Genomic DNA, 55,224 nt, shown 5'->3' with positions numbered 1-55,224 from the left:
GCGTCATCCAGCGTCTCGAAGGGACTGGTGACCAGCACCGGCCCGAAGATTTCCTCGCGCACGATGCTCATCTCCGGCCTGCAATGGGCAAAGATCGCCGGTTCGACGAAATGGCCCGGCCGGTCCGGCCTGCCCCCGCCATGGATCAGCTCGGCGCCTTCACGACGGCCGGCTTCGATATAGTCGGAGACGACCTTCTTCTGCTGCGCCGAGACCATCGGACCGATGTAGCAATCGCGGTCGAGACCCGGCGCGAGCGTCAACGTGCGGGTGACGGCGACCAGCTCTTCGAGGAAAGCGTCATGCACCGACCGCTGGACATAGACGCGGGTGCCCGCATCGCAGACCTGGCCCGAGTTGAAGAACACGCCGTTCGCCACCGCGCGGGCAGCACTCTGCAGGTCGGCATCGTCGAGCACCAGCACCGGCGATTTGCCGCCGAGTTCCAGCGTGACGTGCTTGAGATTGCCGACAGCCGTGCGGCCAACCTCCTGCCCGACCGGCGTCGAGCCGGTGAAGGTGACCTTGTCGATGCCCGGATGGGTCGACATGGCCGCGCCGATGACACTGCCCCTGCCCGTGACGATGTTGACGACGCCATCGGGAATGCCGGCCTCCTGCACCAATTCGGCAAAGCGCAGCGTGGAGAGCGAGGTCAGTTCCGCCGGTTTGACGATGACGGTGCAGCCGACCGCAAGGGCAGCCGCGAGCTTCCACGCCATGGTTTGCAACGGGAAATTCCACGGAACGATGGCGGCGACGACGCCGAGCGGTTCCTTGCGGGTATAGGCGAGATAGTTGCCGGGAATGGACGGCTCGACGGTGCGGCCATGCAGCTTTGTCGGCCATCCGGCAAAATAGCGGAACGTATCGACCGTACCCTGGATATCGATCTCCCGGGCAAAGGTCACCGACTTGCCCATGTCGATGGCTTCGATCTCGGCCAGTTCGTCGGCATGGGTTTCGATAAGATCGGCGAGACGGTGCAGCAGCCGTTCGCGCTCGAGCGGCTTCAAGAGGCGCCAGGCGCCGCCGTCGAACTGGGCACGGGCGGCGCGGACTGCCCTGTCGAGATCATCCGTGGTGCCGGAAGGAGCACGGGTGATCAGGCCGCCGGTGGAGGGCTCGAAAATGTCGAAGGTCGCGCCATTGCTGCTGTCGACCCAGGCGCCGCCGATGAACATCTTCTGCGGCTTGGTCAGAAACCGCCGCGTCGCATCGCTGACGCCATAGTAATCCAGATAATTGCGGACGCTTTCGTCCATGTCATTTCCTCCTCGTCGGCCGCCGTGGGCGTGCCGGCCCTTTCGGGGTCTTCGATCAACGTTTTTCGGCTCTTGCCTGGATGACACGGCCAATGAGGTTCATGAGAACCTGGGCGGCCAGAATGGCGGTGCCGCCGGTGTGGTCGTAGTCGGGGGCGACCTCGACCAGGTCGATGCCGACGATGGTCCCGCGCTTTGCGAGCGCGGCCAGGATCTCCAGCACCTCGTAATAGATGAAGCCGCCATGCGAAGGGGTGCCGGTGCCCGGTGCGATCGACGGATCGAAGCCGTCGATGTCGATGGTGACATAGTAGCGGGCGCCGGCCGGCACGCGCTCGACCACTGCATCCGTCCCCAGTGCCCGGATCTGGCGCACCGACAGAATATCGGAGCCCATCTTGCGGGCATCCTCGTAGCCTTCCCTGGCGGTGGAAGAGACATTGCGGATGCCGAGCTGCGACAGGCCGCTGACATAGGGTTTTTCCGCTGCTCGCCGCATCGGGTTGCCGTGGCCGTAGCGCACGCCGTGGCGCTCGTCGACGAAATCGAGATGGGCGTCGATCTGCACGATGTGGATCGGACCGTTCTTCTCGCAGTCGTCCGAAAAGGCGTTGATGCAGGGGATGTTGATCGAGTGGTCGCCGCCCAGCACCACCGGCAACGCGCCAGCCTGGAGGATCTTGCGCACGCCGAACTCGATGTTGGCATGGCTCTTCATCGTATCTGTGTGCACGATGTCGGCATCGCCGATATCGACGATGGAGACCTCGCCGCTCGGAAGATAGGTGACGTCGTCCTCGTGGTCATAGGCGCCGCCATGACCGAAGGAGAAGAGGGTGGAGGCTTCGCGGATCGAGCGCGGCCCGAAGCGGGTGCCGGCGCGCCACTGGGTGCCGCAGTCGAAGGGGGCGCCGAGGATCGCCACGTCGGCGTCGATCGCGTCCCAGTCCGGCTGGTAGGGATACTTGCCGAAGGTGCAGATGCCGACAAACGGCAGGTTCAGACGTCCGGTCTCATAGGAATTGCTGGTCATGTCCCCTCCTCCAAAGGTGAGAAGGAGTGTGCCAAAGGTCGAAACATTTAAAAGTATCTATGATAACATGTTCACTTGTGCACTTATCAATGCATGATCAACAAGGTTCGACACCGCGTCCTCAACCTCTCGCTTGGCGATGCCGAGCTCAGGCTGTTGCGCGTCTTCGCCTCCGTCGTTCAGCACGGCGGCTTCTCCGCCGCCCAGTCCGCTCTCGGCATGACGCAGGCGACGATCTCCACCCACATGCGCCATCTGGAGGAACGGCTCGGTCTGCGCCTGTGCAGCCGCGGGCGCAGCGGCTTCGAGCTCACCGACGAGGGACGGCTCGTCTACGACGCCACGCTCGAACTGTTCGGCTCGCTGGAAAAGTTTCAAAGCCGCATCGGCGAGGCGCAAGGGGAACTGACGGGCAGTCTGAGCTTCGGCACGGTCGATGCGATGATCACCAATCGCGACCTCGACCTTCAGGGCGCGCTTGCCGCCTTCCACGCCAAGGCGCCGCGCGTGCACCTGGAAATCGACGTCGCCGCGCCGCAGGTGCTCAATCAGGGCCTGCTGAACGGTTCCTACCAGATCGTCCTGATGCCGTTCGTCGGCAACGTCACCGCGCATTTCCGCAGCCAGGCGGTCTTCTCCGAGGTGCAGAAACTCTACTGTGCCGTGGGCCATCCGCTCTTTGCGCGGCCGGACGCGGAACTGACCAACGGCGAGCTTGAAGCCCAATCCTTCGCCGGCCGCACCTACATGCTCAACGAAACAATCTGCGGCGTGAACTTCAACTGGGCCGCCGCGACGCCGCACATGGAGGGCACGCTGCTCCTCCTCCTGTCCGGCGCCTATATCGGCTTCCTGCCCGATCACTATGCTGACGAATGGGTTCGCACCGGCCGCTTGCGGGTCCTCGCCCCCGAGCGCCTGACCTTCGAGGATATGTTCCACATCGCCTATCCTCGAAACAAGCCTTCCCGCGCTGCCGAAACACTGGCGCAGACCATCACGGAAAGCAGGCGCAGGCCGCGCTGACGTCCAGAACCCCGTGTTTCCTGATCCTGGAGCCTCACACCCTTCTTTGAGCAAGCGCTGACAAAGCGGCTTGACACCAGGTGAAACCGCCCATAGTAAGTTGTAGGCCTAACCCTACAAGTGGATTTCATGCCTCATTTGCCTCACTCTTCACCCGCAGCCCTGCCACTGATCGACCTGCCCGGCCCGGATGTGACGGTACGCCGCCTGCGACATCCCGGTCGCTGGGTCAGCGGCGGCATCGTCCTTCTGCTCCTCGCCGTCATCGGCCGAGCCTTCGCCGTCGGGCAAATCCAGTGGACGGTGGTCGGTCAGTTCCTGACGGCCGGTGTGATCGTCACCGGCTTCGGCTGGACGGTGCTGATTTCGGCCTGCGCACTGGCGCTCGGCGTCGCCCTTGGCTTCGCCTTCGGCATCATGCGACTTTCGGAAAACCCGATCCTGCGCTTTGCCGCCTGGCTCTATGTCTGGGTGTTCCGCGGCACGCCGGTGCTGCTCCAGCTTCTCATCTGGTTCAACATCGCGCTGGTCTTTCCGCGCCTCTATATTCCGGGCCTCATCGACGAGCGCATGGTGGACGTCGTCACGCCGTTCGTGGCAGCCGTCCTCGGGCTCGGCGTCAATGAAGGCTCCTATCTCACCGAGGTGGTGCGCGGTGGTATCGGTTCGGTCGACCGCGGTCAGAAGGAAGCGGCCCACACGCTCGGCATGACGCCGGGCCAGACCATGCGGCGCATCATCCTGCCCCAGACGGTGCGCCTGATCCTGCCGGTGCTCGGCAACAGCGCTATCGGCATGCTGAAATTCTCCTCGCTTGCCGCCACGATCGCCATGGGCGAAATGCTGAACGCCGCGCAGCGCATCTACTTCATCAACGGTGCGGTGATCGAGCTCCTGTTCGTCTGCGCCGTCTGGTACCTGGCCGGAACCACCGTCCTTTCCATTGGCCAATATTATCTCGAACGTCACTTCGGCCGCGACGCCGCCACCGCCACCAGCGATCGCCGCGGGTTCTGGGCCTGGGCGCGGCGGCCGGCCGCAAGGGGGGAAGCATGAGCCTCGCAGTCAAGGCGGTCGGTATCCGCAAGAGTTTTGGCAGCCACGAGGTCCTGAAGGGCCTGGATCTTGAAGTCGCCTATGGCGAGGTGCTCTGCATCCTCGGGCCTTCCGGCAGCGGCAAGAGCACGTTCCTGCGTTGCATCAACCATCTGGAGACGCCCAATGGCGGCTATGTCTGGGTCGACGGTGCCATCATGGGTTATGAACTCAACCGCGGTGCCCTTCAGGAATTGCCGGTCAAGCGGCTGCGCGCCCAGCAGAGCCAGCTCGGCATGGTGTTCCAGCATTTCAATCTGTTCGCACACCGGACGGTGCTCGGCAACGTCATCGAGGGACCGATGGTTGTGCGTGGTCTCAGCCGTGACGAGGCCGAAGCCCGTGCCATGGGCCTGCTCGAGCAGGTTGGCATGGCCGCCAAGGCGTCCAGCTACCCTTCGCAGCTTTCCGGCGGCCAGAAGCAGCGCGTCGCGATTGCCAGAGCCCTGGCGATGGAACCGCGCGTCATGCTCTTCGACGAACCGACCAGCGCCCTCGACCCGGAACTCGTCGGGGAAGTGCTGGAGGTGATGCGCAATCTGGCACGCGGCGGCACGACCATGATCGTCGTGACACACGAGATCGGCTTTGCTCGCGAAGTCGCCGACCGCGTCGTGGTGATGATCGACGGCGAGATCCGCGAAATGGGCGCGCCACAACAGGTCCTCAGCAGCCCCGGCGACCCGCGCGTGCGCAGTTTCCTCAGCCGTGTGCTGGCCTGATCAACAAAGTTCAAAAAAGGGAGAACGGAAATGAAACAACTGCTGCCGATGGTCCTGGGGCTCGCCTCTGCCACATTCATCAGCCTCGCATCCGGCGTGGCCGCCCATGCCGCCGACGAAAAGCTTACGGCCGCACTGCCCGAAGCGGTTCGCTCGGCCGGCAAGCTCAACTTCACCATCAGCCTCGCCTATCCGCCGATGGAATACAGCGACGCCGGCTCGACCGAGCTCAAGGGTTTCGATATCGATCTTGCCAAGGCGATCGCCGAGCGCCTCGGCCTGACGGCGGAATTTCAGAACGTCGAGTTTCCGCAGCTCATCCCGCAGGTCGTCACCGGCCGCTCGGATATGATCATCACCGCCTTCTCCGACAAGGTCGAGCGCCAGAGCCAGCTCGACTTCATCGACTATTTCAAGACCGGCAACGTCTTCTACTCCAGCGTTGACCATCAGGGCGAGATCAAGACCGAGGCCGACCTCTGCGGCAAGACCGTCGCTGTGGCGACAGGCACGAGCTGGGTCACCTGGGCGGAGGAGCTCGGCAAATCCATCTGTCCGGCCGACAAGCTGATCACCGTCATCCAGATCCCGACCCAGGCCGAGCACATCATGCAGATCCGCCAGGGCCGCGCCCAGGCATCGGTTATCGGGCTCGAAGGCCTGCTCGACCTGATCAAGCAGGAGCCGGGCAAATTCTACCAGATCGGCGACGTCGGAGAAGTCAACCACTACGGCATCGCCTTCGCCAAGGCGAATGGCGAGTTGCGCGATGCGGTGCATGCAACGCTCAATGCGCTTAAGGCCGATGGCACTTATGCACAGATCCTCGACCGCCACGGCTTGAAAGAGGCGGGCGTCGAGGAGTTCAAGATAAACGGAGCCACGAAGTAACCACTTGCCGGAGCCTGCCTTGACCCATCCTTCCACACCAGACGCCAACGCAACGACCGAAAGCCCGGATGACCGGCTGTCGCGCTTTCGCCTCGATTCCTTTTCGAGTGAACAGCTCTACCGGCAGCTCTACCGGGCACTGCGTGCCGCTATTCTGAGCGGTGACTTTTCCGAGGGGGAAGCCATCCCCTCGGAGAACCAGTTGCGCGACCAGTTCGGCATTGCCCGGACAACTGTCCGCAATGCAATGGCCCTCCTGGTATCGGAAGGATTGGTTCAGCAGGTGCGCGGGCGGGGCACCATCGTCTCGCACCGGCCGATCAGCCACAACATCTGGAACTTCGGCAGCTTCACGGAGCTGGCCCGGCGACAAGGACAGCGCCCGGTGACACGGGTACTGGAGCACCGGGTGGAAAACGGCGAACTCCTGCTGGTGCGTGCGCGAGGTCTGGCAAACGGTGAGACGATCAGTTGGCTGAACGTCGACACCTCGCAGCTCGACCTTGCGCTCTACCCCGGCATCGACGCCTACGATTTCGGCGCGCAATCCCTCTATGAGGTGCTCCGCCGCGATTACGACCGCCATCCCCTTCGCTCGGAACTGCTGCTCACCGTCGTGCCGTCGTCCGATCGTCTACGGGAGGTCTTTGCCCCGGCGCCTTCAGTGCCGGGCTATCTTTGCGCCAGCGGGGACGTGCTCGACGCCGACGATCAGTTGGTTGAACGCACGTCGATCGTCTACTCGCCGGCCGTCCAGATGAAATTCGCAACGCGCTGGGGGCGCGATACCGCGCCCGCATGACAGCGGCGCGACCCAGGAGAACTGACATGAGCCGTTTTGGCGAGACTTTCACAACCCCGAAACCCATCCTCGGCATGCTGCACCTGACCGGCGACGGACCTGCCGCAAAATGCGCTCAGGCCGAAGAAGAGGCCCGCATCATGGCCGGCGAAGGTGTCGACGGGCTGGTGGTCGAAAATTACTTTGGCGATGCCGACGATGTCGAGCGCGTCCTCGAGCGGCTGTGCGCCCTTGACCTCGGCGCACGGATCGGCGTCAACGTTCTGCGCGACGATGCGCGTGCCTTTGCGCTTGCCAGACGCTTCCCCGTCTCTTTCATTCAGGTGGATTCCGTCGCCGGCCATCTGCCGCCGGAAAGCGATGCCTCGTTTGCGGCCGACCTTGCGGGGCGGCGGGCCGATGTGCCGGCGTTGCTGCTCGGTGGCGTACGGTTCAAGTATCAGCCGGTTCTTTCGGGGCGATCCGAAGAAGAAGACGTACGCCTGGGCGCGACGCGCTGCGACGGTCTCGTGGTGACGTCGGATGCCACCGGCCAGCCGACGGACATGGACAAGGTGACGCGCTTCCGTGCGGCAACCGGCGGAACCGTGCCGCTGCTCATCGGCGCCGGCCTTACCGAAGCGAACGCGGTCGAGCAGCTCGCGCATGCTGACGGCGCCGTTGTCGGAAGCTGGTTCAAGCACGATCACAAGGATACCGGCAGGGTGGAGGCCGGCCATGTCGCGCGGCTGATGCGCGTCGTGCGCACGGCACGGAGCGCGGCATGAACACCGATACCGTTTCGGCCAACCCGGTGACCGCCGAGAATTTTGCGCGCTACGGCAAGGTCTTTCACCTCGTCGACGATCAGGACGCGCAGGTGATCTGGACGACGGGCGATGGATGGCGTGATGGGTTCACCCGCATCCCGCTGGTAGAAGGTTCACCCCGCCTCGGCATCACGCGCGCACCGGGAGCGCCATGGTCGTGCACGGCCATGGAACGGCATCTGCTGACCGAGGAGGCCATTTTCTGCGCCGGCGAACCGGTCGTTCTTGCGGTAGCCCCCGCTTCGGCGGCCGATGCCCCTGATGCCGCCGACATCGAGGCATTCATCATCACGCCGGGCAAGGCGGTGGTGATGCATCGGGGTGTCTGGCATGACGCCTGCCGGGGTGCATCCGGCCCGACGCCTTACTACTGGATGGCGGTTTGCGGCCTGGGCGAGAGCCCATGGGTGCCGGTCGAAGGCGGATCGCGCCGGGTACAGGTCATGCAAGGGCAACGCGCATGACCGCCTTCTTCATCGGCGACGTCGCGCTCGACGAATACTATACCGCCGACCGCTGGCCGGGCCGGGCCGACAAGGGCATGGTCCGCGAGCTGCCGGCCGAAATCGGCGGCTCCATTGCCAACGCAGCCGTCGTGCACGCGGCGCTCGGCGGCGACACCCAGTTCATTTCCCTGCTCAACGACAGCCCGCTGTCGCGCCGTCTGATCGACGACCTCGGTCAAAACGGTGTCGCCACCGATCATATGCTGATCGATCGCGCCGTTGCGGAATCGCGCAATCTCATCTTCCTCATCGACGGCGAGCATGTCGTTTTGACAGTGGAGATGGGAGAGCAGCCGATGTGGCTCCCGCCGGCAACTCTGGCGGCCCTGCGTCAGCCGGGCTTCCTCTACACGACACTTTACCGAGTGCGCCGCCTACATACGCAGACAGATGAGGGTGTGCTCAAGCAGGCCGACCTCGTCGCCGACCTGCGGCGCCACGACCGCCGCGCAATCTTCGATCTCGATGTCGGCGGCTGTACGCCCGAAGACATGCCCTATCTCACCGGAGCTGCCGTCGTTATCTTCAACCAGGTCGGCTTCCGAGCGACCTTCGGCCATGACGATCTCGCCCGTATCGATGGCTGGATACGCGATCACGAGATCGGTTGGGTGGTGCGCACTCTGGCCGCTGAGGGTGCTGAGGCACACAACGGCGAGACGCGCCTGCAGGCAGCCGGCTACCCGGTCGATGTCGTCGACGTGACCGGTGCAGGAGATACGTTTGGCGGAGCATTGACCTGGTGTCTGGCCCGGGGCCAGCCCTTCCCCGAAGCGTTGGATTTTTCCATCGCCGCCGCCTCCCGCTCAGTCACGATCCATGGTCCGCGTGGCGGCAAGGCCGGCGCGGAAGCAATCCGCGCGTGGTGTGAAGAAAAGCGCACGCTCTAGCAGATCGGGACCGTCACACCGAGCGTCTTTGCAACCATGCCGGCCGAGGAGAGGGGACGCTTGGTGACAAGCTCGATCAGCTCCTGCAGCTTCGACGATGTGCGTCGCCCGACAAGGCTTTTGCTGGATCATTTCCCGCACTGAGGCCCGGCCCCACCGCCCCGGGATGCCATTCTCTATCATCTGCAGATCCCGACAGACTTGGGCGCGCGTCCCACATGGCGGCCGGATAACCGTGCGGCGCAAGGCGCATGGCCAGGACGATTGCAAGTGCGATACAAGCCACGTCCAGCTCGCTGAAATCCGCCTGTTAAATCAAGCGGGCTCGAAGCGATCAAGGGCGGGTAGGCCGCGAGAAGAAAGCCCCCGCTTTGCATCAAGACCGAAAGTCAGCGCCAGCAGGCTGCAAGATGTGGATTTTCCATATTGGGGACCTTCGACCAGCCGTCGGCTGGTCTGCTCGACTTATTGATCCATTCTTTTCAGCAGGTCTTCCAATCGGCTAAATCGACTCTGCCAGAACCCCGCCATCTGACCGGTCCATTCCGCAAGAGGAGCTAGGGCATCAAGCTGCGGGCTGTAATGGGTCTGACGCCCCTCATGACGCGCCTTAATCAGCCCCGCAGATTTCAAGATGCTCAGATGCTTGGAAACGCCCGGCTGAGAAATGCCGGTCTGTGCCGTCAACTCCGCCACAGTGAGTTCACCTTGGCGACACAGGCTCTCGAACATGGCCCGCCTGGTAGGGTCCGAAAGCGACTTGAAGAGTAGGTCCTGAATAGAGGGCATTGAAAATGTATAGCTAGATGGTGATGAATAGTCGATAGCTGCATAGGATTTTTGGCCAACCAAAAGTGCTAATATGAACAGGAAATGAGCCTAGATCAGCAACTTCATATCACGAGGCAAGTTTGCCGGTACGACGGCAGACGCATAGTTAAATGGCTATCAAATTGTTGACTTGGCGATGAATTGACGCACTATGGATAGCTGAAATGAAATTGGATTTGGACGATGTCATCTAGCGACGAGCAGAACAAAAATACAGGCAGTGACCTGCCACGGAACTTTCACCCAGCAGCGACTAGAGCCCCGGCGGTTCTGAATTGATCGGGCTTATAGACCCCGCACCTCAGATACGTCAACAGACAATTTCAAAAAAGATGACAGTTTTCTGACAAACCCCACAAATGCGGGCTTTTTGTCCCAAAAAAAATTTCGATCGCGCCTGATCGGTCTGTGGAGACACATTTTGGCCCTCACTTCTTCACAATCCGTCGCTCTAAGCGAGATTATCGGTGCGTCACGCGGGGGGGCGCACGGGGTACGCGGGGGCACGCATATATGCGTGTGCACTCCCCTCCCCTATCCTCCCCATGGATTTGACTCCCGTGTGCGAAAGATGCACATCTTCGCGCAACGTATCGCCTGCAAGAATACGGCAAGAGAAATCAGGGGCCCCCAGCTCGGAATGATCACCGACAAGAAAATGGTCCGGTCGCTCGGCGACCAACCGCCGATCCTTGCGGACGGCCGGCGCGCGCCGGACAGGCGCGAGATCTCGCTGCGCTGGCTTTCCGGCACCTTCCTGACCGGCATTACCTCCAGCCTTCTCATGGGGGTCGCGCTTTTCGCAGCACTCGATGGTCGCCAGCAGCTGGCAATCCCGGCGGAAGCCTATGCGGCCCTTGACGCATCCAACGGCGGCAACGCCCCCGTCACTGCCAAACGCGGCGACCGTATCCTTTCTCCCAACATCGTCGCCAAACCGGCCGACAAGACCGTCATGGAAGTCTCGACGATGATCCATGACGGCGAGAAGGAAGTGGTGCGCAAGCAGCCCTTCGTTCACGTCAAGATGGCGCTTGCCGCCAACCACCAGGTTTCCGACAGCTATCCGGACTTCGATCCGCTGGCGATCTTCTCCACCGACGACGCCGATGCCGAACCGCAGATCGCGCGCACCGGCACGCTCTACGGATCGAACGTCGATTCCGAGGTGGCGCTGAAGACGGTCGATTTCCCGACCAACGGCTCGAGCCTCACCTTCGACAGTTCGATGTCGCTCGATGAGGTCGAGGAGAATGTGCGAACCAATGGTTCCGTCTTGACCGAAGGCAGTACCCAGGTTGCTTCGCTCTTCTATGTCGACCCGCAGCGTTTCGCTTCCGATAGTGATGGCCTCGACCTTCTGCAGGGCCTGACTGCCCGCATCGTCGAACAGAACAAGAGTGATGCTGCCTACGAGAGCATCAACGAACAAAGCACCGAATACGCCGACGACATTATCCCCGTGCGCCGCAAGACCGGCATCGCGACCGCCATGGTCAATGCCGGCTATGCCAAGGCGCAGGCCGACGACGCCGCCTCCTATATCGGCGATGCGCTCGGCGCCAAGGAATTGAATGACGGCGACGTGCTGCGCATCGGCATCATCCAGAAGGGCGAAGAAGCGCGCATCGTTCGCGCCACCATCTATTCGCGCAACCGCCATGTGCTGACGATGGCCGTCGATGACGGCGGCCGCTTCGTTCCCGGCGCCGAACCACCCAAACTCGACGCGGTCGCGACCGCCTTCGACGATAACGGCACGCCGACGATCACCAGCACCCACGATCTGCCGCGCGTCTATGACGGCATCTACCGCGCCGCTCTGTCCTACGGCATGAACGCCGACATGGTCGGCCTCGTCGTCAAGCTGCTCGCCAGCAATGTCGATTTCCAGGCGCAACTGAAACCGACGGATTCACTGGAAGCCTTCTTCTCGGTCACCGACGATCGCGGCATGGCGACGGCGGATTCCGAACTGCTTTATGTCAGGGCGAAGTTCGGCGACGCCGAGACGACTTTCTACCGCTTCCAGGATCCAGACAACAATTCGATTGACTACTTCAACAGCGAAGGCAAGAGCATCCGCCAGTTCCTGTTGCGCAACCCCGTGCCGAACGGTCATTTCCGCTCCGGCTTCGGCATGCGCCGCCACCCGATCCTCGGCTTCTCGCGCATGCACACCGGCGTCGACTGGGCCGCCCCCCGCGGCACGCCGATCATCGCAGCCGGCAACGGCACCGTGGAGAAGGCCGGCTGGGATTCCGGCGGATACGGCAACCAGACGCTGATCCGCCATGCCAACGGCTATGTCTCCTCCTATAACCACCAGAGCGCCATTGCCAAGACCGTCAAGGCCGGCGCAAAGGTCGTCCAGGGCCAGGTGATCGGCTGGGTCGGCACGACAGGCCTTTCGACCGGTCCGCATCTGCATTACGAGCTCATCGTCAACGGCAACAAGGTCGACCCGCTTCGCATCCGCCTGCCGGGCGGCAAATCGCTTGGCGGCGACGCCATGGCGAAGTTCGAGAAGGAACGCGACCGCATCGACGAGTTGCTGAACAAGGACGGCAACGGCAGCGAAGTCGCCAGCAAGTAGCCCGCACAATTTGGCAGTGGCTTCTGCCGGTTGGTGGCTGATGCTTCCATTTGCGATGCATGAACGCAAAAGGCCGCCCCGAAAGGCGGCCTTTTCCAGTTTCTGCGGTTAGGCGGCTTCTTTTTCCGAACGCGTCCCGCCCTTGAAGTTCAGCCGGTCGGAGCCGGCCAGAACCTTGATGGTGGAGCCGTCCGGGAACTCGCCCTGCAGGATCTTCTCGGCGAGCGGATCCTGAAGATACTTCTGGATCGCGCGCTTCAACGGCCGGGCGCCATAGGCCGGATCGTAGCCCTTTTCGGCCAGGAACGTCCTTGCATCGTCCTCCAGTTCCAGCGTGATCTTGCGCTCGGAGAGCAGCTTGAGCAGCCGTCCCAGCTGGATATCGACGATCGCGCCCATTTCAGAGCGACGCAGCCTGTGGAACAGGATGATCTCGTCGACGCGGTTCAGGAACTCCGGCCGGAAGGCCGACTTGACGACATCCATCACCTGGTCGCGAACCACATCGCTGTCTTCGTTTTCGCCGAGCCCGACCAGATACTCGGCGCCGAGGTTCGAGGTCATGATGATCATCGTGTTGCGGAAGTCGACGGTGCGGCCCTGACCATCGGTCAGGCGGCCGTCATCGAGCACCTGCAAGAGCACGTTGAAGACATCCGGGTGCGCTTTCTCGATTTCGTCGAACAGCACGACCTGATAGGGCCGGCGGCGGACGGATTCGGTTAGCGCTCCGCCTTCCTCGTATCCGACATAGCCCGGAGGGGCGCCGATCAGCCGGGCAACGGAGTGCTTCTCCATGTATTCCGACATGTCGACGCGCAGAAGCGCTGTCTCGTCGTCGAACAGGAAGCGGGCGAGTGCCTTGGTCAGCTCGGTCTTGCCCACTCCTGTCGGGCCGAGGAAGATGAACGAGCCGATCGGCCGGTTGGGATCCTGAAGACCGGCGCGGGCGCGGCGAACGGCACGCGATACGGCCTGAACGGCGTCCCCCTGGCCAACGACCCATTTCGCCAGTTCGTCTTCCATCCGAAGCAACTTGTCGCGCTCGCCTTCCAGCATCTTGTCAACGGGAATACCGGTCCAGCGCGACACGATATGCGCGATGTTGTCAGGGGTCACGACCTCCTGCACCATCGGATTGGCGTTGGCGTTTTCCTGGCTTTCGGCGTCGGAAAGCTCTTTTTCAAGCTTCGGAATGACACCGTAAGTCAACTCGCCGGCGCGCTGGAACTCACCCTTGCGCTGGACGATCGCCAGTTCGTTGCGGGCCTCTTCGAGCTGCTTCTTGAGGTCTGCGGCACGGCCGAGCTTCTGCTTCTCCGACTGCCACCGGGCCGTCAGCGCCGATGCCTGCTCTTCGAGCGAGACCACGTCGAGCTCGAGCTTCTCCAACCGGTCCTTCGACGAAGTGTCCGTTTCCTTCTTCAGCGCTTCCCGCTCGATCTTCAGCTGCATGATGCGCCGGTCGAGTTCGTCAAGCTCTTCCGGCTTGGAATCCACCTGCATGCGAAGGCGCGAGGCGGCCTCGTCCATCAGGTCGATCGCCTTGTCCGGCAGGAACCGGTCGGTGATGTAGCGGTTGGAAAGCGTGGCGGCGGCCACCAGCGCGGAATCGGAGATCCGCACCTTATGATGCTGCTCGTATTTTTCCTTGAGGCCGCGCAGGATCGAGATCGTGTCCTCGACCGTCGGCTCCTCGACCATGACAGGCTGGAAGCGCCGGGCAAGGGCAGCATCCTTTTCGACGTGCTTGCGGTATTCGTCGAGCGTGGTTGCGCCGACGCAATGCAGTTCACCGCGTGCCAACGCCGGCTTCAGGAGGTTGGAGGCATCCATCGCCCCTTCCGCCTTGCCGGCACCGACCAGCGTGTGCATTTCGTCGATGAACAGGATGATCTCGCCGTTTTCCGCCTGCACTTCGTTGAGCACCGCTTTCAGCCGCTCCTCGAACTCGCCGCGGAACTTCGCGCCTGCGATCAACGCGCCCATGTCGAGCGCCATCAGTTGCTTGTCCTTGAGGCTTTCCGGCACGTCGCCATTGACGATGCGCAGCGCCAGGCCCTCGGCGATCGCCGTCTTGCCGACGCCGGGCTCACCGATCAGCACCGGATTGTTCTTCGTCCGGCGCGACAGAACCTGGATCGTGCGGCGGATTTCGTCGTCACGGCCGATGACCGGGTCGAGCTTGCCATCGCGCGCATCGGCGGTCAGGTCACGGGCATACTTCTTCAGGCTGTCGAAGCCCTGTTCGGCATTGGCGCTGTCGGCGGTTCGGCCCTTGCGAATGTCGTTGATGACCTGATTGAGCTTTGTCGGCGTCACGCCGGCCTTCTTCAGGATGTCGGCGGTGGCGGCCGTGCTTTCGATCGCCAGTGCCAGAAGCAGGCGCTCGACGGTCACGAAGCTGTCGCCGGCCTTCTTTGCTGCCTCTTCCGCACTCGAAAATACGCGCGCGAGCGGCTGCGACAGATAGACGGAGCCGTTGCCGCCGGAAACCTTCGGCAGTTTTGCAAGGGCTGCATCATTGCCGGCACGCGCCTCGCGCACATCGCCACCCGCCCGTTCGATCAGCGAAGCGGCCATGCCCTGGTCGTCATCGAGCAGGACTTTGAGCACATGCTCGGGCGTGAACTGCTGGTGTCCCTGCGCCAGCGCATAGGTCTGCGCCGATTGCAGAAAACCGCGCACGCGTTCGGAGTATTTCTCGATATTCATACTTTACCTCCATAGCCCACCAAGCCCGACACGCGGCGCCCGCTGGTGTTTCAGGATCAGGCTCCCGCATTCGGCGAACCTGTCATTGAGCGTCGATCCACACCTTGCGCGGGATCAACATGTCCGAAGCGAATATGGGGCAGCGGTTTTGGAAATTAAAGGGCTGATTGAATGTCGCAAATAGGAAATCTTGTCAGCGGCGAAAACGACCACGCATCTTTGCGATGCGCGGTCGTTTGCAAATGGATGTCACGCGTTACCATGACGCGTCGAACGAACGCACCTCGGGAGTGGCAGACAGATCAGCGATCGACAAACGACGTGCCGAACTCCTTCATGCGAGAGACGTAGTATGCCGGCTCGATCAGGACCTCCGGCAGGTAGAGACCCGCCTTGGGCGCCGCGCCGCCATCAAGGCCGAGCATGCGCTCCACCGCAAGTGCGACGCCAAGCGCCGTCAGCGGCGCCTGTCCCTGCGGATGTACGATCTCATGTTTGCGCGCGAGGCGCACTCCATCTTTCGACTGCCCCTCGATTTCAAGCGTGATCTCCGTCGAGAACGGCTCACCGCGCCTCCGGCTGGCGGAAACGCTGTAGGCGAGATCCAGACGGATCTCCTTGGCACCGGTTCTGGCGGCCAAGGCCATGACGTCAAAGGGCGAATAGGCGGTAGCATCGAGCTCGACGCCATCGACGCTGGTGTAACGTGCACTCGCCTCCTGGCCGCTCACCCAATGCAGCTTGCCGTCCTTGACCGTGAGCGAAGCAGGCGCGGTTCCGGTGATGCGATTGTAATCGGCAAGAGCCGCCGGACCTCCCATATCCTCCTCATCAAGCAGCGCGCCGATGCGGATCGCATCGACTGTCTCATAGGACGAAAGCGCGTCGAGCACGGGGAAGATCGCGGCTCCGGCAAGCCAATGGCTGGCAAGCAGGATCGGCGCCTTGTCTGGCGCGTGGATGTATTGCGCAACTTCAGGCCCGATCTCGAACGTTCCGCTGGAGACACTGACATAGGGGATTCCCTTGTTCTGCGCATAGCGCATCGAGGTCAATCTCTCGTCCTTGACGAAGATGACCACGGCGCTGAACCGGGTATCGTTGGCGAGACCAAGATCGTCGCGGTCGAGATTGATCCGCACTCCTGTTGCCTTGCCGATCTCACTGGCGACGGACTGCGCACGGACCAGATTCCGGCCGCCGATCGCCAGCGGCAGATCAGGGTACAGCCTGCGGATTGCCGTGGCCGCCTGTGACCCGACGACACCCGAACCGCCAATGATCAGCACGGGTGAGAACTTGCTCGACATGTTCATATCTCCTAGACGGGAAGGAGGTCGGCATTTTTGCCAACCTACTATTAGTAAGTTACTATTAGTAGATAAGTAGCGAATGCACCGCGTCAAGGGACCTGGATATTTTTTGCCTACAGCGCCGCGTATTTTTTTTCAGACGCCCAAAGGCCGCTGTAACACTTTGGATTGCGCATGTTTTTGTCCTTGGATCGAATAGGATTAAGGGAAACACGCAGCAGCGTAGACGACCCGAGGAGTATGGCCGATGCCGAAGACGGCGATCAGGAAACTTGCCAAGCCCGAGCGGCGTGCCCAGCTCCTCGAAACGTCCAAGGAGATCCTGCGGGAGTGCGGCGCTGACGCCCTCACCCTTGGCCACCTCGCCGAACGCGCCGGCGTCAGCAAACCGATCGCCTACGAGCACTTCGGCACCCGCGAGGGGCTGCTGATCGCGCTTTCGCGCGAGATAGAGACCCGCCATACCGACAAGTTGAAGAGAGCGCTCGGCAATGCGCCCGACGATCTGTCGTCTGTGGCCGACACCATCAGTGCTGTCTACATCGGGTGCGCCAGCGAGAACGGCTTGGAATGGCAGGCAATGGCAGGTGCGCTGCGTGGCAATGCCGAAATGGACCGCGTTCAGCAGGAACTCGCCGACGACTATGTCGCGCTCATCGCCGCCGCCGTCGGCCCCTTCTCCAATCTTTCCAAGGGTGATCTGCGCCTGCGCTGCGCCGGCTTGGCCGGTGCTGCGGAAACGATCGCCCGCGAGTTTGTGCGTGGTCGAGCGACCGAGGAAAATGCGGCCGCCAATCTCGCAGCTTTGATCGTCAACGGGATCGGCGCCTGATGACGGCCCCTGAAGCGGCGCTTGAGCGATCACGAGGGTGCCTGATGCGAGCGCGCCGGGCGTTCGGAAGAGCGCCCAAAGGTCGCTCTCGCACTCTCTTTCCAAAGCATCCTCTCCGCCTTCAGTGATGCCACCTGAAAGCTGGATCCTCCAGCAGGCTGCAGCCACCGCCCGATAACCCAGGCAACAAAAAACCCGGCCGCAAAGCGGACCGGGCTTTTGGTGTCTGTTTCTGCGTGGCCGCCTGCGCGGCCCTTGGAAGACTTACTCGGACGCGGCCAGTGCCGGAGCTTCCGGAGGCGCTTCGCCTGAAGCTTCGCCTTCGCCGGCAGCGTCATCGGCTGCAGTGCGGCGCGGACGGCGCGGGCGCGGCGCGCTGCGGCGGCGCGAAGCGGCACGGCCGGAAGCTGCTGGCGTTTCTTCTTCCATGGCGACTTCGGCCGGCGTGCCTTCGATGACGGGCTGCGGACCGGAACCGTCGATCACCGGCTGCTGCTCGATGACCACCGGAGCAGGAGCGGCTGCAGGCTGATGGGCCGGCGCTTCGTCGGCGTAGCCCTGATCGAGATCGTCCTGATCCTGATCCTGGTCCTGGTCGTTGCCATCCTGGCCGCGGAAGTCCTGGCGTTCTTCGCGCTGGAAGCGATCCTGCATCTGCGCCTGTGCGGCTGCAATGATGCGGTTGTAATGCTCTGCATGCTGAAGATAGTTTTCAGCGATGACGCGGTCGCCGGAGCTCTGCGCGTCGCGGGCAAGTGCCGAATATTTCTCGGCGATATGCTGCGCGGTACCGCGAATTTTCACGTCCGGACCTGAACTATCATAGGTCCGTGTCAGGGGATTGGATCCCTTACGGTTATGATTGTTGTTATTTCCGTTGTTGTTATTGTTGTTATTATTATTGTTGTTATTCCGCCCGCGGCCGCGCTTGTTTTGCTGTCCTGGCCTCATAGTACATTCACCCGAATTCTCTTGATAATGATGATCATGTGGTTTCGTCTTCCGGCCGGATAAGTCCGCGCCCGACAGAGCGCGCGCCGGTGAGCCCGCACATTGGCGGCTTCGGCGCCGACTGGCGTCAAATTAACAGGTACCTGCACAAGGCACTGTTGAACCCTAGCAACTCTTTCTTGAGAGCAATCCCCGTGGCCAGGTCATACCGGAACGAATCTTAGGTCCATGACCATCTGCCCAGTGCGCGGGCAAACTAGCCCGCTTCCTCTGGGATTCCAAGCCCTTTCTTTGCGTCTGCAAGAAAGAAGATGCGCAAGTGCAGCATTTTTTCAACGGTCGAAGCTACGCTCGAAGATCAGAACCCGGTCGTTGCCGCCCAGATCCTTGGCTTCTTCGCGCAAACGGAAGTTCGCGGCATCAAACAATGCCGTAACCGCCTCTTTCTGATCGAAACCGATTTCCAAGCCTATCACGCCGTTTGTCTCAAGATGATGACCGGCCTGAAGGGCGATGGCACGATAGGCATCAAGCCCGTCGTCTCCGCCATCGAGCGCTGCGGCTGGATCGTGCAATCGCACTTCCGGCTCAAGCTCTGCGACCACACTGGACCGTATATAAGGCGGATTTGAGACGATGGCGTCGAACCGGCCCTCCACACGCTCGAACCAATTACTGCGCAGGGCCTCGAAGCGTTCCGAAAGCCCAAGCGCCTCCGCATTTGCGCTCGCCGTCGCCAACGCGTCCTGCGATATATCGGTGGCCGTGCCTCGGGCTTCAAGAACGCTGGACAGCAAGGCCAGGCAGATCGCCCCGGTGCCCGTGCCGAGATCGAGGAGCCGGCAGCTCCCCTTCGCCGCAACGGTATGACGCAGATGCGGGATCATGCGATCGACGAGCGTTTCCGTATCCGGCCTCGGCTCCAGTGTTTCCCGCGACAATTTGAGCGGCAACCCGAAGAACTCCCGCTCACCGAGAATGCGATAGACCGGTTCGCGGGCCACCCGTCGCTCCACGGCCGCCCGCACCCTGGCGGTATCGGCCTCCGAAACCGTATCGCGGCCGCGGGTCACGACATCCGTCAGCGAAAGCCCGAGCAGGCCCGAAACCAGGTGGCGCGCGTCGAGCGCCGCATGTTCGATACCGGCCGCCGTCAGGCGGTCCCGGCTTTCCGAAACGAGGCGCGCGAGCGTTGCCGTCATCGCGATCAGCCCCGCTGCTCGCCGAGAAGCGCCAACTGGCTCGCCTGGTAGTCGGCCAGCAGTGCATCGACGACCTCGTCGATTTCGCCCATCATCATGCGGTCAAGCTTGTAGAGCGTCAGGTTGATACGGTGATCGGTGATGCGCCCCTGCGGAAAGTTGTAGGTGCGAATGCGCTCGGAGCGGTCGCCGGAACCCACCTGGCTCTTGCGGTCTGCCGAACGCTCGCTGTCGGCGCGCTGGCGCTCCATGTCGTAGAGCCGGGACCGCAGGACCTGCATCGCCTTGGCGCGGTTCTGGTGCTGCGACTTTTCCGAACTGGTCACGACAAGGCCGGTCGGCAGATGGGTGATGCGCACCGCGGAGTCCGTCGTATTGACGTGCTGCCCACCCGCGCCCGACGAGCGCATGGTGTCGATGCGGATGTCTTCGGGGCGAACCTCGATGTCGATCTCTTCGGCTTCCGGCAACACGGCGACGGTTGCGGCCGAGGTGTGAATGCGGCCGCTCGCCTCGGTCTCCGGTACCCTCTGAACACGATGCACGCCGGATTCGAACTTCAACCGTGCAAACACGCCGCGGCCGGAAACAGTCGCGATGATTTCCTTGAAACCGCCGGCTTCGCCTTCGCTGGACGAAAGCACTTCGACCTTCCATCCCTTGCCCGCCGCATAGCGCTCGTACATCCGGTAGAGGTCGCCGGCAAACAGCGCCGCCTCGGAACCACCGGTTCCGGCACGAATTTCGAGGATCGCGCTCTTTTCGTCGGCCGCGTCCTTCGGCAGCAGCAGGATCTGGATCTCCTGCTCCAACTGCTCGATCGCCTCGACGACGTCAGGCTTTTCCATCTCGGCGAGGTCACGCATGTCCTTGTCGGTCGTTCTGTCGGCCAACATGGCATTGATATCGGCAAGCTCGGCGGTCGCCTTCTCATAGGCACGGATCTTCGTCACCACGGGCTGCAGTTCGGAATATTCCGACGCGAGCTTCACATAGACGTCGGCCGCAGGCCCCGCCGACATGCGGGCCTCGATCTCGCTGAACCGTCGTTCCAGTTCGCGCATTTTTTCAATGGGAAGCTTTGCCAAGTGTCACTCCAAATGCGCTTCGCCTCGCCCGGATCATAGTCTGGACGAGGATAAAAGCGCTTCAAATCTATCTAAACCGGGATGCCGTTCGCCGCAGCGAAATCGATGAGGATCTGGCGAACCGGCGTCTGGTCGCGCGTATCGTCGAGCGCCGCGTTCAGCACCTCGCCGAGCTTGGTAGCATCCAAAGCCAGAAGCATCGCCTTGATCGGACCGACCGCCGTCGGCGACATCGACACCGAACGGTAGCCAAGACCGAGCAGCGCCATTGCAGACAGGGGCTTGCTCGCCATCTCGCCGCACAGCGTCACTGGCGTCTGATGGCGCTCGCCACCGCGCACGATATCGCGCAGGATCCTCAGGAAAGGCCGACCGAGCACGTCGAACCTGTCGGAAACACGGGCGTTGCCGCGATCGACCGCCATGGCGAACTGGAACAGATCGTTGGAGCCGACCGAGACGAAATCGACCTCGCTCATCAGTTCGTCGAGCTGCCATAAGAGCGCCGGCACTTCCAGCATGGCGCCGAACTGGAGCTTGCGCGGTAGCTGTTCGCCAAGCTTCGACTGGCGCTCGATTTCCTTTTGCAGGAGCTCGCGGGCTTCCTTCAGCTCCGAGACCTCGGTCACCATCGGCAGCATCAGCTTCAGCTCTAGACCAGCCGCCGCGCGCAGCATGGCGCGAAGCTGGGTGCGCAAGAGCCCGGGCCGGTCGAGCGAAAGACGGATCGCCCGCCAGCCGAGCGCCGGATTCTCCTCTTCCGCCGCGCGGAAATAGGGAACGACCTTGTCGCCGCCGATATCGAGCGTGCGGAAGGTCACCGGCTTGCCGCCGGTCTGCTTCAGCACGCTGCGATAGAAGGCTTCCTGTTCTTCCGCCTTCGGCATGGTCGAGGCGATCATGAACTGCAACTCGGTGCGGAAGAGGCCGATGCCCTCGGCACCCGCTTCGTTCAGATGCGGCAGGTCGACCAGAAGGCCGGCATTCATTTGAAGCGTGATGCGCTTGCCGTCCTTGGTCAACGGCTCGACATCCCGAAGCGCGCGGAACTGCGCTTGGCGGCGAGCCCGGAAACGCACTTTTTCCTCGTAGGCGCGCTGCAGGTCGGCCAGCGGCCGCAGATGCACCTTGGCATCGTCGCCATCAATGATGACGGCGTCGCGATTTTCCGCAAGGGCGACGGCACCCGCCGCCTGACCGACCACCGGAATACCCATGGCACGGGCAACGATGACCACGTGGCTGGTGACGGCGCCTTCTTCAAGCACCAGGCCGCGAACGTTTTCGCGCGGATAGTCGAGAAGTTCGGCAGCGCCCATCGCTCGGGCGACGACCACCGCATCGGTCGGAAAATCGCTTGCCGAAAGCTTGGCGCCATAGCCGGAAAGCTGGCGCAACAGCCGGTTGGCGAGGTCGTCGAAATCGTGCATGCGCTCGCGCAGATAGGGATCCGTCAGCCGGATCATGCGCGCCTTGGTCTCGCTCTGCACCCGCTCGACGGCGGCTTCGGCCGTCAGGCCGTTGCGGATCGCCTCTTCCAGCTTCCGCACCCAGCCGCGGTCATGGGCAAACATGCGATAGGTCTCGAGCACCGCGCGGTGCTCGCCCTCCATCGACACTTCGCGCCGCGACAACATGTCGTCGATCGAGATCCGCAGCGACCCCAGCGCTTCGGCAAGCCGCTGCAGCTCCTGGTCCGTATCCTCGTTCAGAAGGTTGGTGACGACGATCCTCGGCTCATGCAGCACGACATAGCCAAGTCCGATGCCTTCGCCATAGCTGTTGCCGTCGATCGAGACCGGGCGGGACAGATCTAGCTCGAGGCCGGGCTTGGTGATCTTCTTCAACTCGCCGGTCGCGACCATTTCGGCCAGAACCATGGCGGTCGTTTCGAGAGCCTCGACCTCGTCTTCGCGATAGTTGCGCATCGCCTTGTTCTGAACGACGAGAACGCCGAGCGCACGGCCGGTGCGCAGGATCGGCACACCGAGGAACGAGTGATAGATCTCTTCGCCGGTCTCCGGCAGGTAGGTGAAGGCGGGATGCGCCTGGGCGTCGGACAGATTGAGCGGACGCGCGGAGGCGGCAATGGTGCCGACGAGGCCCTGCCCCATCTTCAATTGCGCCAAGTGGACGGCGGTCTTGTTCAGACCTTCGGTCGCGTAGAGTTCGAGCACCCCGTCGGAACGCAGCACATAGACCGAACACACTTCCGCGACCATGTTTTGTGCGATCTGGCGCACGATCCGGTCAAGGCGCTCCTGTGGCTCGAGCGGTTCCGCCATCAGTTCGCGCAACCGCTTGAGGAGAACGCGCGGACCTGCGGAAAGGTCTCTCATCGCGTGGGGTCCCCCGAAAAAGAGTAGACGACGGCGGCGGAAGAATTCGCAGCCGAAACCGCTGCGAATCCCAAATCAGTCACCTCTGGATTAACTCTTATCGAGACCGTAGGCGGAATGCAAAGTGCGAACTGCCAATTCGGCATAGGGTCCGTCGATCAGGATCGAGATCTTGATTTCGGAGGTGGTGATCGCCTTGATGTTGATGCCCTTGTCGGCGAGCGCACGGAACGCCGATGCGGCAACGCCGGCGTGGCTACGCATGCCGATGCCGATGACCGAGACCTTGACGAGGCCGGCTTCCGACTGGATCACGTCGTAGCCGATCTTTTCCTTGTTGTCGCCGAGCACGCGCAGAGCCTTGTCGACATCGCCCGACGGAACGGTGAAGGTCATGTCGGTCTTCGAACCATCTTCAGAGATGTTCTGGACGATCATGTCGACATTGATATGGGCTTCAGCCAGCGGCCCGAAGATCGCCGCGGAAACGCCCGGCCGGTCGGAAAGACGACGCAGCGAAATCTGGGCTTCATCCTTGGCATAGGCAATGCCGGTTACGACTTCCTGTTCCACGATTTCTTCCTCATCACAAATCAGCGTGCCGGGCGGATTGAGAAGGTCACCCATGCCCGGCGCATCGGGATCCTCAAAAGACGAGCGCACGAAGGTACGGACCTTGTGCACCATGGCAAGCTCGACCGAGCGCACCTGCAGCACCTTGGCGCCGAGCGATGCCATTTCCAGCATTTCCTCGAACGCGATCTTTTTCAGACGCCGCGCCTTCGGCTCGATGCGCGGGTCGGTGGTGTAGACGCCGTCGACGTCGGTGTAGATGTCGCAACGGTCGGCCTTGACGGCTGCGGCAATCGCAACGGCCGACGTATCGGAGCCACCGCGGCCGAGCGTCGCCAGCCGGTTGTCCGGGCCAAGCCCCTGGAAGCCGGCGACAACGGCCACCTGGCCCTCGCCCATGCGACGGATGATTTCGGCGCCCTCGATGTCGAGGATGCGCGCAGCGCCATGAGCGTTGTCAGTGCGGATCGGGATCTGCCAGCCCTGCCAGGAGCGCGCATTGATGCCCATCGACTGCAGCGCGATCGCCAGCAGCCCCGAGGTCACCTGCTCGCCCGAGGCAACGATGGCGTCATATTCGCGCGCATCGTAGAACGGCGCGTTGCTGCCGGCGACCTTGGGCATGTTCTGCACCCAGCCGACCAGTTCGTTGGTCTTGCCGGACATGGCGGAAACGACGACCGCGACCTCGTGGCCGGCGTCGACTTCACGTTTCACATGGCGGGCAACGTTGTGAATGCGGTCCAAATCAGCGACGGAAGTTCCGCCGAATTTCATCACGATGCGTGCCATTTCGCCTCTACCGGTACCGATGTTTGCGCGCGAGCGCGCGTGACAGGAATGCGCCCCCGTCGGCGCCCGACGATCAAAAAGCTTGGGAGACTTCTCGGACATCGGCCAATCACCGCTTCGGGGAGCGGAAAGTCGCGGCGTCTCTTAGCGGATCGGGGGGCGGGGCGCAATGGCAAGAAGGCAGGAATAAGGCTCGCTTGCCCACGACGCGACCGCACGCCGAGCAACAATATTTCCAATCGTCGCCATTGGTAGCAACAAATGCTCTGCCAGACACCTTTGCGGCTTTTCAGATGTGGCATCAGCCATCACCAGTGGCACACAACCGTCGGCACCCCGTTGAAAATTGTTCGCGGCGATGGTAATGAGGCGACGCAACTCGATTGTGAAAGGAGGGCTGCGTTGTGATGACATTTTTCCGGCACCACCGCCAGCGTGGCCCCGTCAACGCCCTGCAGATGCGTTTGCAGGGCTGACCGGTACAATCGCTTCGCGTAATCGCGAACCTTATCCCTGGTCTGCCCCAGTGTGGTGCGGCTGAAAACCGTTTCGGTTTGAATGCCCGCGCCGTTTTCCATACCGAGCCGACGTGGCCCGATACCTGCACGATATCGTGCTTCGGGTCCGACATTCCGCCCAACCCGGCAGATGTTTTGCCGCCCGTGGATGTCTGCCGTCGCTCGCGCAGTCCAGAGAACGAACATGGCCTTGATCAATATCCGCAACCTCGGCGTCACCCTCAGCACGTCGCTTTTCTCCAACCTCAACCTTTCGATCGCCGCCGGCGATCGGCTGGGCATCGTCGCAGCCAACGGGCGCGGCAAATCCACCCTGCTCCGGTCGATCGGCGGCAGCTTCGAACCGACGACGGGCGAAATCACCCGCTCGCGTGGACTGACCGTCGGCCATGTCGAGCAGAACGTGCCGGCAGAACTCCTGACGTTATCGTTCCACCAAGCAGTACTTTCAGCACTCTCGGCGGAGCAAGCCGACAGCGAGAGCTGGCGCGTCGATATCGTGCTCGACCAGCTCGACGTGCCCGAAGCGCTTCGTCAGCGCTCCGTCGCGGAGTTGAGCGGCGGCTGGCAGCGGCTGGCGCTGCTGGCGCGCGTCTGGGTAACCGATCCCGACGCGCTGCTTCTCGACGAGCCGACCAACCATCTCGATCTTGCCAAGATCGCGAGGCTCGAATCCTGGCTAAACGCGCTGCCGCGCGACGTGCCGGTGCTGATCGCCAGCCACGACCGCGCCTTCCTAGACGCCACCACCAACCGCACGCTGTTCCTGCGCCCGGACCAATCGCCTGTCTTTGCCCTGCCCTATTCGCAGGCGCGGGCTGCCATCGATGAACTCGACGCTTCGGAAGAGCGGCGGTATCAGCGCGACATGAAGGTGGCGCAGCAATTGCGGCGCCAGGCGGCCAAGCTCAACAATATCGGCATCAACTCCGGCAGCGATCTTTTGACGGTGAAGACCAAGCAGTTGCGCCAGCGGGCCGACCGGCTGGAAGACGCCGCCAAGCCCGCCCATCAGGAGCGTTCGGCCGGATCAATCCGGCTCACCAATCGCGGAACGCACGCGAAAATCCTGGTGACGCTCGACGATGTCCAAGTGGAAACCCCGGATGGCACCCCGCTTTTCCGCACGGGAAAACGATGGATCTGCCAGGGCGACCGAATCGTCCTGCTCGGCGAGAACGGCGCCGGCAAGACGCGGCTGGTCAACCTCATCCGCACCGCGATCGAAGAGCCGGCACGCGCGCCCGAAACGCTGAAAGCCACGCCCTCCCTGGTGCTCGGCTACAGCGACCAGGCGCTTGCGGGGCTTTCGGACAAGGAGACGCCGCTTGCCGCACTTTCCCGCCGGTTTTCGCTGAGCGACCCGAAAGTGCGCTCGCTGCTCGCCGGCGCCGGCGTCGGCATCGACATGCAGGACAAGCCGGTCGGCAGGCTTTCGGGCGGCCAGAAGGCGCGCCTGGCGATGCTGGTGCTTCGCCTGCGTGAGCCCAACTTCTATCTGCTCGACGAACCGACCAACCATCTCGACATCGATGGCCAGGAAGCGCTCGAAGACGAATTGATGAAAAACGAGGTCAGTTGCCTGCTGGTGTCCCACGACCGCAGCTTCGTGCGCAACATCGGCGATCGGTTCTGGTTGATCGAGAAACGCAAGCTTGTCGAGGTCGATGACCCTGAGGATTTCTTCGCCGCGGCAGCAAAGGGCGACGGGGCCTGACGAACGAGAGGTGCACGGCTGATGCCGTGCACCCCTATTTTTTTCTGATCGACCGGGCCAATGGCTTCCTCAGCAACGAACTTGACTGGAGGATGCGATCGGGCGATATCGGATCCATGTGCGAACATGACGTCCATATCGTTGCGCGTTCGGCCGGCATCCCAACAGGCGGGATGCGGGGGCGATAGAGCACGCTGACGAAAGAGCGTTCGCGCACCTGCAGCCTCGCCGGAAACGGACGGGGTTCTTCTTTTGACGGGTGCGCCGTCCATCGGCATTTTTGATGGAGAATGAAATGGCACAGAATATCTACGACAAACCGGAATTTTTCAAAGGCTATAGCCAGCTCGGCCGGTCCGTGCACGGTCTAGACGGTGCGGCAGAGTGGCCGGCGATCCGCGCCGCCCTGCCGGATCTGAAGGGCAAGCGCGTGGTCGACCTCGGCTGCGGCTTCGGCTGGTTCTCGCGCTTCGCCCGCGAGCAGGGTGCAGCCCGCGTGCTCGGGCTCGACCTATCGGAAAACATGATTGCCCGCGCTCGTCGCGATACGGCCGATCCTGCGATCGAATACGGCATCGCCGATCTCGATCACCTTGCGCTTGAAGCCGGCGCCTTCGACGTCGCCTACAGTTCGCTCGCATTTCATTATGTCGAGGACTTCGACCGGCTGGTCCGGGCGATCCACGATGCGCTGGTGCCGGGCGCGCACCTGGTCTTCACCATCGAGCACCCGATCTACATGGCCTCGCTCACTCCGGGCTGGCAGGTCGGCGAAGACGGCCGGAAGCGCTGGCCGGTGGACCACTACTCCGTCGAGGGCCGGCGCACGACGGACTGGCTGGCCAAGGGCGTCGTCAAGTATCATCGCACCATCGGCACCACGCTCAACGCCTTGATGCGTGCAGGCTTCGCCATCCGTCACGTCGAGGAGTGGTACCCGACACCGGCACAGATCGATGCCAATCCGGATCTTGCCGAAGAGATGGAACGTCCGATGATCCTGATCGTAGACGCACAACGATAAGTTGCTCGATCTGTCGCGCAGCGACGAGCACACCCGCGACAAGCATCAGCCTGACAGCTGTTTCCGCATGAGCGCACGTGCCCGGTGAAGCCGCGCCTTGACCGCCTGCTGGGTCACCCCAAGACGGAGCGCGATCTCGCCAACGGTCAGCTCCTGCATATCGCGCAGCAGCACGACATCGCGGTAGTGACCAGGTAGCGCCTCGATCGCCGCCGCCAGATCGAGGCGCAAGTCCAACTCGGGTCGCGCTACAAGCGCGGCCTGGGCCTCCTTGTCCTCGACCGGGACTGAAATCGACGAGCGGCCCTTGCGCGCGAGCCGGAGGCATTCCCGCATGGCGACCGTGAAGAGCCAGTTGGGCAAGGCGGCCAGTGAGCGGATCGCACCGACACGACGAAAGAGCTGCCACAGCACCTCCTGCGTTGCATCGTCCTCGTCGCTGGCGCGGCAGCGCGATCGGGCATAACGACGAACATCCGGTTGTGTCGCCTCGATCAGCCGAATGATCGCCTGACGGTTGCCGAGCCGCGCCTCTTCGAAAACCGTCTGCGATAGTCCTTTGCCTGCCACTTTATCCGCCGCGTTTCTTGCCAATGCCTGCCATTGCGCACATTGGGCAATAGCCGACAATACCAGTGAGCGCAAAACCCACGCCCAACGCCGCTCCCGCTATTGCTAACCCCGTATCCAGCAATTGAATCGAGGTGGTTGCCGCCAGGATCCCAAGGGCAAGCCTGCCGATGCCCTGGGCTGTACCGATATTCTTGCGATAGAATGCCATTCCGTTGTCCTTCCAAGTCTCTCGATTTGCCTGCGCAGATAAGAGGCGGCGACACAGCGAACGGATTCGCGACGGCGATCATTTTTTTCTGACCCCATTGTTGGCCGCATCCCTGGCGGACCGGCACAGGCCAAGCGCAGCCCGGTAGACCGGCATCACATTCGCCATCAAGATAAAACTACTTGCATTTCGCAATCAGTTTCGGGATCATCTTTCCGTCAGTGCGGAAGGTCGCGACCGGCCGGCCAGCAAAAATGGGAGAACAATAATGCGCAAGGTCATCATGTGGGACATGGTCAGTGTCGACGGCTTCTTCGAAGCGCCCGGCCATGACATCAGTTGGTTCGTCTTCGAGGACGAACTTGCGGGCTATATCGGCGAGACCCAGCGTGAAGGCGATACGCTGCTCTTCGGCCGGGTGACCTATGAGATGATGGCGTCCTACTGGCCAGAGGCCGAGGGCGACATCGCCACCTATATGAACGGCGCAGAGAAATACGTCTTCTCCCGTTCATTGACGAGTGCTGATTGGCACAACACAACCCTCGTTGCCGGCGATGCCGTGGCCGAAATCGAACGCCTGAAGGCGCTGGACGGCGGTACCATCTTCATCTTCGGCAGCGCAGATTTTGCCGCAGGGCTGGTGGAAAAGGGCCTGGTCGACGAATATCGCCTCGGCATCAACCCGGTGCTGCTCGGCAAGGGCGTTCCGCTCTTCAAATCCGTGCCGAAGCGCACCACCCTCAAGCTCACCCACACAAGGCCGCTCAAATCGGGCGTCGTCATCCTCCACTACCAGCCGCAGCCGGATGCCTGATCGGGCGCTGCCGATGTCGCGGCGGGTGCTCTGGCCACGTCAGATGCGCTGTTGTGGCCATGGCCCGCCTCTTGACATCCCTGTCCGATCGTCCGACTTCATCAGGCAGAATGAAGGAGACGGCAGCATGAGCGAGCAAGCGCGCACGACGATCGACCAGAGCGAGGTAGACCGCTTTTCGGCCATGGCCGCCGAGTGGTGGGACCCGACGGGAAAGTTCCGGCCGCTGCACAAGTTCAACCCCGTGCGCCTCGCCTATATCCGCGACCGGGTTGCCGAGCATTTCGGCCGTGATCCGAAGAGCCCGCAGCCGCTGAAGGGGCTTCGCCTGCTCGATATCGGCTGCGGCGGTGGGCTGCTGTCGGAGCCGATGGCCCGCATGGGCGCCGACGTCGTCGGAGCCGATGCCTCGGAAAAGAACATCGGCATTGCCAAGACCCACGCCGCCGGCAGTGGCGTTACCGTCGACTATCGCGCCGTGACGGCGGAAGCTCTTGCAGAAGCGGGCGAAAGCTTCGACATCGTCCTCAACATGGAAGTGGTCGAGCACGTCGCCGATGTCGACTTCTTCATGACCACCTGCGCCCATATGGTCCGCCCGGGCGGCCTGATGTTCGTCGCCACCATCAACCGCACGATGAAGGCCGCGGCACTTGCGATCTTCGCCGCCGAAAACGTCCTGCGCTGGCTGCCGCGCGGCACCCACCAGTATGAAAAGCTGGTGCGCCCCGAGGAACTGGAAAAGCCGCTTGTCGCAAGCGGACTGGAGGTCACCGAGCGCACCGGCGTGTTCTTCAACCCGCTCTCCAACCAGTGGAACCTGTCGAAGGACATGGACGTCAACTACATGATTGTCGCCAAGCGCCCGCTTTGACGGCTAGGTCGTCGAGCTTCAGAAGTCTGGACTGAAAAATAAGAACCCTCCGGCGATGCCTTTCGCCGGAGGGTTTTCCATTTGTCCGGGAGTTGCCTCAGGCGGCCTTCGGCCGTGCCTGCCATTCGTGCTGCAGCAGGGCGTAAATGTATTCGTCGCCCCATTGCCCGTTGAACAGGTCGTTCTGGATGAGATGCGCCTCACGGCGCATGCCGAGGCGCTCGACGACGCCGACCGAGCCCGCATTGAGCGGATCGAGGCGGGCAAAAATCCGGTGGAAATTCAGCTGCGAAAAACCGACATCGAGCGCCGCCCGCATCGCCTCGGTCGCATAGCCCTTGCCGGCAAATACCGGGTTGAAGATGTAGCCGGTTTCCGCCTGCCGCGCTGCTTTGCTGGCGAGCTTCAACAGGACCTCGCCGACAAGCGCACCATCTTCCCGTCGTTCGACGGCAAAAACCGCGGTATCGCCGTCCTCATCGAGACGAGGATTGCTCGCCTTGGCGAATTTTTCGCGGGCCGCGTGCTCGTCGAGCGGATCAGCATAGAGATAGCGGTAGACTTCCGGCAGCCGGTGATAGGCATGGAACCCTTCGAAATCCTCAGGTGCAAAATGCCGGATCGTCAGGCGATCGGTGGTAAGGCGAATGTCGCAAAGGTCCATTGCTCATAAAGTCCTGGATTGCAAAGACCCGGAAATGGGAACCAAAGACCTGTTTTTAAAGGGTCTTTCCCGGATTTTATGGGAAGAGGATCAATCTGGCTGGCGCGAGGAGCCACGGCGTGACGATCAGTTGACCTCGTCGGGCAACACCGGCAGCGGCGCGATCGCGATGCCTTCTTCGAGAAGCGCCACGGCCTCTTCCACGGTCGCCTGGCCGATCAGACCGCGTTCGTCCGCCTCACCATAATGGATCTTGCGCGCCTCTTCGGGAAAGCGGTCGCCGACGTCCTCGGCGTTTTCGCGCACCGCTTTGACGAGTTCGCGGATCTTGGCCACGGTTTCCTTCTGCGCCTGGTCCATGACCAGCGCCCGCGTCGCTTCCTTCTTGCGGGCGGTCGCGACGGACGGTGCCATCAGTTGCTTGGCAACCGACGTCGAATTGCAGGTGGGGCAGGAAACCAGCTTGCGCTCCATCTGGCCATCGAAGTCGTCACTCGACGAGAACCAGCCCTCGAAAGCGTGGCCCTGATCGCAGGAAAGCGTATAGCGGATCAAGCGGCAACGCCTCCCTTGCCGGCGGGCAGGACCTGATCCAGCGCAAAGCTGCGGGCATTCCTGAGGTTCGGGATCTTGGCGCGGGCCGCATGCACGGCTGCCACGTCGATATCCGCCAGAACGATCCCTTCGCCGGCAGCACCGGCCGCGGCAAGCACCTTGCCCCAAGGGTCGACGATCATCGAATGGCCGAAGGTCTCGCGTCCGTCCTCATGCACGCCGCCCTGGGCTGCCGCGATGACGAAAAAGCCGTTCTCGATGGCGCGGGCACGCAGCAGGATCTCCCAATGCGCCTCGCCCGTCTGCCGGGTAAAGGCCGCCGGCACGGACATGACTTCGACCCCTGCAACCGCCTGCTGGCGGAACAATTCGGGGAAGCGGACGTCGTAGCAGATGGCGAAACCGAGCTTGCCGAAATCGAGATCCGCCAGCCGCGCGGTGGCGCCCGGCGTGTAGGCGGAACTCTCGCGCCAGCTCTCGCCATTGTCGAGATCGACGTCAAACATATGGATCTTGTCGTAGTCGCAGATCTTGACCCCGTCCGGACCGAACAGGAAACCGCGATTGGCGATCTTGCCGTCGGCTAGCGCAATGGCGGTCGATCCGACATGCAGATGAATGCCGAGTTCGCCCGCAAGTTTTGCCGCCTCGCGCACGATGATGTCGTTCGCCTCGTCCCTGAGCACCGCCCGCAAGCCGGCGCGATCGCGCTGCAGCGCTCCGGTCATCTCCGGCGTCTGGACATAGGTTGCGCCATGACTTGCCGCCTCGCGCACCAGCCGCGCCATCGTCTCGGCATTTCTCGCCGGATCGACGCCGGAACACATCTGGATGGCGGCAGCCTTGAAGGTCATTGCAGTCGGGCTCCTGCGAGCATTCCTGGGAAAGTCCGAACCGGCTTTCCATCAGGGAATTCTTGAAGATACGGCAATGGAGCGTTTCTGTCGCTCCACCCAAGGCGGAAAGGGTCTAGGCGGCCAGCATCTCGTCGAGCTTTCCGGCCCGCTCCAGCGCGTGCAGATCGTCGCAACCACCGACATGGATGTCGTTGATGAAGATCTGCGGGAATGTGGTGCCGCCATGCGATTTGTCGATCATCTTCTGGCGCACCTGCGGATCGTAAGTCGCATCGTGTTCGAGGAACGAGACGCCCTTGGTCTCCAGAAGCTTTTTGGCAGCCGAGCAATAGCCGCAGAACTGACGCGTATAAATAACGACCGAAGCCATGTTTCCTAACCGCTCCTTCACCGGCAACGATGCCGGACTTTCGTTTGTCATATAAGACCGGACATGGCTCTTGCAAAGGTTAAAACCGTGACGTGTCCGGCGCCCGCCCGCTTCAGCGCGCGGGCCGCGGCCGAAACGGTGGCGCCAGTCGTATATACGTCGTCGACGAGGACGATGCGTTTTCCGATGAGACCTTGCTTGCCGCTTTCGGCAACGGCAAAGGCGCCGCGAACATTGTCCTCGCGTGCCTTGGCGCCAAGCCCGACCTGCTTGGTCGTGCGCCTGATGCGGCGAAGCGTTGACGGCAGATAGGGGCGGCCTGACAGCGCTGCCACGGCGCGGGCAAGCTCCGCCGCCTGGTTGAATTTGCGCCCCCAGAGCCGGAAGGCATGCAGCGGCACCGGGATGACGGCATCGGCGGAAGCGACCGCGCCGTCGCTCGCCCGGACCATCCATTCCGCCATCATTGGCGCGAGATCGGTACGGTCGCGATACTTCAATCCATGCACGAGATCGCGAGCGATGCCGTCGTGAACGGCAACCGAGCGCAGACGGTCGAAAACCGGCGGATTGGCAATCGCCTCGGGCGAGACCGTCCCCTCCCCATGATCATGGGCGAACGGCAGGCCAAGGATTTCGCAATAGGGCCGCTCGATCAGTTGAAGTGTCGACCAGCAGGGTGCGCAGACGGCCCGGTGGCGGCCCATCAGCCGCCCACAGCCGCAACAGGCGGGAGGATAGACGACGTCGACGAGATCATTGCCGATCCGTCGCAGAAAGGCGAGGCCACCGGCCAGTCCAAATTGCCGCTCATTCCGGTTCATAAGGTTGACTTTGCCGTCGTGTGGGTTTCTTTGCAGGACGCTGGAATACGCTGCAGCGCTGCGCGCCATTTCGGATGCGCTGATGTCGCCGAAGCACTTTGAATTTCGGCATGATGTCTCTTTTGAATCGGTTCCGATCCGGGGAGGCCATCATGCTGCCGGAGCAGAGTACCGTGGAAATCATCTTTGACCAGAGCCTCGTCGAGGCGCACCGCCGCCGGGCACTCAACAATGCCGACCCAAAGGCAGCCTTTCTCCTCGATATCGTCGCACAGGAACTGGCCGACCGCGTCAGCGTGGTCGAGCGCCAGTTCGACAAGGCGATGGAATTGCACGGCTACACCGGCGCAACCGCACTCCGTCTTCTGGAAACCGGCAAGGTCGGAACGGTCGAGCGGGTGGAAACGGACCCCGGTTTCGGCACCATCGCCATGCCGGTTTCGGTCGCGCCGCTCGAGCGCGTCCCCGCAGAGCCCGAGACGCTCAATCTTCTCGTCTCTCCGCTTTCTCTTCACCTGACCAACGACACGCCGGGCGCCTTCATCCAGGCGCGCCGTGCGTTGAAACCCGACGGACTGTTCCTGGCGGCGATACCCGGCAATGGAACGCTGAACGAGTTGCGCGAGGCGCTGCTTGCGGCAGAAGCCGAGCTGACCGGTGGAGCAAGTCCACGCGTCATTCCCTTTGCCGATGTTCGAGACATGGGCGCGTTGCTGCAGCGGGCGGGCTTTGCCCTGCCGGTGGCGGACGCGGAAACCTATACGGTTCGTTATGATTCTCTCTTCGCGCTCATAAGAGACTTGCGGGCGATGGGCATGACCAGCCCGCTTAGAGCGCGCAGCCGGACACCTGTCTCCCGGCGCATTTTCCTGAGGGCCGCGGAAATCTACGCGGAGCGCTTTTCCGACCCGGACGGCCGCATCCGTGCGACCTTCTCGGTCGTCTATCTCTCGGGCTGGGCGCCGCACGAAAGCCAGCAGAAACCGCTGAAACCGGGCTCTGCGAAACAGCGGTTGTCAGAGGCGTTGGGGACAAAGGAACGACCGGTCTGAAAACCAGATGTTTACAGCGCCGCGCGTCAAAAGTTACGCGCAAAGGCCGCTGTACTTTAGACCAGCAGGTCGTCAGTTTCGAGAATCCAGGAACGTCGTTGTCAGCAGATTGAAAAGAGACAGGAGCGCGTCTCTGAGCTGCTCCAGGCCAAGAATCAGGCTGAGGCAAATCAGGCCAGCGATCAGCCCATACTCAACCGCGGTGGCCGCGCTTCTATCGCGAATAAGGCGCTTCAACGTGTTCATAGGTACCCAGCCCGGTTGGAACTCGCCTCCCGACCGGCAGACACGCAAGGAACCAGTCCGACGCGCCGCCCAGATCAGCAGCCACTCTTGCTGCCGTCGGCATCGATGATGCAGACAGCCCCCGGCATTTCCTGCAGCACGCTGCGGCGCACGGTATAGCGCTTGGTGGTGCCGTTCGAGGGAATAGAGCCGGTCGAAATATTGTCGTAGTCCATCGGCGTGTTCGCGAGCATGCGCTTGTCCGCCTTCGAAGACAGCATCGGTGTCAGGATAAGGGTTAGCGCAATCACGGCTGTTCCAAACAGCAGCGACAGATTGAGCACACCTGTCCGGCGGGACTGGCTCGTCACCATGTCCTTCTCCTGAACCGTCCTCCAGAAATCGTCGTCAACCATCCCAGCCTCACAAACGCATAAGGTGCGGCGAACGGGAGCATCCTTCCCAAGCTTCGTCCTGCCACATTGCCCGAAACCGATACGCCGTTCGCTGAACGCCACGTACCGAAACTGAATTGCAGCTATCTTTGCGGGAGGGAGATAAACGATCGATTAATAATCGGCCGGTTTTTGGGTAGGTTCAGAGCAAATCCATCAGAAATGGGATGAGCGGCTCGTCGGCAGGAGGCATCGGATAGTCGCGCAGGGCCTTGGAACGCACCCATTTGATAGCCTGGCCTTCCCGCCCGATCGCCACACCTTCATAGCGACGGCAGACATAGAGCGGCATCAGCAGGTGGAAATCGTCATAGGTGTGGCTGGCGAAGGTAAGCGGCGCAAGGCAGGCGACCTTGGTCTGGATACCGAGCTCTTCATCCAGTTCGCGGATCAGCGTTTCCTCCGGCGTCTCGCCGGGCTCGACCTTGCCACCGGGAAACTCCCACAGACCGGCCAGCGACTTGCCTTGGGGGCGCTGCGCCAGAAGGATGCGACCGTCGGAATCGACCAATGCGCAGGCGGCGACGAGAACGATCTTCTTTCCGGTGGCATCCATGCGTCAGGCCTTCGGCGTACGGTAGAGGTAGTTGTAGACGTCCGAAAAGCCCGCACTGCGATAAAGCGCCAGCGCTGCCTCGTTGTCTGCCTCGACCTGCAGCCAGGCCTTCTTGGCGCCGCGCAGGCGGGCCCAGCGCAGCGACACGTCGAGCATGGCCTTGCCCAGGCCCTGCCGGCGGAAGTGCTCGTCGACGGCAAACAGCATGATGCCGGCAAGGTCGTTGTCCTGGACGACCAGCGATACCGCCGTGGGGCCGCTCTCCACATCCTCGAACAGGAACAGACCACTTTCCGGCTTGATGGCGTTGATGATCTCGGCCAGTGCGGCCTTGGTTTTCGGGTCGTCCTTGCCGATGCGGATGCGCGCATCGACGAAGCGGCCGACATCCTTGATCGGCAGATGGTCGATACCTTCGCCGAAGTCACGCTCGGCAATGTCAGCCATCATCACGGTGCTATGGGAAAAGGCAGTCCAGCCTTCGCCGTCCATGTGGGCGATCAGTTGCGGCGGCGTCAACGGCGTCTGGCGCACGGTCAGCGGCCGCCCGTAATCGGCAAAGCGCCTGGCGGCCTTTTCCAGCCGGACCGGAATGTCGCGGTAATCCGAGGGATCGAGCGGGTTGACCGAATTGAGACGCTTGGAATCGTGACCCGCATTCAGCCGGATCAGCCAGCTGCCGTCATAGTGGACCGACGCTGCCGGCCAGGCGCGAAAACCGACTGCCTCAAGCCGCCGCACGCTCGGAAGATCAACCATCCGCTTGTCCTTGCCTCCAGCCGCGGCATCGCCTGCGCCGGGCTGTGTCTCGTTCGATGTCATCTGCTTACCCCCAACAGGCCAAACCCAGGTACCGGCGCTGCGAGCAGCCTCGAGTGCCGCAAACGGCCCCGGGAAAAGCTGCTCGCGAGGACGTCAGCTTCTGTAGTCGCCGTTGATCTCGACATATTCCTTGGTGAGGTCGCAGGTAAAGACCGTCGCACGCCCGGCACCAAGCCCGATTTCGACGCGGATCGGGATATCCTGCGCCTTCATCACCGCCGTGGCCGCCGCTTCCGAATAGGTCGGATCGCGCTCGCCGTCGACGGCGACGCGCACATCGCCGAACCAGATCGCCAGCCGGTCGCGTTCGGCCATCTCGCCAGCCTTGCCGACGGCCATGACCACGCGTCCCCAATTGGCGTCCTCGCCGGCGACCGCCGTCTTGACCAGCGGCGAATTGGCGATCGAAAGCGCGATGCGCTTGGCAGCCGCATCGTTTTCGGCACCTTCCACCGTAACGGCAACCATCTTGCGCGCGCCCTCGCCGTCGCGAACGACCTGGAGTGCCAGATCGCGCAGCAGGTCGTTGAGCGCCGCGCGGAAGGCGTCGAGCTTCGCGTCGGACGCGTCCGTCACCTTCTGCTGGCCGTCGGCAGCGGCAGCCCCGGTCGCAAACAGCATCAGCGTATCGGACGTCGAAGTGTCGCTATCGACGGTCACCGAATTGAACGTCGGGCCGACGCCGGCCGAAAGCAACGCCTGCAGCGCCGCCGGCGCGATATCGGCGTCGGTGACGACGAAGGAGAGCATGGTCGCCATGTCAGGCGCGATCATGCCGGCACCCTTGGCGATACCGTTGATCGTGACCTTGACGCCATCGATCTCGGCCACGCGCGTGGCGACCTTCGGATAGGTGTCCGTCGTCATGATCGCCTTGGCGGCCTCAAACCAGAAAGCTTCCGTGCCGGCAGCGGCGAGGTCGTCGAGCACGCCTGCAAACTTCGTCGCGTCCAGCGGTTCACCGATCACGCCGGTCGAAGCCAGGAACACCTCGCCCTCGGCGCAACCGACGGCTTTCGCTGCCGATTTTGCCGTCAGTTCCGTCGCTTCGCGGCCCTTCTTGCCCGTGAAGGCATTGGCGTTGCCGGAATTGACGACCACCGCGCGTGCAACGCCGCCGCTGAGGTTCTGACGGCAGAAATCGACCGGCGCCGACGGGCACTTGGAGCGCGTGAACACGCCGGCAACAGCAGCAGGCTTGTCGAAAACCATCATCAACACGTCGGTACGGTTCTTGTACTTGATGCCGGCCGCGGCCGTTGCCATGCGAACGCCGCGCAAAGCGGGCATTTCGACAAAGGTTTTTGGAGCGAGCGGAGAGACGGAACCGGACATGGGAAACCTGCCTGAAGAACGTGGGATCAAGGGGAAGTTGCGACAAATGCCCGAACGGCTTTCAGCCGTCGGGCATCCACAAGAAACGTTGATCGACGAGCCCTGCCCTTGGACGGGGCCCGTCTGTCGAAAAATTACTTGGCTTCCTGCGCCTTGTTGGCCTCGTCATAGGCCTTCTTCAGAGCCGGATCGGAAATCTCGACACCGGCATCCTTCTTGGCAGCAGCAAGCAGCTCAACGTATTTGTCGCGCATGACGAGCTGACGAACCTGCGGCTCGACCTGCTCCAGCGCCGGCGGGGCCTGCGGACGCTTGTCTTCGACCAGGATGACGTGGAAACCGAACTGCGTCTTCACCGGCGTCTTGGTGTAGGCGCCCTTGTCGAGCGTGAACACGACGGCTTCGAATTCCGGAACCATGCGGCCCTTGGTGAAGTAGCCGAGGTCGCCGCCGTCGTCCTTGTTCGGGTCGGAGGACTTGGCCTTGGCCAACTCGACGAAGCTCTTGCCGGCGTCAAGTTCCTTGATGATTTCCTTGGCCTCATCCTCGGTCTTGACGAGGATATGGCGCGCCTTGACCTCTTCCTGCACCGGAACGGCGGCGATTTCCTTGTCGTAGCGCGCCTTCACCTCTTCCTTGGTGATGGCGTCGACCACGTGCTTCTTGAAGAAGGCATTGTGCAGTTCGCGCTCGGTCAGGTAGGCGAGACGCTGCTTGAAGGTCGCATCGTCCTGAAGGCCTTCCTTCTCGGCAGTCTTCGACAGGAGCTTGACGTCGATGACGGCCGAAAGCGCTGCGGCGCGCTTCTGCTCTTCCGGCATCTGCTGGAGCTGCGGATCGAGACCGCCAAGGGCGAGATTGAGCTCGGACTGGCGCACTTCTTCGCCACCGACCGTGGCGATGACCGGGTCCGCATCTTCGGCGCGCGCGACACCATGAACGGCGATCACCGCAACCAGGGCCGCGGCGGCCAGGGTCTTAAACTTCGACATGCTCGTAACCTTTCACCTTTGGCCGTCAACGCGATTGCATCGGCCTCGTGGCGGCTGAACACCACCAGAATGTGGCGGTTCTGTAGCCGCCCGGCCACGCAAGTGCGTTGACATAATTCGACCCCCCTCTTATCTGTCACGCAACCTCGCGTCCAGAACAGTTTCCGGGCGTTTCACGGCATTGCGCGGTTTTGGACGGTGCGGCCAGTGGAACCCAAGGCAACAAAAAAGAAAGGACCATTCATATGGTCAGTCTCGGCGGCCTAGCCCGCAAGTTGTTTGGCTCCTCCAACGATCGCCGTGTGCGTGGCTACAAGGTCAGGGTGGATGCCATCAACGCTCTTGAAGCCGATATGAAGGCTTTGTCGGATGAGGCACTCGCCGCCAAGACCGTGGAATTCCGCAAGGAGTTCGCCGACGGCAAGACGCTGGACGACCTCCTGGTCCCGGCTTTCGCTGTCGCCCGCGAGGCCGCCCGCCGCGTCCTTGGCCTGCGTCCGTTCGATGTCCAGCTGATCGGTGGCATGATCCTGCATGAGCGCGCCATCGCCGAAATGAAGACCGGTGAAGGCAAGACGCTGGTCGCGACCCTGCCGGTCTATCTCAACGCGCTTGCCAGCAAGGGCGTCCACGTCGTCACCGTCAACGACTACCTGGCCCAGCGCGACGCCGCCACCATGAACCGCATCTACAGCTTCCTCGGGCTGTCGACCGGCGTCATCGTTCATGGCCTGACGGACGACCAGCGCAAGGCTGCCTATGGCTGCGACATCACCTACGCGACCAACAACGAACTCGGCTTCGACTATCTGCGCGACAACATGAAGTATGAGCGCGCTCAGATGGTTCAGCGCGGCCACTTCTTCGCCATCGTCGACGAAGTGGACTCGATCCTCGTCGACGAAGCGCGCACGCCGCTGATCATCTCCGGCCCGCTCGACGACCGCTCGGATCTCTACAACACGATCAACGAGTTCATTCCGATGCTTTCGCCGGAGGACTACGAGATCGACGAAAAGCAGCGCTCGGCCAACTTCTCCGAAGACGGCACCGAGAAGCTGGAAAATCTCTTGCGCGAGGCAGGCCTGCTCAAGGGTGAATCGCTCTACGACATCGAAAACGTCGCGATCGTCCACCACGTCAACAACGCGCTCAAGGCCCACAAGCTGTTCCAGCGCGACAAGGACTACATCGTCCGCAACGACGAGATCGTCATCATCGACGAGTTCACCGGCCGCATGATGCCGGGCCGTCGTTATTCCGAAGGCCAGCACCAGGCGCTCGAAGCCAAGGAAAAGGTGCAGATCCAGCCCGAGAACCAGACGCTCGCCTCGATCACCTTCCAGAACTATTTCCGCATGTATTCCAAGCTCGGCGGCATGACCGGCACGGCCTCCACCGAAGCGGAAGAATTCGGCAACATCTACGGCCTGGAAGTCATCGAGGTTCCGACCAACCTGCCGATCAAGCGTATCGACGAGGACGACGAGGTCTATCGTACGCAGGGCGAAAAGCTGAAGGCCATCATCGACGAGATCAAGTCGGCACACGAGCGTGGCCAGCCGATGCTGGTCGGCACGACGTCGATCGAAAAGTCCGAACAGCTTGCCGATCTCCTGAAGAAATCGGGCTTCGACAACTTCCAGGTGCTGAACGCGCGTTATCACGAGCAGGAAGCCTTCATCGTGGCCCAGGCCGGCGTTCCGGGTGCCGTCACGATCGCCACCAATATGGCCGGCCGCGGTACCGACATCCAGCTCGGCGGCAACGTCGACATGCGCATCCAGCAGGAACTCTCGGAAGTCGAGCCCGGCCCTGAGCGCGACCAACGCGAACAGGCGATCCGTGCCGAGGTGCAGCAACTGAAGGAGAAGGCGCTGGCCGCCGGCGGGCTTTACGTTCTGGCCACCGAACGCCACGAAAGCCGCCGCATCGACAACCAGCTGCGCGGCCGTTCCGGCCGTCAGGGCGACCCGGGCCGGTCCAAGTTCTACCTGTCGCTTCAGGACGACCTGATGCGCATCTTCGGCTCCGACCGCATGGACGGCATGCTGCAGAAGCTCGGCCTTAAGGAAGGCGAGTCGATCATCCACCCCTGGATCAACAAGGCGCTCGAGCGTGCACAGAAGAAGGTCGAAGCCCGCAACTTCGATATCCGCAAGAACCTTCTGAAATACGACGACGTGCTCAACGACCAGCGCAAGGTGATCTTCGAACAACGCATCGAGCTGATGGATGCCGTCAGCGTCACCGAAACCGTGACCGACATGCGCAACGAAGTCATCGAGGACATCGTTTCCAAGCGTATCCCCGAGCGCGCCTATGCCGAAAAGTGGGACGTCGAAGGCTTGAAGGCCGACGTGCAGCAGTACCTCAACCTCGACCTGCCGATCGTCGAATGGGCGGCTGAAGAAGGCATCGACGAGGCCGATATCCTGGAGCGTGTCACGGCGGCCACCGACCAGGCAGTTGCCGAGCGCGCCGAGCGTTTCGGGCCTGAAATCATGCAATATGTCGAACGCTCGGTGATCCTGCAGACGCTCGACCATCTCTGGCGCGAACATATCGTCAATCTCGACCATCTGCGTTCGGTCGTAGGCTTCCGCGGCTATGCCCAGCGCGACCCGCTGCAGGAATACAAGTCCGAAGCCTTCGAGCTGTTCCAGGCCCTGCTCGGCAACCTTCGCCAGGCCGTAACAGCCCAGCTGATGCGCGTCGAACTGGTGCGCGAAGCGGCCGAAGCGCCGCAGCCCGTGCCGCCACTGATGGAAGGCCACCATATCGACCCGCTGACCGGCGAAGACGATTTTGGCGGTGGCTCCGGTTCGCTCCTGGCTGTCGCTCCGGAAAACCGCAACCCGGCCGATCCGTCGACCTGGGGCAAGGTCTCGCGCAACGAGGCCTGCCCATGCGGCTCCGGCAAGAAGTACAAGCACTGCCACGGAATTTACGAAGCCTAATCTGAAAATGCCGCCTCCGGGCGGCATTTTTGTTTGCGAGGCGGGAAAGGCGAAGACCGCCTCGTCTCCCGATGTCCAGTGGCGTGGCCGCATGACCTGGCGTCGGCCGGTTGCGATCCGGCGCGCGTCTTTTCGGCACTGGACGGGGTCCATCCGCTCGGCTCCCTCCCCAAGGCAAACCCGCCAACTGAACCGTTTGTTAACGGTGATCTGGCACAACCAAACCCTGTATTGCGTAATCTCAGGGTGTTCTCGTGTTCATGGCGGTGTGTCAAACAGCCGGACGAATGCTGCCGTCAGCGCTTCGACACCGCTTGTCTCCGCTGGTGGGCATGCTGGTCGCCGCCCTGATCGAACACGACCCGAAAAACACGGCACGCCGGATGGCACTGGTCGCCTTCGCCATCCGCATCCTCAGCGCCGCAATCGCCTTCCTGTCCCAGATCATTCTCGCGCGCCTGATGGGCGAGTTCGAGTACGGCATCTTCGTCTTCGTCTGGGTGCTGGTGATCCTGTTCGGTAACCTGTCCTGCGTCGGCTTCCATTCGGCCGTGATCCGTTTCCTGCCGGAATACCAGGTCGCAGCGGCGCTGGACGAAATTCGCGGCCTGACGACCACCGCGCGCATCTTTGCCCTCGTGTCGGCAAGCACGCTCGCACTCGTCGGGTTTCTGGGCCTGTGGCTGTTTGCCGAACGGATCGAGGGTTACTACCTCGTGCCGCTTTATCTCGGCCTGTTCATCCTGCCGATGATCGCGCTCGGCGATGTGATGGACGGCACCGCCCGCGCCCATGGTTGGCCGCTTTCGGCCATGAGCCCGACCTTCATCATCCGCCCTCTGCTGGTGCTCGCCTTCATGGTTCTGGCAACGACGATGGGCGCGCCGCACACGGCGCGCACGGCCATGGCCGCAGCCATGGCCGCGGTCTATGCGACGACCATCAGCCAGTTCCTCGTACTCACCTGGCGGTTGCGCTCGCGCTACGTCCGAGGACCGCTGCGCATCGAAATGGGACGCTGGCTCACGGTCGCGGTGCCGATCTTCCTGATCGACGGCTTCGGATTCCTGCTGACCAATTCCGACGTCGTCATTGTCGGCTTCTACCTGAAGCCGGAGGATGTCGCCGTCTACTTCGCCGCCGCCAAAACGATGGCGCTGGTTCACTTCGTCATGTTCTCCGTCAAGGCGGCGGCAGGTCCGCGGATTGCCGGAGCCATGGCCGCAAACGACCGCAGGCAATTGGCCGAGATCGCCATCGAAAGCGCCCGCTGGGCGTTCTGGCCGTCGCTGATGCTCGGGGCAGTCGTCTTGGCGGCCGGCCCGATCCTGCTCTCGCTGTTCGGTCCGGCCTTCGTCGGCGGCTGGCCTTTGATGGCCATCCTGTTTGCCGGCATCATGGCCAAGGCCTTCATCGGGCCCGCCGAAATCTTGCTGACGATGGCAGGCCAGCAGACGCTGTGCGTGATCCTATACGCTGGCGCTCTGGTGGCAAACCTCGCGCTTAACTTGAGCCTCATTCCTCTTTTCGGATTGATTGGTGCTGCATTTGCAACCGCCGGCGCTATGTTCGTCGAGGCAATGCTGCTTCATTTCGCCGTAAGGCGCACCTTCGGCTTCGCGCTGTTCGCTTTCGCAAGCGGGCGTTCGGACCATGACAACAACGGGGCGATCCATCCATGATCGGCAATACCAATGTTCCCGGTGACGCAGACGATAGAGCTGCCCGCATCCTTGGCGGGCTGGCACCGATGGGTCATTCCCATCCCCAGGCAGAGCACATGCTTGCGGTCGGACGCCCCGGACGGCATCTCTCCATCTACCCGGCCAAGGCCGGCTATGAATTGCAGGGCGAACTCGACTTCCTGTCGAACCGGGCGCTTGAGCCGAACGTATTTTTCACCGGCCGGTTCCTGGCACCGGCGATGCCCAGGCTCGAGGAGCGCGTGATCCGGCTCGCCATCATCAGGGACAACAACGAGCGCCGCAGCCGCATGCGCTTCCTGATGCCATTTTCGATCGAGAAGCCCGGCTTTTCGATCGGCGCACCGATTATCCGCGCCTGGTCCAATCCCTTCGGCCCGCTTGGCGTGCCGCTGCTCGATGCCGAGGATGCGGCCGAAACGATCGACAACCTGTTTGAAGCCCTGACCAATCCGTCGGCAAGCCTTCCCCCGGTTCTGGTGCTGCCGGATGTGCGCCTCAAGGGCAAGTTCGCGCAACTGGCGCGTGCCGTCGCCATCGGCCGAAACCTGCCATTGACAGTGACTGACACGTTCAGCCGGCCGATGCTCGAAAGCCTGTTCGATGGCCCGACCTATCTGAAGAAGGCAATCAGCCCGGCGCATTTCCGCGAATTGCGGCGCCAATGGAACCAGCTGGAAAAGCTTGGGAAGCTTGCCTATTCCGTCGCACGCCAGCCGAGCGAGGTCCGCATTCGCATGGAAGAGTTCCTTGCGCTGGAAGCGTCCGGCTGGAAGGGCCGGGAACGCAGCGCCATGGTGCTCGACCGCTTCCGCGCGGCCTTCGCTCGCGAGGCGATCACCAACCTTTCCGAAGCCGACAGCGTTCGGATCCACACGCTCGACCTCGACGGCAAAGCCATTGCCTCCATGGTCGTTTTCCTGATGTCGGGCGAAGCCTACACGTGGAAGACGGCCTACAACGAGCACTACGCGAAGTTCTCGCCGGGCAAGCTGCTTTTGGCGGAACTGACTGAATGGCACCTCGACGACGCCAACATCGCCCGCTCGGATTCCTGCGCCGTTCCCGACCACCCGATCATGAGCCGGTTCTGGCAGCAGCGCGAAGAAATGGGCACGCTGGTCATCGGTCTGCAGCAGACGCGCGACCGCGACGTTCGCCAGGTCGCAGCCCAGCTGCACCTCTACCGCAACACCCGCAACATGGCGCGAATGCTGCGGGAAAAGATCAAGGCGCTCGCCGGTCGTTGACCGGCGTCCTCAGGCGGGCGCGTGCGGCGGCTCTGCCGCCGCCTGTTCACGCAGGAACCGGCGAATGACCTTGCCCGATGTCGTCAGCGGCAGGCTGTCGACAAACGCGATTTCCCGCGGATATTCATGCATCGACAGACGTGTCTTCACCCAGTCGCGGATCGATTGGGCGGTTTTTTCGTCGCCAGCCACGCCGGGCCTCAGGACGACATAGGCCTTGACGATTTCCGTGCGCAACGCGTCGGGCTTTCCGACCGCCGCGGCAAGCTGCACGTCCGGATGTCCGCCAAGGCAGTCCTCGATTTCTCCAGGGCCGATGCGATAGCCTGATGACGTGATCACGTCGTCATCGCGCCCGAAGAAAGTAAAGTAGCCTTCGCCATCCATCACCCCCTGATCACCGGTCGTCATCCAGTCGCCGATAAACTTTGCCTCCGTCGCCTTGTCATTGTTCCAGTAGCCGAGAAACATCACAGGATCCGGTCTGCGGATCGCCACCTGGCCGACAGTTCCGGCCGACAGTTCCCGGCCGTCACCGTCGATGATCGCCACCCGGTGCCCCGGCGCCGCCTTGCCCATCGAGCCCGGCTTGACCACGCCGAGATCGGCGGCAGACGAAATGACGATGTTGCACTCCGTCTGGCCGTAGAACTCGCTGACCTCAAGGCCGAGTGCGGCCCTCGCCCATTCGAAGGTTTCGCGCCCGAGCGCCTCGCCGGCCGAACCGATGGTTCTGAGATTGAGACGGTATCGCTCCCGCGGCCGGTCGACCGCCTTCATCAGCCGCAGTGCCGTCGGCGGAATGAAGGCATTGCGCACGTCCATCTCTTCAAGGATCCGAAAGGCGGTGTGCGGGTCGAACTTCTGGGCCGGCGACGAAACCACGGGAACGCCGAGCAGCAGCGAAGGCAGGAGCGCGTTCAGCAAGCCACCGGCCCAAGCCCAGTCGGCGGGCGTCCACATCCGATCACCCGGCTGCGGCAGGAAATGGTGGTGAAACTGGAACCCCGGAAGATGGCCGAGCAGAACCCGGTGGCCATGCAGCGCGCCCTTCGGCGGCCCTGTCGTTCCCGAAGTGTAGATCATCAGTGCTGCATCGTCGGGCGTGGTGTCGGCGGCGACAAAACCCTCGGCATCGCCTGAGGCAAGCTCGGCGAAATCGAGCGTGCCTGCAACACTTTCGCCTCCGGTCAGCACCACCAGCCGCAGATCCGGCAGCCGCCCGCGGATGGCGGCGACGCGCTCGTGGCCGAAGGCATTGGTGACGATCGCCGCGACACCGGCGTCGTGCAGACGGTACTCGAGCGCCTCAACCCCGAACAAAAGGGCGAGCGGCAAGGCGATCGCGCCGAGCTTGTAAATGGCGGCATGCGCAATGGCAGCCTCGAACCCCTGCGGCAGCAGGATCGCCACCCGGTCCCCCGGTTTGATCCCTTGGCGCTCGAGTCCCCGCGCAAATGCGGAGGATTGCCGCGAGAACGCACCGTAGGTCAGTGTGCGATGATCGCCATCCAGGCTGAAATGCTGAAGACAGATGCGCTCCGGCTCTTTCGCGGCCCAGGCATCGCTGACCGCCACGCCGATGTTGAACTTCTCAGGGATCTGCCACTCGAAAGCGCCGTAGAGTTCGTCGTAATTCTCGATTGTCGGTAACATGGCCCCGCCGCAACAGACTTCTGCTGCACTGCACCTAACATCTTCGTCGGCCCCAGTTCAATCGCCACCGCGACACCGGCTATCCACTGACAGGCTCGATCTTGCCTCGTTCCTCGCTTCCACTCGCTCCTCACATCAGCGCGGTGGCTCTTCGGCGAGAAGCGTTCTGACGTGACCGAGAATGCGCCTGAAGCCATCGACCCCGCCCCCACCCCGGGCGATCAGCACCGCACCTTGCCACGCAGCGGTCACGATCGCTGCCCGTGACGCCGCCTGCGCCGGCGACCACCCCATTTCGATGAGGTTGCGCGCCAGCAATCTTTCGATATCGCCAAGCAAGCTCGTCGCCAGGCCGCGCATCGCCACGGTCGTCGCCACGGGATCGACCATCGTCTGACCCACCGGGCAGCCGATGATTTCCCCTTGCGCGGCGTAGAACGTCTCGATCCGGAAAAACACCCGCTCGATCCGCTGTAACGGCGTCAGTTCGGGCGCTTCGAAGATCGGCAGCGTCTCCCTGCGGAAATGCGCCACCGCTTGCTCGAACAGCGCTTCGAACAACGCGGCCTTGCTGGGGAAGTGATGGGTGATTTTGCCGAGCGAGATCCCGAGTGCCGCGGTGATCTCGGAGAAGGAGGATGCGGCATAGCCACGAACGAAAATCAGCCGCCCAGCGGCATCGAGGATTTCTTCGCGCGTTTGCAGCCCCTTAGCATAGCCCATGATGACCTACCTCGCAGAGGCGATCGAACGCCGGAAGAACCAGAAGGTGCCGCCGGGCACGAAGCTGAACAGCATCGCCTTGAAGGCCCAGCCGCGCGGCTGATCACTTAAGGACAGTTCGTTGATGACGGCCCAGATATAGGTGAGGAAAGCAAGGCCATGCACCGGGCCGAGGAAGCGGGTCACTTCGCTATAACCCAGGCCGTGCTTCAGCGGCACGCCGACAAAGACGAGGAGCAGCAAGGTCGTCCCCTCGGCAACGGCGGCGATGCGCAGCAGGCGGGAGATCTGTCGGTTGGTTTGGTGTTCTGACATGGCCATTCCTATTTGATGACGGCAATGGAAACGATGGTGGCGGTGAGCATCAGGCCTGCGAGTTGCAGCACACGGATGCGGGCAGCGGAGACGGTTTCTCGGCGCAGAGAAGCGACCGTTGCGGCTATGGCGCCGTGCAGCGCCATCATCGCAAGGACGCAGGCAAGCTTGACCTGAAACCAGCCCTCGCCGAGCAACTCGGGTCCGCGCAGGAAGAACAGCGTCGCGCCCAGCAGAAGCGTCGCCAGCATCGCCGGATTGACCACCAGCCGCAGGCAGCGCTGCTCCACGGCGCTGAGCAGATCAGCGTTGCCCTGCTGCGCCAACACCTGCCGATGACTGGCAAGTTGAACGACCAGCAGACACTGGCCGCCGAGCCAGACGACCACCGAGACGATATGCGCCGCCTTGACCCAGAGATAATAAGGAAAAATCAGATCGAGCATCGTCAAATCCAAAACAGAAAGATCATTCTGTTTGTTGCCGAAATCGAATCAGAAGTCACTGCGACAAATCGGCAGCGACTTGGGCGACGTGAGCGATGAGATGAGACTGCGCACGAAGCGCATGATCGGCGTGCCATCGAAGACAGGAAGGCACGCTGGGGCGTCATGTGGGAAAAGCTTAAGTGGTGGTGCCCCATGCCGGGGTCGAACCAGCACTCCTTTCGGAACTCGATTTTGAGTCGAGCGCGTCTACCAATTCCGCCAATGGGGCTCAGGGATATAAGATATCAGCGGCGTGGATTTACACGAAGGTTTTTGCCGCGGTCAACCATCATTTTCAACGAAAGCATGTTGCGCAAAACTGTGCCGTGATTTTCCGACAACGGCATGCACGAAAACGAGAACACGAGGTGCGGCAAGCGATCCCTGGAGATCGCGACGCGGCCTGGCGCGGCAACAATCACGAAAGCGTGCAGACATGACGCATGGGAGGCGATTTACAGCGGGTGTCGCCGCACCTAAGAAGGCCTTATTCAGTTGCAATGCAGCATATGCCGGACACCAATCCCGATGCTTTCCCGCGTGAGGTACGCATGATCGACGCTTCCACCGCTTCCCGCTACCACCTGTTCATCGCCGTTCTCGTGACGCTCGGCATGGCGGCGACCGTTGGCGGCGCACTCGGCTTCGAGCATATCGGCGGCTACATCCCCTGCGCGCTTTGCCTCTTGCAGCGCGACCCCTATTACTACGGCATTCCGCTGGGCATTCTGGCCGTTATCACCAGCGCCTTGAGGCTGCCGGCCTGGACGACGCGCACCCTGCTTCTGGCGATCGGCATCCTGATGCTCGTGGGTGCCGGCATGGGCGTCTACCACTCGGGCGCCGAATGGGGCTTCTGGGAAGGTCCGTCGACCTGCGCCACCACGGCGCAAGGTGTATCCTCCAATGTCGGCGATCTGCTGGGCGACCTTGATTCCAAGCACGGCCCGTCCTGCACGGAAGCAGCCCTTCGGGTGCTCGGCCTCTCCTTTGCCGGTTGGAACGTCATTGCCAGCCTGATCTTTGCAGCGATCGCCTTGCGCGGTGCTGCCAAGGCCTGATCTCACCGGGAAACACCGCGTCAAAAGAGAACACCGCGTGACGACGGTTCACGCGGCCTGTCTTATGCGTCCTGGCCTCAGGCCGCTTTCGTCCGGAAAACAATAGCCGAGACGCCTCAGGGCTGCAGTTCGACATCCCAGTAGAGATAGTCCATCCAGCTTTCGTGCAGGTGGTTCGGCGGGAACAGCCGGCCATTGTTGTGCAGGTCCTGCACCGTCGGCTGGTAGGGCTTCTGGTGTGGGAACATGCCCGCCTGCTTCGGCAGCTTGCTGCCCTTTCGCAGATTGCAGGGCGAGCAGGCCGCAACGACATTGTCCCAGGTGGTCTGACCACCATGGGCGCGCGGCACCACATGATCGAAGGTCAGATCGTCGGGTGTGCCGCAATACTGGCATTCGAACTTGTCGCGCAGGAAGACGTTGAACCGGGTAAACGCCGGGTGACGCGACGGCTGTACGTAGCTTTTCAGGCAAACCACGCTCGGCAACCGCATCGAGAAGCTGGGTGAGGAGACCGAGTGCTCGTATTCCGCAAGGATAATCACACGGTCAAGGAAAACCGCCTTGATCGCGTCCTGCCAGGACCAGAGCGACAAGGGGTAATAACTCAGCGGCCGATAGTCAGCGTTCAAGACGAGCGCCGGTAAGGCCTGCGGTGAGACTGCAATCGTCAAGCGTATTCTCCTGATCGATTCGGCATCTGCACCTTCTATATTAGGCCCGTTGCAACAGGATTGTGAAGCAGGAAAGAAAAAAGCGAACCTTGGATTCGCTTTTTCCTTCAAGGTGTCACAGGAACAGCATCCCGGCGCATTTCCTGCGCGTAATAGGCCCAGAACAGACGCGCCGCGACGCTGCGCCACGGCGCCCAGGACGCGGCCAGTGAATCAATCTCGCGAGCGGTCGGGCGAAGCTCGAGGCCAAGCCCGTGGCCGATGGCGTTCTGCAGCGCGACGTCGCCGGATGGAAAGACATCCGGATGCCCGGCGCAAAACAAGAGATAGACCTCCGCCGTCCAGCGCCCGACGCCCTTGATGGTCGTCAGTTCCCGGATCGCCTCCGGCGCTTCGACATTACAGATCGCGTCGAGGTCGATGTCGCCGGCAACGACGACCTGCGCCACCCGCCGCAGCGCATCGGCCTTGGCACGGGAAAGCCCGATGGCGCGGCAATCCTCGTCGCTGAGCGAGAGGGCGGCGGGTGCGGTGATCTCGCCGAGCGAGGCCTCCATGCGCTTCCAGATCGCAGCGGCGCTCGCCTTCGACACCATTTGCGATACGATGATACTGGCAAGCCCGCGATAACCGGGGTCGGTTCGCCTGAGCGGCACGGGGCCGGCCTTGGCCACCACATGTTCGAGACGGGCGTCGAGCATCACCAGGCCGGCAAGGCCCGCCTCAATGTCCTCATGTGTCCGAATGATCCGCATGGCGCCTCCAAAAAGCGGATGATTTTTATACCGCTTCCATGTCAAAGGGAAACGATGGCAGACACGTCATCCGCACAACCCGTTTTCCGTTTTGCACCGAGCCCGAACGGACTTTTGCATCTCGGCCACGCGCTGTCGGCGATGCTCAACCACGACATGGCGCAAGCGTCGAACGGACGGTTCCTGTTGCGCATCGAGGATATCGACCGGACGCGCTGCCGCCCCGAGTTCGAAACTGCAATCTTCGACGACCTCGCCTGGCTCGGGCTTGAATGGGAGCAGCCGGCACGTCGGCAATCGGACCACCTCGACGCTTACGCATCCGCCCTGAAGCGGCTTGACGATATGGGCCTCGTCTACCCCTCGGTGATGTCGCGCGGCGAGATCAAAGCGGCGGTTGCCGAGGCCGAAACTAAAGGCCGCACTTGGCCGCGCGATCCGGATGGCGCGCCACTCTACCCAGGGAGTGAGCGAAACCTGGGTTCCGAAGCCCGCAATGCGGTTATCGCCAGCGGCAAGCCTCACGCTTGGCGGCTGGACATGGCAAAGGCGGCACTTTCGGCCGGCGCAGCGCCCCTGACCTGGCAGGAGACGGGCAACGGGCCGGAGGGAGAGACCGGCATCATAGCGGCCGATCCGGCGGCCTGGGGCGACGTCATCCTGTCGCGCTCCGATGCGCCGTCGAGCTACCACCTTTCCGTCGTCGTCGACGACGCGCTGCAAGGCATCACCCATGTGGTGCGTGGCCGTGACCTCTATCACGCAACCGCGGTGCATCGCCTGCTGCAGCGGCTGCTCGATCTACCGGAGCCGGTCTACCATCACCACCGCCTGTTGCTCGGCGCGGACGGCCGTAAACTCTCCAAGAGCAATCGCGACACCGGCATCCAGGCCTTCCGCGAGGCTGGCAGGACGCCTGCCGACATCCGCGCATTGATCCTCTGAAAGCGCTCAGTCCCCGGTCACACGCTGTCCCTGGAAGCTGCGCCGCACCATACGCTTCACCCGGTATTTGAGGATAGCCGCGTTGATCTCGGCGCCGATGATGAAGATCGCCGCGACCATATAGAGGAACACGAGCACGATCATGATCGAGGCGAGGCCGGCATAGGTGGAGACATAGGTCGCAAAGGTCGAGAGATAGTAGGCAAAGGTATAGCCGCCAATCGTCCAGCAGAGCAGCGTCAGAAAGATGCCGGGCAACACGTCGACCACCTTGCGGTGACCGTCCGGCAGCCACAGATGCGACACCAGAAGCCCACCCGTCACCACGACCAAAGCCAGCGGCAGGCTCCAGTTGTCGACCGTCGCCAGCACCCCGTCGAGCCAGGGCAGCCATTCGCCGGCATAGCGAAGTGCCAAGGGCACAGCGACGAGAAGAATGCTCAGCGCTGCGAGGATCAGCACCCCGGCAATCACGAAGCCGAGGCTGGCGAGGCGCGTCACGTACCAGTAGCGGCTTTCCGTCACCCTATAGGCGCGGTTGAGCGACACCCGCAGCGCTTCGACGCCATTCGAGGCGAAATAGGCAGCCGCGAGCACCGAAACGGTCAACAGGCCGCCGCGCGGAATGGTCAGCACCTGGACGATCTCGTTGGCGATCGGGGTCGCGATCGATTCCGGCCAGGCGTCGAAAATGAGATGGACGGCGGTCTCGGCAAACTGATCGGCACCGAGGAAGCTGCCGAGCGCCGTGCCGAAAATCAGGAACGGGAAGACGGCAAGCAGGGACGAAAGCGCAACATGGCTCGCCATGGCCCAGCCATCGTCCAGACTGAAGTGCCACAGCGCATCGAACACGACTTTCCAGGTGATGCGTATAAACGATGGCATTTCCACTCCGGCCGAGTGGCACCAGGGTCACCTGCATTCGCATGCGGGGCCTCCGACGCCGTTCCATGGCTTTGGCGCTCATCCAACCGCGACAACGTACACGGGTTTGGGCTCGCGCAATTCAATTGTATCCCGCCGATGAATATGGGAAACGGGGGCAGGATTTCTACAGGAATCGACAGGATGTCCGATCGCCCCACAATCATTGTCACCGGATGCTCATCCGGGATCGGTGCCCATTGCGCCCGTGCGCTGCAGGCCGACGGCTGGCGGGTGTTTGCGACCGTGCGCCGTGAAGAGCACCGAAGCGCCCTCGAAAACGAGGGCATCGAAACCTTCCTGATGGACTACACCCAGCCGGAAACGATCGCCGCTCTGGTCGAGGCGGTGATGGCGCGTTCGGGCGGCCGCATCGATGCCTTGTTCAACAATGGCGCCTATGGCCAGGCCGGTGCGGTCGAGGACCTGCCGACCGAGGCTCTTCGCCTGCAACTGGAAACCAACGTCATCGGCTGGCACGACCTGACACGCCGGGTGATCCCCGCCATGCGGGCGCGTGGACGCGGCCGCATCGTGCAATGCTCCTCCATTCTCGGCATCGTGCCCTATCGCTGGCGCGGCGCTTACAACGCCTCGAAATTTGCGATCGAAGGGTTGTCGCTGACCTTGAAAATGGAACTCGCCGGCAGCGGCATCGAGGTCAGCCTGATCGAGCCGGGGCCGATCGCCTCCAGGTTCACCGCCAATGCCGTGACCTACATCGAGCGCTTCATCGACCTGAAAAATTCCGTGCACCGGGTCGAATACGAACGGCAGTTGCGGCGGCTGAAAGGCGAAAGCAAGCCGGCGGCCGGCAAGCTCGGACCGGAGGCGGTTTATGCCGTGCTCAAGCACGCGCTGACGGCAAAGAGACCGAAGCCGCACTATATTGTAACAAGGCCCGCCAAGCAGGGTGCGCTCCTGAAGAAGCTCCTGCCGGCAGCATTGTTTTACCGCATAATCGGCCGCCTAGGCTGACTGTAAACGCAAGGAAGCATTCCATGTCCAGTTTCTTCACCGGCCTGACTCTGCTCGTCATGGGCCTGGTCGTCATCGTTCTGATCCGCGGCCTCGTGAACATGGCCAAGGGCGGCAGCGGCAACACCTCCAACAAGCTGATGCAGGCCCGCGTCCTGTTGCAGGCAGTCGCAATCGCGCTGATCATGCTGACGCTGTGGCTGACCGGCGGCGGCCGCCCATCATAAGGAACCTGACGACACCATGGTCAAGCTCAACAAGATCTACACACGGACGGGCGACAACGGCACCACCGGGCTCGTCGCCGGTCCGCGCCGCCTGAAAAGCGACCTCAGGGTCGATGCCTATGGCGCCGTCGACGAAACCAATGCCTTTGTCGGCCTTGCCCGCCAGCACACCACCGGTATCGCCGATCTCGATGCCACATTGGTGCGGATCCAGAACGATCTCTTCGACCTCGGCGCCGATCTCGCGACCCCCGACACCGGCGAGAAGCCGGAATACGAGCCGCTCCGCATCGTCGCCACCCAGGTTACCTGGCTCGAAACCGAAATCGACCGGCTGAACGCCGACCTCGAGCCCCTGCGCTCCTTCGTTCTGCCGGCCGGCAGCGCCGCATCCGCAGCACTCCATGTAGCACGCACCGTTGCCCGCCGCGCCGAGCGGCAGATGGTAGCGCTGGCGCAGATCGAGGCCGAAATCGTCAGCCGCGAAGCGATCGCCTATATCAATCGGCTGTCGGATTTCCTGTTCGTGGCCGCCCGCTGGACCAACGACAGGGGCCGTGCCGACGTCCTATGGATTCCCGGTAAAAACAGATAACGTCCAGGGAATCACGCTTCGGGAGACCGCATGTTCATACCGCTTCACGATAAGAACACCCTGAAGTACATCAAGGTTCAGTATGTGACGATCAGCCTGATCGTCATCAACATCGCCGTCTGGCTGATAACCGGCCCGATCGCCACCGAAGAGTTCGCCAATGCGACGCTCCTGGGTTTCGGCTACATCCCGGCACTCGTCTTCGATTATGCCCAGCTCGACCCGTCGCTGATCATCGTGCCCGACGGCTTCACCTTCATCACCTACTCCTTCCTGCATGGCAACTTCATGCATCTGGCGATGAACATGCTGTTTCTCTGGGTTTTCGGTGACAATGTCGAGGATGCGCTCGGGCACTTTCGCTTTCTGATGTTCTATTTCGCCTGTGCCGCTGCCGGAGCCCTGGCGCACGGCCTGCTCGACCCGGCATCGGAAGCGCCGCTGATCGGCGCCTCTGGCGCGATCTCCGGCGTGGTCGCCGCCTATTTCCTGTTGCATCCGAAGGTGCGCGTCTGGGTTCTGGTGTTTTTCCGCATTCCCTTGCCGCTGCCGGCGGCCATTCCACTCGCCTTCTGGATCGGCCAGCAATTCTTCATGCTGGTGGTCGATCCGGGCAGCGGCGTCTCCTGGAGCGCCCATGTCGGCGGCATCGTCGCCGGGCTCGTGCTGGTGGTCGTTTTGCGACGCCGCGGCGTGCCCCTGTTCGACCGCACGATCGTCACGCCGCGCGCCGTCGAACACAAGGTTGAGTCCGCCGTCGTCTTGCCACAACCCGTGCCCGAAACGCACAAACCGCCGACGCCGTGGGGTCGACCAACGGTTTAAAACCGCAGACCGGGCATTTCCTTCGGTCAGGTTTCATCATCATTTCAAAGGCTTGATCGCCAACCGACAAATGAGAAAGGGCTCGGATCCCGCATCTGCGAAGAGGTCTTGCCACGTCACTTTCTTACGTGTACGTAAACGTTATTCCAATTCTCGGGGTTATATCGATTTAGCGCCATGCACAGTGATTGTAATTGGAGAAAAAACGCGTATCGATGTCGCCAACCGACAATCAGGCGGCTCCGTTAAGGCGCATTTTCCTGCGAAAGCTCTTGGAGGGAAGAATCCATGAAAATACTTGTGACGGTTAAGCGGGTGGTTGACTACAACGTCAAGATCCGGGTGAAGGCGGACGGTTCGGGCGTCGAGCTGGCGAACGTGAAGATGTCGATGAACCCGTTCGACGAGATCTCGGTGGAAGAGGCGCTGCGGC

55 protein-coding genes, 1 tRNA gene and 1 pseudogene (1 of these 57 cut by a window edge) are annotated in these 55,224 nt (G+C 62.3%); 24 read left to right on the top strand and 33 right to left on the bottom strand.

The features are described from left to right. A protein-coding gene (locus BLJAPNOD_RS07350; protein ID WP_077502700.1) for an aldehyde dehydrogenase family protein crosses the window boundary here: on the bottom strand, positions 1–1,265 show its 5' portion. 244 nt of this gene lie to the left of the window's left edge; the window shows 1,265 of its 1,509 coding nt (coding positions 1–1,265); it begins with the start codon at positions 1,263–1,265; its stop codon lies beyond the left edge, outside the window. A gap of 55 nt (positions 1,266–1,320) precedes the next feature. After that, positions 1,321–2,298 carry an agmatinase gene (gene speB / locus BLJAPNOD_RS07345; protein WP_077502701.1) on the bottom strand — a complete coding sequence of 326 codons (978 nt, stop codon included), beginning with the start codon at positions 2,296–2,298 and terminating at the stop codon, positions 1,321–1,323. 93 nt (positions 2,299–2,391) lie between these two features. Here speB and BLJAPNOD_RS07340 point away from each other — a divergent pair, with 93 nt between their 5' ends. The 8 genes from BLJAPNOD_RS07340 to BLJAPNOD_RS07305 all read left to right on the top strand — a co-directional run bounded on the left by BLJAPNOD_RS07340 (position 2,392) and on the right by BLJAPNOD_RS07305 (position 9,039). After that, positions 2,392–3,324 (top strand): LysR family transcriptional regulator, encoded by a 933-nt coding sequence (locus BLJAPNOD_RS07340; protein ID WP_077502702.1) that lies wholly within the window; start codon positions 2,392–2,394, stop codon positions 3,322–3,324. Positions 3,325–3,453: 129 nt separating this feature from the next. Further along, on the top strand, positions 3,454–4,380 hold the full coding sequence (locus tag BLJAPNOD_RS07335; RefSeq protein ID WP_077502734.1) for an amino acid ABC transporter permease: 927 nt from the start codon (positions 3,454–3,456) through the stop codon (positions 4,378–4,380). Beyond that, entirely contained in the window at positions 4,377–5,141 is a 765-nt protein-coding gene (locus tag BLJAPNOD_RS07330; protein ID WP_115419366.1) for an amino acid ABC transporter ATP-binding protein, read from the top strand. Before BLJAPNOD_RS07335 ends, BLJAPNOD_RS07330 begins: the two co-directional genes overlap by 4 nt. 30 nt (positions 5,142–5,171) lie before the next feature. Further along, positions 5,172–6,032 carry an ABC transporter substrate-binding protein gene (locus BLJAPNOD_RS07325; RefSeq protein ID WP_077502704.1) on the top strand — a complete coding sequence of 287 codons (861 nt, stop codon included), beginning with the start codon at positions 5,172–5,174 and terminating at the stop codon, positions 6,030–6,032. A 19-nt stretch (positions 6,033–6,051) separates the two neighbouring features. Further along, on the top strand, positions 6,052–6,834 hold the full coding sequence (locus tag BLJAPNOD_RS07320) for a GntR family transcriptional regulator (protein ID WP_158556100.1): 783 nt from the start codon (positions 6,052–6,054) through the stop codon (positions 6,832–6,834). A gap of 26 nt (positions 6,835–6,860) precedes the next feature. Then, entirely contained in the window at positions 6,861–7,601 is a 741-nt protein-coding gene (locus BLJAPNOD_RS07315; RefSeq protein ID WP_158556099.1) for a BtpA/SgcQ family protein, read from the top strand. Then, positions 7,598–8,107, top strand: coding sequence for an ureidoglycolate lyase (locus BLJAPNOD_RS07310; RefSeq protein WP_077502707.1), 510 nt, complete (start codon positions 7,598–7,600; stop codon positions 8,105–8,107). Before BLJAPNOD_RS07315 ends, BLJAPNOD_RS07310 begins: the two co-directional genes overlap by 4 nt. Beyond that, positions 8,104–9,039: a carbohydrate kinase family protein gene (locus tag BLJAPNOD_RS07305; RefSeq protein ID WP_158556098.1), complete on the top strand. Its 936-nt coding sequence runs from the start codon at positions 8,104–8,106 to the stop codon at positions 9,037–9,039. The genes BLJAPNOD_RS07310 and BLJAPNOD_RS07305 overlap by 4 nt, the downstream gene beginning before the upstream one ends. A gap of 11 nt (positions 9,040–9,050) precedes the next feature. On the opposite strand, the pseudogene BLJAPNOD_RS07300 reads toward BLJAPNOD_RS07305, so the two are convergent. Continuing rightward, positions 9,051–9,161 (bottom strand): annotated as a pseudogene (locus BLJAPNOD_RS07300) (helix-turn-helix domain-containing protein); the annotation flags it as partial. Positions 9,162–9,504: 343 nt separating this feature from the next. Continuing rightward, entirely contained in the window at positions 9,505–9,828 is a 324-nt protein-coding gene (locus BLJAPNOD_RS07295; protein ID WP_115419363.1) for a metalloregulator ArsR/SmtB family transcription factor, read from the bottom strand. Between the two features lie 682 nt (positions 9,829–10,510). Between BLJAPNOD_RS07295 and BLJAPNOD_RS07290 the strand changes: the two genes are divergently transcribed. Next, positions 10,511–12,466: a M23 family metallopeptidase gene (locus tag BLJAPNOD_RS07290; protein ID WP_115421177.1), complete on the top strand. Its 1,956-nt coding sequence runs from the start codon at positions 10,511–10,513 to the stop codon at positions 12,464–12,466. Between the two features lie 108 nt (positions 12,467–12,574). Here BLJAPNOD_RS07290 and clpB read toward each other — a convergent pair whose 3' ends face one another. Next, positions 12,575–15,181: an ATP-dependent chaperone ClpB gene (clpB, locus tag BLJAPNOD_RS07285; RefSeq protein ID WP_115419362.1), complete on the bottom strand. Its 2,607-nt coding sequence runs from the start codon at positions 15,179–15,181 to the stop codon at positions 12,575–12,577. A gap of 302 nt (positions 15,182–15,483) precedes the next feature. Then, on the bottom strand, positions 15,484–16,491 hold the full coding sequence (locus BLJAPNOD_RS07280) for an NAD(P)-dependent oxidoreductase (protein WP_115421176.1): 1,008 nt from the start codon (positions 16,489–16,491) through the stop codon (positions 15,484–15,486). A 250-nt stretch (positions 16,492–16,741) separates the two neighbouring features. Here BLJAPNOD_RS07280 and BLJAPNOD_RS07275 point away from each other — a divergent pair, with 250 nt between their 5' ends. Then, on the top strand, positions 16,742–17,326 hold the full coding sequence (locus BLJAPNOD_RS07275) for a TetR/AcrR family transcriptional regulator (RefSeq protein WP_115419361.1): 585 nt from the start codon (positions 16,742–16,744) through the stop codon (positions 17,324–17,326). 264 nt (positions 17,327–17,590) lie between these two features. Here BLJAPNOD_RS07275 and BLJAPNOD_RS07270 read toward each other — a convergent pair whose 3' ends face one another. The 6 genes from BLJAPNOD_RS07270 to BLJAPNOD_RS35150 form a co-directional block, all read right to left on the bottom strand. After that, positions 17,591–18,277, bottom strand: coding sequence for a DUF4167 domain-containing protein (locus BLJAPNOD_RS07270; RefSeq protein WP_077500965.1), 687 nt, complete (start codon positions 18,275–18,277; stop codon positions 17,591–17,593). Positions 18,278–18,609: 332 nt separating this feature from the next. After that, positions 18,610–19,479: a peptide chain release factor N(5)-glutamine methyltransferase gene (prmC, locus tag BLJAPNOD_RS07265; RefSeq protein WP_115419360.1), complete on the bottom strand. Its 870-nt coding sequence runs from the start codon at positions 19,477–19,479 to the stop codon at positions 18,610–18,612. Positions 19,480–19,484: 5 nt separating this feature from the next. Then, entirely contained in the window at positions 19,485–20,567 is a 1,083-nt protein-coding gene (gene prfA / locus BLJAPNOD_RS07260; protein ID WP_077500967.1) for a peptide chain release factor 1, read from the bottom strand. Between the two features lie 71 nt (positions 20,568–20,638). Then, positions 20,639–22,906 carry a phosphoenolpyruvate--protein phosphotransferase gene (ptsP, locus tag BLJAPNOD_RS07255; protein WP_077500968.1) on the bottom strand — a complete coding sequence of 756 codons (2,268 nt, stop codon included), beginning with the start codon at positions 22,904–22,906 and terminating at the stop codon, positions 20,639–20,641. A gap of 90 nt (positions 22,907–22,996) precedes the next feature. Beyond that, complete coding sequence (locus BLJAPNOD_RS07250; RefSeq protein WP_077500969.1) at positions 22,997–24,271, bottom strand: aspartate kinase; 1,275 nt, start codon at positions 24,269–24,271, stop codon at positions 22,997–22,999. A 308-nt stretch (positions 24,272–24,579) separates the two neighbouring features. Continuing rightward, positions 24,580–24,987 carry a hypothetical protein gene (locus BLJAPNOD_RS35150; protein ID WP_147294530.1) on the bottom strand — a complete coding sequence of 136 codons (408 nt, stop codon included), beginning with the start codon at positions 24,985–24,987 and terminating at the stop codon, positions 24,580–24,582. On the opposite strand from BLJAPNOD_RS35150, the gene BLJAPNOD_RS07245 reads away from it, so the two are divergent. Continuing rightward, a complete protein-coding gene (locus BLJAPNOD_RS07245; protein ID WP_115419359.1) occupies positions 24,974–26,506 on the top strand; it encodes an ABC-F family ATP-binding cassette domain-containing protein in 1,533 nt (510 codons plus the stop codon). The two genes, BLJAPNOD_RS35150 and BLJAPNOD_RS07245, sit on opposite strands and share 14 nt — an antisense overlap. Positions 26,507–26,801: 295 nt before the next feature. Next, a complete protein-coding gene (locus BLJAPNOD_RS07240; protein WP_115419358.1) occupies positions 26,802–27,530 on the top strand; it encodes a class I SAM-dependent methyltransferase in 729 nt (242 codons plus the stop codon). A gap of 45 nt (positions 27,531–27,575) precedes the next feature. Here BLJAPNOD_RS07240 and BLJAPNOD_RS07235 read toward each other — a convergent pair whose 3' ends face one another. Both BLJAPNOD_RS07235 and BLJAPNOD_RS07230 read right to left on the bottom strand, forming a co-directional pair. Continuing rightward, positions 27,576–28,100 carry a sigma-70 family RNA polymerase sigma factor gene (locus BLJAPNOD_RS07235; protein WP_115419357.1) on the bottom strand — a complete coding sequence of 175 codons (525 nt, stop codon included), beginning with the start codon at positions 28,098–28,100 and terminating at the stop codon, positions 27,576–27,578. A 1-nt stretch (position 28,101) separates the two neighbouring features. Next, positions 28,102–28,311: a DUF2892 domain-containing protein gene (locus BLJAPNOD_RS07230; protein WP_115419356.1), complete on the bottom strand. Its 210-nt coding sequence runs from the start codon at positions 28,309–28,311 to the stop codon at positions 28,102–28,104. A 268-nt stretch (positions 28,312–28,579) separates the two neighbouring features. Here BLJAPNOD_RS07230 and BLJAPNOD_RS07225 point away from each other — a divergent pair, with 268 nt between their 5' ends. Continuing rightward, positions 28,580–29,128: a dihydrofolate reductase family protein gene (locus tag BLJAPNOD_RS07225; RefSeq protein WP_077500974.1), complete on the top strand. Its 549-nt coding sequence runs from the start codon at positions 28,580–28,582 to the stop codon at positions 29,126–29,128. A 127-nt stretch (positions 29,129–29,255) separates the two neighbouring features. Beyond that, on the top strand, positions 29,256–30,002 hold the full coding sequence (gene ubiG / locus BLJAPNOD_RS07220) for a bifunctional 2-polyprenyl-6-hydroxyphenol methylase/3-demethylubiquinol 3-O-methyltransferase UbiG (protein WP_077500975.1): 747 nt from the start codon (positions 29,256–29,258) through the stop codon (positions 30,000–30,002). Positions 30,003–30,099: 97 nt separating this feature from the next. Here the strand turns inward: ubiG and BLJAPNOD_RS07215 are convergent, their stop codons facing one another. The 5 genes from BLJAPNOD_RS07215 to BLJAPNOD_RS07195 form a co-directional block, all read right to left on the bottom strand. After that, positions 30,100–30,666 carry a GNAT family N-acetyltransferase gene (locus tag BLJAPNOD_RS07215; RefSeq protein WP_115419355.1) on the bottom strand — a complete coding sequence of 189 codons (567 nt, stop codon included), beginning with the start codon at positions 30,664–30,666 and terminating at the stop codon, positions 30,100–30,102. Between the two features lie 126 nt (positions 30,667–30,792). Next, positions 30,793–31,221 carry a DUF1178 family protein gene (locus tag BLJAPNOD_RS07210; protein WP_115419354.1) on the bottom strand — a complete coding sequence of 143 codons (429 nt, stop codon included), beginning with the start codon at positions 31,219–31,221 and terminating at the stop codon, positions 30,793–30,795. After that, a complete protein-coding gene (locus tag BLJAPNOD_RS07205; protein WP_115419353.1) occupies positions 31,218–32,075 on the bottom strand; it encodes a carbon-nitrogen hydrolase family protein in 858 nt (285 codons plus the stop codon). Before BLJAPNOD_RS07205 ends, BLJAPNOD_RS07210 begins: the two co-directional genes overlap by 4 nt. Positions 32,076–32,190: 115 nt before the next feature. Beyond that, on the bottom strand, positions 32,191–32,448 hold the full coding sequence (gene grxC, locus BLJAPNOD_RS07200; RefSeq protein WP_077500978.1) for a glutaredoxin 3: 258 nt from the start codon (positions 32,446–32,448) through the stop codon (positions 32,191–32,193). Positions 32,449–32,495: 47 nt separating this feature from the next. Further along, positions 32,496–33,272 (bottom strand): ComF family protein, encoded by a 777-nt coding sequence (locus tag BLJAPNOD_RS07195; RefSeq protein WP_115419352.1) that lies wholly within the window; start codon positions 33,270–33,272, stop codon positions 32,496–32,498. A 173-nt stretch (positions 33,273–33,445) separates the two neighbouring features. On the opposite strand from BLJAPNOD_RS07195, the gene BLJAPNOD_RS07190 reads away from it, so the two are divergent. Continuing rightward, on the top strand, positions 33,446–34,324 hold the full coding sequence (locus BLJAPNOD_RS07190; RefSeq protein WP_115421175.1) for an SAM-dependent methyltransferase: 879 nt from the start codon (positions 33,446–33,448) through the stop codon (positions 34,322–34,324). A gap of 72 nt (positions 34,325–34,396) precedes the next feature. Here the strand turns inward: BLJAPNOD_RS07190 and BLJAPNOD_RS07185 are convergent, their stop codons facing one another. From BLJAPNOD_RS07185 to BLJAPNOD_RS07160, 6 genes are all read right to left on the bottom strand, one after another. Next, a complete protein-coding gene (locus BLJAPNOD_RS07185) occupies positions 34,397–34,570 on the bottom strand; it encodes a Flp family type IVb pilin (protein ID WP_115419351.1) in 174 nt (57 codons plus the stop codon). Between the two features lie 74 nt (positions 34,571–34,644). After that, positions 34,645–34,965, bottom strand: coding sequence for a hypothetical protein (locus tag BLJAPNOD_RS07180; protein WP_077500981.1), 321 nt, complete (start codon positions 34,963–34,965; stop codon positions 34,645–34,647). Between the two features lie 181 nt (positions 34,966–35,146). Beyond that, positions 35,147–35,560, bottom strand: a complete 414-nt coding sequence (mutT, locus tag BLJAPNOD_RS07175; RefSeq protein WP_115419350.1) for an 8-oxo-dGTP diphosphatase MutT — start codon at positions 35,558–35,560, stop codon at positions 35,147–35,149. 3 nt (positions 35,561–35,563) lie between these two features. Continuing rightward, positions 35,564–36,382 (bottom strand): GNAT family N-acetyltransferase, encoded by an 819-nt coding sequence (locus tag BLJAPNOD_RS07170; RefSeq protein WP_176356459.1) that lies wholly within the window; start codon positions 36,380–36,382, stop codon positions 35,564–35,566. Positions 36,383–36,475: 93 nt separating this feature from the next. Then, positions 36,476–37,717, bottom strand: a complete 1,242-nt coding sequence (gene argJ / locus BLJAPNOD_RS07165; protein WP_077500984.1) for a bifunctional glutamate N-acetyltransferase/amino-acid acetyltransferase ArgJ — start codon at positions 37,715–37,717, stop codon at positions 36,476–36,478. A 134-nt stretch (positions 37,718–37,851) separates the two neighbouring features. Beyond that, positions 37,852–38,709, bottom strand: coding sequence for a peptidylprolyl isomerase (locus BLJAPNOD_RS07160; protein WP_115419349.1), 858 nt, complete (start codon positions 38,707–38,709; stop codon positions 37,852–37,854). 245 nt (positions 38,710–38,954) lie between these two features. Here BLJAPNOD_RS07160 and secA point away from each other — a divergent pair, with 245 nt between their 5' ends. From secA to BLJAPNOD_RS07145, 3 genes are all read left to right on the top strand, one after another. Next, positions 38,955–41,669: a preprotein translocase subunit SecA gene (gene secA, locus BLJAPNOD_RS07155; RefSeq protein ID WP_077500986.1), complete on the top strand. Its 2,715-nt coding sequence runs from the start codon at positions 38,955–38,957 to the stop codon at positions 41,667–41,669. 287 nt (positions 41,670–41,956) lie between these two features. Continuing rightward, a complete protein-coding gene (locus tag BLJAPNOD_RS07150) occupies positions 41,957–43,351 on the top strand; it encodes a lipopolysaccharide biosynthesis protein (protein WP_199565906.1) in 1,395 nt (464 codons plus the stop codon). Then, entirely contained in the window at positions 43,348–44,622 is a 1,275-nt protein-coding gene (locus tag BLJAPNOD_RS07145) for a GNAT family N-acetyltransferase (protein ID WP_115419347.1), read from the top strand. Before BLJAPNOD_RS07150 ends, BLJAPNOD_RS07145 begins: the two co-directional genes overlap by 4 nt. Positions 44,623–44,631: 9 nt before the next feature. Here the strand turns inward: BLJAPNOD_RS07145 and BLJAPNOD_RS07140 are convergent, their stop codons facing one another. The 5 genes from BLJAPNOD_RS07140 to BLJAPNOD_RS07120 form a co-directional block, all read right to left on the bottom strand. Next, positions 44,632–46,278: an AMP-binding protein gene (locus BLJAPNOD_RS07140; RefSeq protein ID WP_115419346.1), complete on the bottom strand. Its 1,647-nt coding sequence runs from the start codon at positions 46,276–46,278 to the stop codon at positions 44,632–44,634. A 135-nt stretch (positions 46,279–46,413) separates the two neighbouring features. Then, positions 46,414–47,001: a TetR/AcrR family transcriptional regulator gene (locus tag BLJAPNOD_RS07135; RefSeq protein WP_115419345.1), complete on the bottom strand. Its 588-nt coding sequence runs from the start codon at positions 46,999–47,001 to the stop codon at positions 46,414–46,416. Positions 47,002–47,007: 6 nt separating this feature from the next. Further along, positions 47,008–47,316, bottom strand: coding sequence for a DUF3817 domain-containing protein (locus BLJAPNOD_RS07130; RefSeq protein WP_244610887.1), 309 nt, complete (start codon positions 47,314–47,316; stop codon positions 47,008–47,010). Positions 47,317–47,324: 8 nt separating this feature from the next. Continuing rightward, entirely contained in the window at positions 47,325–47,762 is a 438-nt protein-coding gene (locus BLJAPNOD_RS07125; protein ID WP_147294529.1) for a CopD family protein, read from the bottom strand. 186 nt (positions 47,763–47,948) lie between these two features. Next, positions 47,949–48,033 (bottom strand) — tRNA-Leu (locus BLJAPNOD_RS07120). A 322-nt stretch (positions 48,034–48,355) separates the two neighbouring features. Here BLJAPNOD_RS07120 and BLJAPNOD_RS07115 point away from each other — a divergent pair. Continuing rightward, the gene (locus BLJAPNOD_RS07115) at positions 48,356–48,865 is read left to right on the top strand and encodes a disulfide bond formation protein B (RefSeq protein WP_077501035.1); all 510 of its coding nucleotides are present in this window, start codon (positions 48,356–48,358) and stop codon (positions 48,863–48,865) included. A 116-nt stretch (positions 48,866–48,981) separates the two neighbouring features. Here the strand turns inward: BLJAPNOD_RS07115 and BLJAPNOD_RS07110 are convergent, their stop codons facing one another. Further along, positions 48,982–49,539, bottom strand: coding sequence for an HNH endonuclease (locus tag BLJAPNOD_RS07110; protein ID WP_077500992.1), 558 nt, complete (start codon positions 49,537–49,539; stop codon positions 48,982–48,984). Positions 49,540–49,646: 107 nt separating this feature from the next. Beyond that, positions 49,647–50,294 (bottom strand): DNA-3-methyladenine glycosylase, encoded by a 648-nt coding sequence (locus tag BLJAPNOD_RS07105; protein WP_077500993.1) that lies wholly within the window; start codon positions 50,292–50,294, stop codon positions 49,647–49,649. Positions 50,295–50,348: 54 nt separating this feature from the next. On the opposite strand from BLJAPNOD_RS07105, the gene gluQRS reads away from it, so the two are divergent. Continuing rightward, the gene (gene gluQRS, locus BLJAPNOD_RS07100) at positions 50,349–51,239 is read left to right on the top strand and encodes a tRNA glutamyl-Q(34) synthetase GluQRS (protein WP_244610886.1); all 891 of its coding nucleotides are present in this window, start codon (positions 50,349–50,351) and stop codon (positions 51,237–51,239) included. 6 nt (positions 51,240–51,245) lie between these two features. On the opposite strand, the gene BLJAPNOD_RS07095 is transcribed toward gluQRS, so the two are convergent. Further along, the gene (locus BLJAPNOD_RS07095) at positions 51,246–52,127 is read right to left on the bottom strand and encodes a YihY/virulence factor BrkB family protein (protein ID WP_077500995.1); all 882 of its coding nucleotides are present in this window, start codon (positions 52,125–52,127) and stop codon (positions 51,246–51,248) included. 183 nt (positions 52,128–52,310) lie between these two features. Here BLJAPNOD_RS07095 and BLJAPNOD_RS07090 point away from each other — a divergent pair, with 183 nt between their 5' ends. Genes BLJAPNOD_RS07090 through BLJAPNOD_RS07075 form a run of 4 tightly spaced genes read left to right on the top strand, consistent with a single transcriptional unit; the run spans position 52,311 to position 54,791 of the window. Further along, entirely contained in the window at positions 52,311–53,144 is an 834-nt protein-coding gene (locus tag BLJAPNOD_RS07090) for an SDR family oxidoreductase (protein ID WP_115419342.1), read from the top strand. A gap of 23 nt (positions 53,145–53,167) precedes the next feature. Beyond that, positions 53,168–53,371, top strand: a complete 204-nt coding sequence (locus tag BLJAPNOD_RS07085) for a twin transmembrane helix small protein (RefSeq protein WP_077500997.1) — start codon at positions 53,168–53,170, stop codon at positions 53,369–53,371. Between the two features lie 16 nt (positions 53,372–53,387). After that, the gene (locus BLJAPNOD_RS07080; protein WP_077500998.1) at positions 53,388–53,966 is read left to right on the top strand and encodes a cob(I)yrinic acid a,c-diamide adenosyltransferase; all 579 of its coding nucleotides are present in this window, start codon (positions 53,388–53,390) and stop codon (positions 53,964–53,966) included. Between the two features lie 30 nt (positions 53,967–53,996). After that, positions 53,997–54,791: a rhomboid family intramembrane serine protease gene (locus BLJAPNOD_RS07075; RefSeq protein ID WP_115419341.1), complete on the top strand. Its 795-nt coding sequence runs from the start codon at positions 53,997–53,999 to the stop codon at positions 54,789–54,791. Positions 54,792–55,224: the final 433 nt, after the last annotated feature.

The organism is Ensifer sp. M14 (assembly GCF_003355565.1).
Taxonomy (GTDB): domain Bacteria; phylum Pseudomonadota; class Alphaproteobacteria; order Rhizobiales; family Rhizobiaceae; genus Ensifer.
Note: the sequence above shows the minus strand (reverse complement) of the source record. Positions and strands in the feature narration are given on the sequence as shown.

Excerpts from the sequence above, each read along its gene's own strand:
- BLJAPNOD_RS07250 (WP_077500969.1), bottom strand. The coding sequence starts at position 24,271 with ATGGCACGCATCGTGATGAAATTCGGCGGAACTTCCGTCGCTGATTTG.
- prmC (WP_115419360.1), bottom strand. The coding sequence starts at position 19,479 with ATGACGGCAACGCTCGCGCGCCTCGTTTCGGAAAGCCGGGACCGCCTG.
- ubiG (WP_077500975.1), top strand. The coding sequence starts at position 29,256 with ATGAGCGAGCAAGCGCGCACGACGATCGACCAGAGCGAGGTAGACCGC.
- BLJAPNOD_RS07135 (WP_115419345.1), bottom strand. The coding sequence starts at position 47,001 with ATGGGCTATGCTAAGGGGCTGCAAACGCGCGAAGAAATCCTCGATGCC.
- argJ (WP_077500984.1), bottom strand. The coding sequence starts at position 37,717 with ATGTCCGGTTCCGTCTCTCCGCTCGCTCCAAAAACCTTTGTCGAAATG.
- BLJAPNOD_RS07095 (WP_077500995.1), bottom strand. The coding sequence starts at position 52,127 with ATGCCATCGTTTATACGCATCACCTGGAAAGTCGTGTTCGATGCGCTG.
- gluQRS (WP_244610886.1), top strand. The coding sequence starts at position 50,349 with ATGGCAGACACGTCATCCGCACAACCCGTTTTCCGTTTTGCACCGAGC.
- BLJAPNOD_RS07245 (WP_115419359.1), top strand. The coding sequence starts at position 24,974 with ATGGCCTTGATCAATATCCGCAACCTCGGCGTCACCCTCAGCACGTCG.
- BLJAPNOD_RS07160 (WP_115419349.1), bottom strand. The coding sequence starts at position 38,709 with ATGTCGAAGTTTAAGACCCTGGCCGCCGCGGCCCTGGTTGCGGTGATC.
- BLJAPNOD_RS07130 (WP_244610887.1), bottom strand. The coding sequence starts at position 47,316 with ATGTCAGAACACCAAACCAACCGACAGATCTCCCGCCTGCTGCGCATC.
- BLJAPNOD_RS07150 (WP_199565906.1), top strand. The coding sequence starts at position 41,957 with ATGCTGCCGTCAGCGCTTCGACACCGCTTGTCTCCGCTGGTGGGCATG.
- grxC (WP_077500978.1), bottom strand. The coding sequence starts at position 32,448 with ATGGCTTCGGTCGTTATTTATACGCGTCAGTTCTGCGGCTATTGCTCG.
- BLJAPNOD_RS07305 (WP_158556098.1), top strand. The coding sequence starts at position 8,104 with ATGACCGCCTTCTTCATCGGCGACGTCGCGCTCGACGAATACTATACC.
- BLJAPNOD_RS07240 (WP_115419358.1), top strand. The coding sequence starts at position 26,802 with ATGGCACAGAATATCTACGACAAACCGGAATTTTTCAAAGGCTATAGC.
- BLJAPNOD_RS07310 (WP_077502707.1), top strand. The coding sequence starts at position 7,598 with ATGAACACCGATACCGTTTCGGCCAACCCGGTGACCGCCGAGAATTTT.
- BLJAPNOD_RS07225 (WP_077500974.1), top strand. The coding sequence starts at position 28,580 with ATGCGCAAGGTCATCATGTGGGACATGGTCAGTGTCGACGGCTTCTTC.
- BLJAPNOD_RS07340 (WP_077502702.1), top strand. The coding sequence starts at position 2,392 with ATGATCAACAAGGTTCGACACCGCGTCCTCAACCTCTCGCTTGGCGAT.
- BLJAPNOD_RS07230 (WP_115419356.1), bottom strand. The coding sequence starts at position 28,311 with ATGGCATTCTATCGCAAGAATATCGGTACAGCCCAGGGCATCGGCAGG.
- BLJAPNOD_RS07085 (WP_077500997.1), top strand. The coding sequence starts at position 53,168 with ATGTCCAGTTTCTTCACCGGCCTGACTCTGCTCGTCATGGGCCTGGTC.
- BLJAPNOD_RS07090 (WP_115419342.1), top strand. The coding sequence starts at position 52,311 with ATGTCCGATCGCCCCACAATCATTGTCACCGGATGCTCATCCGGGATC.
- BLJAPNOD_RS07215 (WP_115419355.1), bottom strand. The coding sequence starts at position 30,666 with ATGGACCTTTGCGACATTCGCCTTACCACCGATCGCCTGACGATCCGG.
- BLJAPNOD_RS07275 (WP_115419361.1), top strand. The coding sequence starts at position 16,742 with ATGCCGAAGACGGCGATCAGGAAACTTGCCAAGCCCGAGCGGCGTGCC.
- BLJAPNOD_RS07325 (WP_077502704.1), top strand. The coding sequence starts at position 5,172 with ATGAAACAACTGCTGCCGATGGTCCTGGGGCTCGCCTCTGCCACATTC.
- BLJAPNOD_RS07145 (WP_115419347.1), top strand. The coding sequence starts at position 43,348 with ATGATCGGCAATACCAATGTTCCCGGTGACGCAGACGATAGAGCTGCC.
- BLJAPNOD_RS07270 (WP_077500965.1), bottom strand. The coding sequence starts at position 18,277 with ATGAGGCCAGGACAGCAAAACAAGCGCGGCCGCGGGCGGAATAACAAC.
- BLJAPNOD_RS07195 (WP_115419352.1), bottom strand. The coding sequence starts at position 33,272 with ATGAACCGGAATGAGCGGCAATTTGGACTGGCCGGTGGCCTCGCCTTT.
- BLJAPNOD_RS07125 (WP_147294529.1), bottom strand. The coding sequence starts at position 47,762 with ATGCTCGATCTGATTTTTCCTTATTATCTCTGGGTCAAGGCGGCGCAT.
- BLJAPNOD_RS07180 (WP_077500981.1), bottom strand. The coding sequence starts at position 34,965 with ATGGTTGACGACGATTTCTGGAGGACGGTTCAGGAGAAGGACATGGTG.
- clpB (WP_115419362.1), bottom strand. The coding sequence starts at position 15,181 with ATGAATATCGAGAAATACTCCGAACGCGTGCGCGGTTTTCTGCAATCG.
- BLJAPNOD_RS07205 (WP_115419353.1), bottom strand. The coding sequence starts at position 32,075 with ATGACCTTCAAGGCTGCCGCCATCCAGATGTGTTCCGGCGTCGATCCG.
- BLJAPNOD_RS07335 (WP_077502734.1), top strand. The coding sequence starts at position 3,454 with ATGCCTCATTTGCCTCACTCTTCACCCGCAGCCCTGCCACTGATCGAC.
- BLJAPNOD_RS07170 (WP_176356459.1), bottom strand. The coding sequence starts at position 36,382 with ATGACATCGAACGAGACACAGCCCGGCGCAGGCGATGCCGCGGCTGGA.
- BLJAPNOD_RS07295 (WP_115419363.1), bottom strand. The coding sequence starts at position 9,828 with ATGCCCTCTATTCAGGACCTACTCTTCAAGTCGCTTTCGGACCCTACC.
- speB (WP_077502701.1), bottom strand. The coding sequence starts at position 2,298 with ATGACCAGCAATTCCTATGAGACCGGACGTCTGAACCTGCCGTTTGTC.
- BLJAPNOD_RS07075 (WP_115419341.1), top strand. The coding sequence starts at position 53,997 with ATGTTCATACCGCTTCACGATAAGAACACCCTGAAGTACATCAAGGTT.
- BLJAPNOD_RS07280 (WP_115421176.1), bottom strand. The coding sequence starts at position 16,491 with ATGTCGAGCAAGTTCTCACCCGTGCTGATCATTGGCGGTTCGGGTGTC.
- BLJAPNOD_RS07115 (WP_077501035.1), top strand. The coding sequence starts at position 48,356 with ATGATCGACGCTTCCACCGCTTCCCGCTACCACCTGTTCATCGCCGTT.
- mutT (WP_115419350.1), bottom strand. The coding sequence starts at position 35,560 with ATGGATGCCACCGGAAAGAAGATCGTTCTCGTCGCCGCCTGCGCATTG.
- BLJAPNOD_RS07330 (WP_115419366.1), top strand. The coding sequence starts at position 4,377 with ATGAGCCTCGCAGTCAAGGCGGTCGGTATCCGCAAGAGTTTTGGCAGC.
- BLJAPNOD_RS07185 (WP_115419351.1), bottom strand. The coding sequence starts at position 34,570 with ATGAACACGTTGAAGCGCCTTATTCGCGATAGAAGCGCGGCCACCGCG.
- secA (WP_077500986.1), top strand. The coding sequence starts at position 38,955 with ATGGTCAGTCTCGGCGGCCTAGCCCGCAAGTTGTTTGGCTCCTCCAAC.
- BLJAPNOD_RS07315 (WP_158556099.1), top strand. The coding sequence starts at position 6,861 with ATGAGCCGTTTTGGCGAGACTTTCACAACCCCGAAACCCATCCTCGGC.
- BLJAPNOD_RS07290 (WP_115421177.1), top strand. The coding sequence starts at position 10,511 with ATGATCACCGACAAGAAAATGGTCCGGTCGCTCGGCGACCAACCGCCG.
- BLJAPNOD_RS07140 (WP_115419346.1), bottom strand. The coding sequence starts at position 46,278 with ATGTTACCGACAATCGAGAATTACGACGAACTCTACGGCGCTTTCGAG.
- BLJAPNOD_RS07105 (WP_077500993.1), bottom strand. The coding sequence starts at position 50,294 with ATGCGGATCATTCGGACACATGAGGACATTGAGGCGGGCCTTGCCGGC.
- ptsP (WP_077500968.1), bottom strand. The coding sequence starts at position 22,906 with ATGAGAGACCTTTCCGCAGGTCCGCGCGTTCTCCTCAAGCGGTTGCGC.
- BLJAPNOD_RS07080 (WP_077500998.1), top strand. The coding sequence starts at position 53,388 with ATGGTCAAGCTCAACAAGATCTACACACGGACGGGCGACAACGGCACC.